Origin of the sequence: Dactylosporangium sp. NPDC000555, assembly GCF_040300025.1 — a bacterium.
In the GTDB taxonomy this organism is placed as follows: domain Bacteria; phylum Actinomycetota; class Actinomycetes; order Mycobacteriales; family Micromonosporaceae; genus Dactylosporangium.
In genome coordinates this window covers 1-57,051 of record NZ_JBEPDB010000019.1, presented here as the reverse complement: position 1 = coordinate 57,051, position 57,051 = coordinate 1, and the positions used below count along the sequence as shown (strand labels likewise).

Sequence of the window (57,051 nt, the reverse complement as noted above, 5' to 3'; positions counted from 1 at the left end):
GAGGAGCCGTCGTTCCGCCCCGGCTCGCCGCTGCATCAGCTCACCCCGGCCGAGCGGGGCGTGGCGCTGCGGGTCGCCGACGGGCTCACCAACCGGCAGGTCGCCGGCGAGCTCTTCCTGTCCCGGCACACCGTGGACAGCCACCTGCGCAAGATCTTCGCCAAGCTCGGCCTCCGCGGCCGGGTCGAGCTCGCCAACCTCGTCATGCGGGATCGCTTGAACACGTGATGTACCCGGCGCCGCCCGGCCCTCAGCATGACCCTTGGCGACGAGCGGTCGCCGCGGTCGAACGAGGGAGAGATCGGTGACGACGCCGATGCTGCGCACGCAGGTACTCGTGGTCGGGGCCGGACTGACCGGCGCCGTCCTCGCGCTGGAGCTGGCCCACCACGACGTGCCGTGCCTGGTCGTCGAGCGCGCCGCCGCGCCGCCCCGCCACCCCGGCACGGAGCTGCTGACCGGGCCGGCGATGGAGCCGCTGCGCCGGCTCGGCCTCGCCGACCTGGTGCGCAAGTACGGCTCGGGCCCGGAGGAGCCGGCCTGCGTCGAGTGGCGCACCAGCCTGGGCGGCGCGCCCGTGCTGGTGTCGCCGCGGCCCGCGAACGAGCCCGACCACCGCATCGGCGCCGCCGAGCTGACCCGCCGGCTGCGCGACGAGCTGCGTGAACACCCGCTCGTCGAGCTGCGCGAGGGCTGGACCTTCACCGGGCTGCGCATCGAGCCCGACGGCGCCGTGGCCAACCTGCTGGACGTGCGCAGCGGGGTGCGGCACGCGGTCGCGGCGCGGCACCTGGCCGGCTGCGACGGGGGGCAGAGCACGGTGCGGCGCTGCGTCGAGGTACCGATGGACGGCCTCGGGCACCCGGCGCCGTACTGCTCGGTGTTCTTCCGCAGCGCCGACCCGCGGCTGCCGGCCCGCGACCAGCCCCGGACAACGGTCGTCGTCGGCGGCGTGACCTGTGTGAGCCGCGCCGGCGACGACAGCTGGGTCGCCCGCCTGCCGGTCGGCGCGGACGAGCCGGTGAGCACCGACCCGGTCGGGCTGCTGCGCGCCCGGCTCGCCGCCGACCTGGACGTGCTGGAGATCCTCGGCGTCGCGCAGTGGGACGACGCCCTCGCGGTGGCCACGGCGTACCGGCGCGGGCCCGTGTTCCTGGCCGGCGAGGCCGCGCACCGCTTCCACCCGGCCGGCGAGCTCGTCGACACCAGCCTGGCCGACGCCGTCGACCTGGGCTGGAAGCTCGCCGCCGAGATCAACGGCTGGGGCGGTCCGGCGCTGCTGGCCAGCTACGAGTCGGAGCGGCGCCCGCGCGCCCTGCTCGACCGGGAGCTGCTGGCGCGGACCCTGGAGACCCGGCGCCGCTTCGGCCGGCTCGTTGCCGCCGGCGCCGCGCCCGAACTGCTCGCCGGCCTGCTGCGGCAGGAGGCGTACCGCGCGGACGCGGGCGGGCTGCCGGCCCGGCACGCCACCTCGGCGGTCGTGTGGCACGACGGGGTGCCGCCCGCGACGGCGGCGGTACGACCGGGCGGGCGCGCCCCGGACGTGCGGCTGGACGGCGGCGGCCCGCTCGCCGACCGGTTCGGGCCCGAGATGACCCTCGTCGACCTCACCGGCGACGCGGCCGGTGCCGCGCTGGCCGCCGCGGCCGAGGGGCGCGGCATCCCGGTGCGGCACCTCCCGGTCGCCGACGCGGCGGTGCGCGCCGGCTGGGACCGGTCGCTGGCCCTGGTGCGCCCCGACGGGCACGTCGCGTGGTGCGCCGACGCCGTCCCGGGCGACTGGGACGCCGTGCTCGACCTGATCACCGGCAAGACCACGTGAATACGTGATGGTCCTCGCCCCGGGGTGCGGCCACGCTCGATGGACGCTTGAACCTCCGACAGGCAGGACAGGACCGATTGACCATGACGACCCTGGCGCACCTGACGGCCACCCCGGACCTGAGCAACACCGTCGTGAGCCGGTGGCATCGCCGGCTGTCGGCCAACCCGACGGCCAAGCGCAGCCACTGGCGGACCAAGACCATCTACTTCCGCGCGGTCTCGACCCTCGTGGCCGGCACGCCCGTCGCGCAGCTGACGTGGAAGAGCATCGTCGAGGCCGCCGCGCCGCACGGCAGCCGCAGCACGTTCTACGAGGTCGCCGGCGCGCACGCCCGGCACCCGCTGATCGAGGCGCTCATCGGCGACAACCGCATGGACTCCATCCAGCTGGCGCTGTACTACCGCCGCCCCGACGCCGTCGCGCAGCTGATCGACGAGGCGAAGGTCTGGTCCTACTGGCCGTACCGTGAGCGAATGATCGACGCCGTGACGAGCGCCGGCCCGGCATTGCCGGACGCGCTGGAGGCCGAGGTGACCTCGGCGATGCTGAAGTGGGCCCGGGCCAACCCGCAGCTGGCCGCGGCGCTCAACCACGCGCCGCCGGTGTGCGCGGTCGAGGACCTCATGCTGATCCGTAATGGCCGCCTGGCCGCCGTGCGGGCCGCGAACCACCTCACCGAGCGGCTCCGGCGCGCCGCCTGACGCCGACGCGCCGCCGGCCCGGCCGCCGCCACGAGGCAGGCGCCGGGCCGGCGGCGTCCCGGGATGGCGTTGACGCGGGCGTCAAGGTTTACCGTCGACGTCATGCGGATCGGCGAGCTGGCGGAATTGGCCGGGACGAGCACCCGGGCGCTGCGCTACTACGAGCAGCACGGGCTCCTCGCGGCCCGGCGCACCTCCAACGGCTACCGCGAGTACGACGACTCCGACCTGCGGCTGGTCCGCGAGATCCGCTCGCTGCTGGAGATCGGCTTCAACCTCGAGGACACCCGCCCGTTCGTGGAGTGCCTGCGCTCCGGCCGGGCGACCGGCGCCGAGTGCCCGGGCTCGATCGAGGTGCTCGGCCGCAAGCTCGCCGACCTGGACGGGTGCATCGCGCGCCTGCAGGCGGTGCGCCGGGTCGTGGAGCGCGAGCTGATCCACGCCACCGAAGAGGCTACCGAACTAAAATCGAAAGGTGTGACATGACGACCGAGGTAACCGATGAGACGTTCGCGGCGGAGGTGCTCAAGAGCGACGTGCCCGTGCTCGTCGACTTCTGGGCCGAGTGGTGCCCGCCGTGCCACCGCATCGCGCCGATGCTCGAGGAGTTGTCCACCGAGTACGCCGGCCGCGCCCGGATCGTGAAGCTCAACGCCGACGACAACCCGCGGACGGCCCGCGCGTACGGCGTGATGGGCATGCCCACGCTGACCGTCTTCCGCGGCGGCGAGGTCGTCTCGCAGCACGTGGGCGCCCGCCCCAAGGCGAAACTGCGCGAGCAGCTGGAGGCCGCGATAACGGACGGCGCTTCCTGGAACGCCTCGACCACGTCCTGACGGCGCGACGTGCGGCGCGTCAGAGCCGGGTGGGGCTCGTGATGGTGAACCGTGCCTCGACGGCGGCGTACGCCCGCTGGCGCTGCGGATCGAGCTCGAGCTCCGGCGTGCCGGCGGACTTGCCCCGCATCGACGCCCCGCCGTACGCCTGGAAGTCCATGACCCCCTCGACGCCGCGGCTCAGGCCCGGGTCGGACAGCTCGACGAGCTCCACGACCTCGGCGCCGAGCGCCTCCGCGTATTCGCGCGCCCGGGCGATCGCGTCGGCGACCGCCGCGTGCCGCGCCTCCCGGTGCACCGGGCTGTCGGGGCGCAGCGACCAGGTGGGGCCGTGGACCTGGGTCTGGTCCTGCCCGGCCACGGCGAGCATCATCTCGCCGAGCGCCGCGAAGTCCGTCACGGTCACCGTCGTCGAAACGCTGCCGTTGTACGCCGTGACGCGCTCGCCCCGCCGCCCGCTCTCCGGATAGACGTGCACGCCGCCCGTCTCCCGCCGCTCGATCGCCTGGTCGTAGCGGTCGAGGAACTGCCGCAGCGCGTCGGCGCGCTCCCGCAGCCGGCCGAGCGTCGCCGCCCGGTCCTTGTCCCGGGCGGCGATGACCACCGTAAACTTGGCGAGCTCGGGCTCGACCTCTCGGGTTGACTCCCCGCGCACCGCGACCGTCGTCATGGGGACAAGCCTATTGGTCGGCCGAAGTCTCCTTGATGGCGCGGCGCTTGCGGCGGCGGCGCTCGACGGCGACGCCGCCCCAGAAGGCGAAGCCGGTGATGACGATCCGCGGCGCGCCGTGCCGGCCCGGGCCCGACGCCTCCTGGCCGAAGCCGCCCATCACCCCGGTGCCGGTCACGTGCACCTCGGCGTCCTCGGGCACGATGACCTGCACCCCGCCCATGACGGCGAACGCGCGGATCGTGATCTCGCCGTGCAGCATCCGCGCCTCGCGCAGGTCGATGGTGCCGCCGCCCCAGAACGCGAAGCAGGTCAACCGGCGCGGCGGGATCCACTGGCCGCGGCGGGTGAAGCCGCTCATCACGGCGACCGCTGAGCCGCTGGCCGGCACCTCTCCGGGGCGGGGCGGCACGCCCTCCATCGGCACCGGGGCGGCCTGCGCGCTGGGCAGGTCGCGGACGAGCGGCTCGAGCTCGGCATACGTGCGGGCGGCGTAGACGGCGTGCAGGCGCTCGTCGACCTCGTCGAGGTCGAGCCGGCCCTCGGCGGCGGCGGTGCGCAGCACGTCGGCGACGCGCTCCCGATCGGCGTCAGAGGCGCGCAGCTGCCGTGGATCCAAGCGCTCCGGGAGATCGGCCATGGCGAACAGCCTAGGGCCCCGGCGGGGTCCGCGGCGCCCCGGTCCGGCGCCGGACTGGCGGGCACAGGCGGGCGTCGGCGGGGCAAATTGCCCAAATTCGCCACGACACGTCACGATAAATCCGGATAAAACTGGCTCAACGCGTATCGTGCCCGAAACAGCCTCTTGGCAAAGCGAAGACTTGCGCAAGGGCCCGGTAGCGTTTTGGATGTGCTGGCGGACCCGTGTGCAACAGTCCGTGAGCACCGGCGTCACCAGCTACCCGATCGTATGGAGGATCGACCATGACCCACGGCGGGGATCTGTTGACGCAGCGCGAGGACGCCAGCACGCGTCCCAACTTCACCCAGCAGGTCCGCGGCTACGACAAGCGCCAGGTCGACCAGTACCTCAACCAGCTGGACCGCCAGATCAACAACCTCACCGCGGAGCGCAAGCGCGCCGCCGGCCAGGCCCAGGACCTCACCAACCAGGTCCAGGACCTCACCTCGCAGCTCAAGCAGATGCAGGCCGAGGTCACCGAGGCGCGCCAGCGCCCCGCCCGCGTCGACCGCGCCTCGTTCCGCCACCTCGGCCCGATGGTCGACCAGATCCTGGCCCTGGCCGAGAAGCAGGCCGGCGTCATCATCGACAACACCGAGCAGAAGGCGGCCGAGCACCAGGCCAACGCCGAGAAGCTCCTGGCCGAGGCCAAGGAGCGGGCCGAGAAGCTCGTCGCCGACGGCGAGGCCGCGCACGAGCGTGCCGAGGCCGAGGCCAAGCGCATCAACGAGCAGAGCATCGAGCACATGGAGAAGACCCGCGCCGAGGCCGACGCGCTCGCCGAGGCGGCCCGCCAGCAGGTGCTCCAGGAGGTCAAGACCGGCCGCGCCCAGGCGCAGCAGGAGATCAACCAGTGGAAGGCGACCGCGCAGCGCGAGATCGAGGAGCTCAAGGCCGCCTGCGACCGGGAGCTGTCCGAGCTGCGCGCGTCCACCGACCGCGAGCTGACCCAGCAGCGCCAGGCGGCCGACCAGAAGAACGCGGCGCTGCACGCCGACGCCCAGAAGTACGCCTCGGACGTGCGCAAGCGCGCCGACGAGGAGAACGCGCGGCACCAGCAGCAGCTTTCCGTGGTACAGCAGGACATCCAGGCTCGGCAGAAGGCCCTGGCCCAGCTGCAGACCGAGCTCGAGGCGACCCAGACGCAGCTCGGCGAGGCCCGTCGCGAGTCCACGACGCTGGGCCGCGAGGTCAACCAGCTGCAGCAGCGCCTGGCCGACACCAAGCAGAGCCTGGCCAGCGAGCTGACCCGGCTGGAGCACGCCCGCCAGGCCGCCGACTCGGCCGAGCGGCACGCCAAGGAGGTCCGCGCCCGCGTCCAGCGCGAGGCGAAGCGCGTGGCCGACCTGGCCGCCGCCGCCGTCATGGCCGCGGCCGCGGGCGGCGCCGACACGGGCGAATACCCGAAGGTCCCGGTCCGCCAGATCCCCGAGTCCCTGCCGACGCAGCCGGACAGCGTCAGCGCCGCCGACGCGGACGCCCGCCAGGTGCGCCGCGAGGAGTCCGAGCAGGCCTGACCCGGCGCACCGAGCCAGGCAACGCCGTGGGCGTCGTCGCGGCGGTCGCGTTCAGGCGCCGCCCAGCGCCGCCCGCGCCTCCGCCAGCCAGTGCGGCGCGCCCCACCGGGTAGCGACCTCGACGGCGAGCCGGTAGTGCTCGGCGGCCTCGCCGGCCCGGCCCAGCAGGGCGTAGAGCTCCCCGAGCGTCAGCGCGACCGGGCGCATGACGATGGCGGTGCTCGACACGGCGGCCAACTGGTCGCGCACCGGCCGGAGCGCGTCGAGCACCGCCGGGGCCAGGTCCGCGCGGCCGAGCGCGCACACCGCCAGCGCGCGGAGGGTGTAGAAGCCGGACTCGAAGTAGTCGGGCCGGATCGGGTGCGTGCCGACAGGCACCGCCGCCGCCTCGCGCGGGCGCCCGGCCGTGGCCAGCGCCAGCCCGTGGGTGTCGGCGGCGAGCGGGCCCAGCCGCTCGAACATCTCCCGGGTCGGCTCGACGAGCTCGGCCATGCGCCCCTGGCTGATCATCAGCGTCGCGGTCGCCAGGAAGTGGAACCCGTCGGCGTGGAACGATCCCGTCCGCCGCAGCTGGTCCCGGATCTCGTCGTAGTGGCCCTGCGCCGCGGCGAAGTCGCCCGCCACGTGGGCCAGCACGCCGTGCGCGGCCGTGTTGATCGCCAGGGGCTCGGCCAGCCGGTACGTCCGCGCGATCGCGCCCTGCCGGGCGATCGACTCGGACAGCTCCTCCGGGCGGTTGCCCGCCGCCAGGCAGTTGCCGAGCACCTGTTCGGCCATCCAGAGGTACGAGACCGCGCCGTGCGCCTCCGCGACCTCGCGCAGCTCGGCGCCGAGCACCGCGCGGCCCTCGACGTCACGGTCGAACCGCATCGTGCGGAGGCGGGCGGCCAGCCCGAGCGCCAGCAGCGCCGGGTCGCCGAGGCCGCGGGCCAGCTCGAGCGCCTCCCGGCCGGCGCGCTCGCCACGCGGATCGGCGTCGCCGTCGAGCTCGCTGCTCAGCGCGTCGAGCAGCCGGCAGCGGTCCGCGGCGGCGAGGTCGTCGCGGCGCAGCAGCCGGGTGAGCAGGTCGACGATCCGGTCGTCGCGGATGCCGTACTCCCGGATCTGCCACGGCGTCGCGACGGTCCACGCGGTGAACGCCGCGACGAGCAGCTCCTCCCGCCCGGACGCGACGGCGACGTCCACGGCCCGGGTACGGGTGGCCCGGGCGGCGGCGACCGCGCCCGCGGACGCCTGGGCGCGCAGCAGGCGCCCGAGCAGGTTCACGAGCAGAGCGTCGCGGTCGCCGGGCACCGCGTCTGCGGTCGCGAGGGCGCCCTCGAGCAGCTCGGCCGCGGCGTCGTACGCGTAGCGCCGCTCGGCCAGCTCGGCGGCCCGGATCGCATACTCGACGGCGAGCCCGGCGGTGTCCGAGGACGCGGCGCGCGCGTAGTGGTAGGCCAGGGCCGAGTAGTCGTCGGGCCGCCGGAGGCGGGTGCACGTGGCCACACGGGCGTGCATCCTCGTGCGGCGGAGGTGGGAGAGGTCCGTGTACATCGTGTCACGCACCAGCCCGTGCACGAACCGCACCCGCCCGGGCGCCGGCTCGGTCAGTAGCCCCGCGATGAGCCCCGCCTCGAGCGCGTCGAGCACCGCGCCCTCGTCGGCGTCGGCCGCCTCGACCAGCGTCTCGACGTCGGCCTCCCGTCCGACGACGGCCGCCAGCCGCAGCACCGCGACCGCGGGCTGCGGCAGCCGGGACAACCGCCGGCGCAGCACGTCGCGCACCCCCTCGGGCACGTCGGAGGTGGCGACCAGGGCACCCTCGGAGGCGAGCAGCTGCGCGGACTCGCGTACGTAGAACGGGTTGCCGCCGGTCCGCTCGGCCAGCGCGGCCAAGGTGGCCGGGTCGACGCTGGTGCGCGCCAACGTCTCGACGAGCCGTGCCACGTCCGCGGCGGCCAGCCCGTCGAGGTGCACCCGCACCGGCGAGCGGCGGGCCAGCTCGGCCAGCGCCCCGGCGAGCCGCTCCCGGTTGTCGGCGGGGCGCAGCGCGGCGACGAGCAGCACCCGCGGCCCGCCGGCCTCGATCAGCTCGGCCACGCTGCCGAGCAGCATGAGCGTCTCGACGTCCGCGGCGTGCAGGTCGTCGAGCACGATCGCGACCGGCCGCTCGCCGCGCGCGGCCGCTCGCAGCCACGCGGTCACCGCCCGGTGCAGCCGGAACCGCCCGGCCGCGACGTCCTCCTCGCCGGGCCGCGCGGCGACACCGGCGTCGTCGAGCAGCGGGGCAAGGGCCGGGCGCAGCTCGCCGGGCGGGGCGTGCTCCTCGAGCAGGCGCAGCGCCTCGACCCAGGCCCAGGCGGGCGGGGCGCCCTCGGCCTCCGGGCAGCGCCCGAGCAGGACGAGCCAGCCGTCGGCCTCGAGCTCGTGCCGGAACCGTCCGAGCAGGCTGGTCTTGCCGGCCCCGGCCTCCCCGGTGAGCAGCACGACGCGGGGCCGCTCGACGGCGGCGGTGCGCAGGGTAGCGAGCTCGTCGTCGCGCCCGACGAACAGCTCGGCCCCGGAGCCACCCGGTTCCGTCGCGCCGGCTTCCCTGGCCGGCTCTCCGCTCGACCCGGCAGTGTCCCGGCGGGTGTCCTCGCCCGCCGGCACCGCGGCGCCCGCAGCTCGGTGCGTGCTCCTGCCGGTCGCGGCGGCGGTGTGCGCAGTCCGGTGCGTCGCCGGCTCAGGCGCCGCCGCTGTGGGTGGGCGTTGTCGCGGGAGGAGGTCCACGCGCTGCGCGAGGATCGCCGACTCCAGGTCGACCAGCGGGCGCCCGGGGTCCAGGCCGAGCTCCTCGGCGAGCAGCGTGCGCGCCCGGCGCAGCGCCGCCAGCGCGTCGGCCTGGCGCCCCATCGTCCACAACGACAGGGCCAGCAGGCGCCAGCCCTCCTCGCGCAGCGGGTGCCGGCGAGTCAGCAGCTCCGCCTCGGCTGCCGCCTCCGCCGCGCCGCCCGTGCGCAGGGTCACGTCCAGCAGGAGCTCGCGGGCGGCGAGGCGGAGCTCCTCCAGGCGTACCGCTTCCGGTTGGGCCCAGTGCTCCCCCGCGAACTCCGCGTAGGCGTCGCCGCGCCACAGCTCCAGGCCCGCGCGGGCGAGCCGGCGGGCACGGTGCGGGTCGGCCGCCGCGGCCGCGCGGGCGTCGGTCAGCAGGTACTCGAAGCTCCACGCGTCCACAGCCTCGGCGGGGAGGCGAATGGCGTACCCGGGCGCGGCGCTGACCAGCAGTCGCGCGGGGGCGCGGCGCTCGCGGGAGGGCTCGAGCAGGCGGCGCAGGTTGGAGACGTAGGCCTGCAGCGAGGCGATCGCCCGCGGTGGGGCCTCGCCGCGCCAAAGGTCCTCGATCATGCGGTCCACGGAGACGACCTCGCCCCGGGCTGAGAGCAGCAGCGCGAGCACGGCGCGCTGGCGAGGGCCGCCGATGTCGACCGGCCCGCCGTGTGCGGCCTCGACCTCGAACGGCCCGAGCACCCGGATCAACATGACCTGCCATGGTATCCGCACCCAAGCCGGCTCCAAGACCACTACAAGACAATCCGGCGACGGTTGGCCGGTCACCCTTCGAACGTGAGGAGCCACCGATATGACCACCACCGTCGAACGCCCCTGGGTCCGCGAGATGGTCGTCGTGCACCGCGTCTTCCGCCGGGAGTCGCGCAACCTGCCGCTCGCCGTCGCCGCCTGCCGCCCCGGCGACACCGCGCGCGCCGCCTTCCTCGCCGGGATGGCGCGCGGCTACATCAAGGGCCTGCACGATCACCACACCGGCGAGGACGAGCTGCTGTGGCCCAAGCTGCTGGCCCGCGTCGACCTCGACGCCGACATGGTGCTGCGCATGGAGCAGCAGCACCATGTCGTGGCCGAGGGGCTCGGCCGGGTCGAGCACGCCCTGGCCGCGTGGGAGCGCACGGCCGGCGCGGCCGAGCGCGACGCCCTGGTCGCCGAGCTGCACCGGCACCGCGCGGACCTGCTCGTCCACCTCGACGAGGAGGAGCAGCACGTCCTACCGCTGATCCACGAGCACATGACCGTCCAGGAGTGGAACGAGCTGAGCGAGCACTCCCGCGCGAAGACCCCGAAGGACCAGCTGCTGTTCGTGCTCGGCGCGCTGCTGGAGGAGGCCACCCCGGACGAGACCGCGCGCTTCATGGCCCTGCTGCCGACCGCGGCCCGGCTGGCGTACCGCCTGTTCGGCAAGCGGGCGTACGACAAGCGCATGCGCGAGGTCCGCACCGCCTAGCCGGTCACTCGTTGCGGGCCGTCTCCGGTCCGGTCACGCGCTCCAGCAGCGGCAGGGTCGAGGCGATGATCGCCAGCGACACCGCCAGGCCCAGGGCCGTCAGCGCGTAGAAGCTCCAGCCCGGCGGGGTCAGCGTGTAGTCCAGCTGGGCCCTGAGGAACAGCTGCGCCGCCGCGAAGCCGGTCGCCGTGGCCAGCACCGCGACCGCCAGCAGCGGCACGGCGCTCTCCAGGGCCACGACCCCGCGCAGCATCCGCAGCGGTACCCCGGTGAGCCGCAGCAGGCTGAACGGACGCTTGCGGTCGACGATGCCGGCCGCGACGCTCACCGCCAGGCTGCAGCCCGCGATCGGCAGGCTGAACAGCATGACGACGTTCGCCAGCTGCTGGAACTGGTTGAGCTGCGTCCGGGAGTTGCCCATGAAGTCGTTCTCGGTGGCCGGCGGGACCCGCTCGTAGGGATACGCGAGCTCGATCACGGTGCGGGCCCGCTCGTGCGCCGCCGGCGTGCCGTCCAGGCCGACGACCAGGTTCTGGATCGGCAGCGCGGCGAGCTCCTGCGCGGTGACCGGGGACGCGGCCCATACCCTGTCCGGGCCGGCCGCGTTGCGGTCCCGGGTCAGCCCGACAAGGTTGTACGGGACCGCGGCCACGACGGCGCCGGGAGAGCACCGGCCGTACTGCGGGATCCTCTCCAGCTCCGCGCACGGTGCGACGCCGACGGGCGAGCTGGAGGAATTGTCCGGGTTTTCGCGCGTCACGAGCGTGAAGGTGACGCCGGGCGTGCCGCGCAGCCGGTCCAGCAGTGTGTCGGGGACCTGGCCGCCGTCGCGCTCGAAATGCTGCAGCAGCGTGACCGCGGACAGCGGGCTCTCGCGCACGCCGCGCTGGTCGACGATCGTGGTGATCACGCCGGTCGCGACGCTGACCACGAAGAGGCCCAGGACCACGCCGCTGATCGCGCGGAACGCGGCCTGCGGGTTGTCGGCGAGCCGGCGGGCGGCGACCAGCGTCGGCAGCCGGCGGGCGCGGCGCGCCATGAGCCGGGCGCAGGCCATCGTGATCCACGGGCCGGCGAGCACCAGGCCGACCATGATCACCAGGAACCCGGGCAGGAAGGCGGCGACCTGGCCGTTGGAGGTGGGGGGCCTGCGGCCGATGAAGTACGTCAGCTCGGCGAGCCCCGCAGCCAGCGGGATCAGCCGCCACGCCCGCGGCGGCCGGGGCGTGACCTGCCGCGCGACGCCCAGCGGGGAGATCCGCACGCGGCGCATCGCGAGCCGGGCCGCAAGGGCGGCGCCGAGCGGGACGCCGAGTGCGATGAGCACGGCCGCGAGCCAGCCGGGCGAGAGGTCGCCCGGGTAGAAGCGCATGCCGGTGAACGGGTACTGCGCCATGACCGCCCGCAACGCGGGGAACAGCGCGAAGCCGGCCGCGGTGCCGATCACAGCGGCGGCCGTGGACTCGACGGCGGCGAGCATGGAAACCTGCCGCGGGGTCGCGCCGACCAGACGCATCGCGGCGAAGCGCCGCTCGCGCCGGGCCGCGCTGAGCCGGGTCGCGGTGCTGATGAAGATGAGCACCGGGAAGAGCAGCCCGCCGGCGATCACCGACAACACCAGGTCGAGCGCGGCGACCGGGATCGGCGGCGCGTCCGTCGAGATCGAGAAGACCCGGCGGGCGCCGGTGATCTCGCCGGCCTCGCCCGCGGTCCGCCCGACGACGGCGACGAGCGCGTCGGGCGAGGCCAGCGCGGAGTCGTCGATGATGCCGGCCTCGCGTCCGGGGAACCGCGCGGCCAGCTCGTCGGCGGGGTGCGACGCGATGAGGTCGTGCAGGGCCGGGGAGACGTAGTACTCCCCCGGGGCGGGCACCCGCGGCAGCCCGGGCACCGCCGGCGGGTGGGGTCCGGTGAGGCCCACGTCGACGCGGTCGATGCTCTTGCCGCCGAAGTAGTCCCAGCGGGTCGACCACACCAGCGGGTCGGCCGCGGGGGCGCCGGAGGCCGGCTGCGGCTTGAGCCAGCCGGCCCGGCCGACCTGCGCGTCAAGGGCGCGGACCCCGGCGACGGTGGACAGCAACAGGCCGACGCCGAGCGCGACGGCGGCGGCGATGACCACGAACCGCACGAGCGCCTCGCGGCCGCTGGCGACGGCGAGCCGCAGGCCGAAGCCGATCACGACCCGCTCCCCTCGGCGGCGAGGGCGTGGACCCTGCCGTCGCGGACGATGACCTCGCGGTCGGCGTAGACGGCGACCCGCGGCTCGTGGGTGACGAGCACGACCGTGGTGCCCTGCTCCCGGGCGACGCCGACCATGAGGTCCATGACCTGCTCGCCGGTGAGCGAGTCGAGCGAGCCGGTCGGCTCGTCCGCGAAGAGCACCCGCGGCCGGTTGATCATGCCGCGGGCCAGCGCGACCCGCTGCGCCTGCCCGCCGGAGAGCTCACCGGAGCGGCGGCGCTCCATGCCGCCGAGCCCGAGCCGCTCCAGCCAGCCGCGGGCCTGCCGCAGCGCCCCGGCCCGCTTGAGCCCGCCGAGCAGCAGCGGCAGCGCGACGTTCTCCTCGACGGTCAGCTCCGGCACGAGCTGGCCGAACTGGAACACGAACCCGAAGCGCTCCCGCCGCAGGGTGCTGCGCTCGTGCTCGCTCAGCGTGTCGATGCGCTGCCCGTCGAAGCGGATCTCGCCCTCGCCGGGCACGAGGATGCCGGCCAGGCAGTGCAGCAGCGTGGTCTTACCGGAGCCGCTGGGCCCCATCACGGCGACGACCTCGCCCGGCCCGGCCTCGAACGACGCCTTGCGCAGGGCCTGGGTCTCGCCGAAGTACAGCACGGCGTCGCGCGCCTCGATGATCGGACCACTCATGCCGCCACCGCCGCTTCGCTTCGGTCCGCTCATCGCCGCACCAGCCCGGCGAGGTGGTCCAGGCGCGCCACGGTCAGCTCGATCCAGCGCAGGTCCGCCTCCAGGTGGAACAGGCCGTGATCGGCGAGCATCGTCCCGATCAGGTTGTTGCCCTCCTTGATGTCGTGCAGCTCGCGCATCCGCTTGAGGTGCGCGGCGCGCTGCATGTCGAGATACTCCCCCGCGGGCCGGTCCAGCATCAGCGACAGCACGACCTTGGAGAGCGCGGCGTCGCGCGCCTCGATGATCGGACCACTCATGCCGTCACCTCCGGCTCGATGAGCCTTCGCAGCGACCGACCCGGACCAGGCGCTTGGCTTCGGTCCGCTCATCGCCGCACCAGCCCGGCGAGGTGGTCCAGGCGCGCCACGGTCAGCTCGATCCAGCGCAGGTCCGCCTCCAGGTGGAACAGGCCGTGATCGGCGAGCATCGCCTCGATCAGATCGTTGCCCCTCTTGATCTCCTGCAGCTCGCGCATCCGCTTGAGGTGCGCGGCGCGCTGCATGTCGAGATACTCCCCCGCGGGCCGGTCCAGCATCAGCGACAGCACGACCTTGGAAAACAGCACGGTCTGCAGGTGCGGCTCGGGCTCGACGGGCTGGGTCAGCCACGCGTCGACCTCGGTCGCGCCGAGCTCGGTGATCACGTAGCGCTTGCGGTCCGGCCCCTCGCCGGCCTCGACCTCGCTGATCACGACCTTGCCGTCGCGGGCGAGCCGGCCGAGCGTCGAGTACACCTGCCCGAACGGCAGCGGGCGCCCCCGGCCGAAGAACGTGTCGTAGTCGCGCTTGAGGTCGTAGCCGTGGCTCGGCTCGCGCTCGAGGAGCCCGAGCAGGGTGAGAGGAACGCTCATGGACCCACCATACACCGCGGATATACACTCAGTATATATCCGCGAGGAATAAACCCCGCCGAAAGAAGAAATGGCAGATCAGCGGATGCGCGCCGGCACGCCGGAGCGGACAAGGCCACGCCGGAGCGGGAAACGGTAGATCAGCGGATGCGGGCCACCGCGCCGGAGCGGACAAGACCCCGCCGGAGCGGGAAACGGCGGATCAGCGGATGCGGGCCACCGCGCCGTGGCAGGCGACGTCCTCCGCGGACGGGCGCGGGCCCGGCACACCCTCGGCGTGCCAGCGCGCCACCGAGGCGATGCCCGGCTCGACGAGGTCGAACGCGGACAGCAGCTCGGCGAAGCGGGCGCCGGTGCGGGCCTGGAACCGCCCGTCGGCGTTGTTGGCCGTCAGCTTCGCGATGACGTCGTCCGGCAGGAACTCCCAGGTGGCGTGGGACGCGACGACGAAGCTGCCCGGGGCGAGCACGCCGGTGAGCTTGTCGATGATCTCCTGCGGGTGCTCGTCCTCGCGGACGAAGTGCAGCACGGCGACGAGCAGCAGCCCGACCGGCTGGGACAGGTCGAGCGTGGCGGCGAGATCCGGGTGGGACAGGATCTTGTCGGGCTCGCGCAGGTCGGCGTCGAGGTAGGCGTTGACGCCCCCGGGCGCGCTGGTCAGCAGCGCCCGCGCGTGCGTGAGCACGATGGGGTCGTTGTCCACGTAGACCACGCGGCTGGCCGGGTCGACGGCCTGGGCGATCTCGTGCGTGTTGTTCGGCGCGGGGATCCCGGTGCCGATGTCGAGGAACTGCCGGATGCCCCGCTCCGCGAGGTATCGCACGGCGCGGCCCATGAACGCGCGATTTTCCACCGCCATGAGCTTCACGCCCGGCATCGCGGCGGCGATGGCGTCGCCGGAGGCGCGGTCGGCGGCGAAGTGGTCCTTTCCGCCCAGCCAGTAGTTATACCGCCTGGCCGGGTGCGCCACGCTGGTGTCGATGCGGGCGCGTGCGTCGTCCGTCGTGTCCATCAGTGCCCAATCGTAGCCATCGGCGGTCACGATTGGGCGACGCAACGGGCGAGCGCCGTCGGTCGGCACTCACGCCTTGATCGCGCCCTGCATGATTCCGCCGATGATCTGCCGGCCGAGCACGACGAACACCAGCAGGATCGGCGCGGTACTGATCAGGGTCCCGGCGAGCACGAGCGTGTAGCTCATGTAGTAGCCGCCGGCCAGCGTCGACAAGGCGACCTGGACGGTCGGGTTACTCTGGCCCAGGGCCAGCAGGGGCCAGAAGAAGTCGTTCCAGGCGCCCATGAAGGTGAACAGTGCCAGCACCGCGGCGGCTGGCCGCGCCGCGGGCAGCACGACGTGCCAGTACAGCCGGGTCGTCGAGCATCCGTCGACCCGTCCGGCCTCGAGCAGTTCGTTCGGCAGCGCTTCGGACAGGTACTGGCGCATCAGGAATACCCCGAAGGCGGACGTGGCCGCCGGGACGATCACCGCCTGCAGATGGCCGGTCCAGCCCAGCCACTGGGCCATCATGATGTACAGCGGGATGATGCCCAGCTGCGCCGGGACCATCATCGTCACGACCAGGAACACGAGCATCGCGCTGCGGCCGCGGAAGCGCAGCTTCGCGAACGCGAAACCGGCCAGCGTGCTGGTGAGCACCACGGACAACGTGACCGTGGTCGCGATGATCGTCGAGTTGAGCAGCGCCAGGCCGAAGGCGCCCTGGGCGAACGCGTGTCGCAGGTTGGCCAACAGGTGGGTTCCGGGCAGCAGCGGAGGCGGCCAGCGCCCCGCCGCGGAGTCGTCCTGCGAAGAGGCGACCATCGACCAGTACAGCGGGAACACCGAGAGCGCGACGATCGCGCCGAGCAGCAGATAGGTCGGCACCCCGGCGCGGCGCCGGCCCGGCGCCGGGGACCCGCGGTGGGCGCGGGAGACCGGTATCACGTTCATGTGGCGCTCCGGATACGCCGGGAGAGCAGGTAGTTCACGCCGACCGCCACAATGATGATCATGAACATGGCCCAGGAGACCGTGGCCGCGTAGGCGTACTTACCGTGGCTCCAGAACTGCTCGTAGACGTACATGGCCAGGGTCTGGAACTGGCGGGAGTCGCCGCCGGTCGGGCTCAGCCCCGGGTTGAACATGAGCGGCTCGGTGAACAGCTGGATGGTGCCGATGGTCGACATGATGACGGTGAAGATGATGGTCGGCCGCAGCGCCGGGACGGTGATGTGGCGGAACTTCTGCAACTCGCCGGCGCCGTCGAGCTCCGCCGCCTCGTAGAGGTCGTCCGGCACCGCCTGCAGCGCGGCGAGATAGATCAGGGCGTTGTACCCCGTCCAGCGCCAGGTGATCATGACGGCCAGCGCCAGCCACGACTGCCAGGTGCCCTCCTGCCAGTCGATCTTGTGCACGCCGACGAGGCTGAGCACCCAGTTGACCAGTCCGAAGTCCCGCCCGAACAGCTCGGCGAAGATCAGTCCGACGGCGGCGACCGAGGTGACGTTGGGCACCAGCACACCCATCCGCAGCAGCGTGCGGGCGCGCAACCGGCGATGCAGGAGGTGGGCGATCCACATGGCGAGCAGCAACTGGGGTGCGGTGCCCAGCACGCCGATGGCGGCGGTGTTGCGTACCGCGTTCCAGAAGTAGTCGTCGTGGATCAGCCGCGCGAAGTTGCCCAGCCCGACGAAGACGTTGTCACTTCCGGGCATGTCCCGGTTCCACCGGGTGGTAGCCATCCAGCCGGTGTAGAGGATCGGAAACAGCCCGAACACGAAGAAGATCAGGAAGAACGGCGCGATGTAGAGGTACGGCGTGGCCTTCACGTCGAGCTTGTGGCGCAGACCTGACCGCCGGTCGGGCGCCGGCGGTGTGGAGACTGCCATCAGGCTGGTGGCTCCTTTCCGACCTACGGCTCGGTAGCGTTGGCCACGTCCTTCAAGACCTGTCGCCAGGCCCGCTCGGGCCCTTGCCTTCCCTTGTCGACCCGGTTGATTCCCTGACCGACGAGCGGGCCGATGTCCCCGTCCTTGGGGCCCTGATACTGCGGCCGCAGCTTCCTGGCCGCCGTGGTGAAGATCCGGCCGGTCGGCGCGTTGTTGAAGAACGGGTTGGTGTACCCGGTCACGGCCGGGTCGCTGTAGAGCGCGGGCTCGCTGGGCAGGTGGCCCTGCGTCCGGAAGATCCAGCTCTGCTGTTCCGGCGCGGTCAGGTACTCGGCGAGCTCGACGGCCTCCTCGCGGTGCGTGCTCTGCTTCGGCACGGTCAGGAACGAGCCGCCCCAGTTGCCACTGCCGCCGGGGACCGTGGCGATGTCCCACTTGCCGCTGGTCTGCGGCGCGTTCTGCCTGATCGTGTCGGTCATCCACGCCGGGCAGGCCACGGTCGCGAACGATCCCCGCTGGAAGCCGGCGTTCCACTGCTGGCTGAACGTCGCCAGCTTCGCCGACTCGCCGGCCCGCACCGCGTCGACCGCGAGGTCGAACGCCTGCTTGACGGCGGGATTGCTCGCCACCACCACGTTGTTGCCGCGGTCGGTGTAGGCGACCGGCGCCTGGCCCATGATGGCGTTGAAGACGTTGGCCCCCGAGTCGAACCAGGCCACATCCTTGGGGGCCTTGGCCATGAACCGCTTGCCGGTCACGATGTAGGACCGCCAGTCCGGCCACAGCGCCGAAACCCGGTCACGGGCGGTCGGCAGACCGGCCTGCGCGAAGAGATCCCGGCGGTAGCAGATCGCCAGCCCGCCGACGTCGGTACCCAGTCCGATCAGCTTCCCGTCGTCACTGGTCGCCTGTTGCGCCTTCCACGGCAGCCACCGGCTCGGGTCGACGCCCTGGGCCTTGAAGTCCACGAACTTGTCCGCCATCACCCTGAACTGGGCGATGTAGCCGGTTTCGATCGCCTCGACGTCGCCGGTCCCCGATCCCCCCAGCAGGTGCGCCTGCAGGTTCTTGTGATGGTCGTCGTACGAGACGACGTGCTCGACGATCTTGAGTCCGGGGTGGCTCCGCTCGTACCTGGCGTACAGGTCGTGATATCCGAAGTCGCCGAACGTCTCGACCACCAGCTGGTTCTTTTCCGATCCGGTGAAGCCGCACGCGGCGAACGCCGCGCCGATCGCCAGGCAGCACAGCGCCAGCATGACCACCGCCTTGCGCATCGAACCCCCTTGCGCCACGGCACCACTGCACGGCTCCAAGGTCCCCAGAAGCTCTGCGATCGAACACCTCGCGGGGAGAGCGGTTCCTGATCTCGACCCTAGACCGCGGTACACAGTCCGTAAATACCGAATTTTGTAGAAAGTACCCTTTTGCGAGGACTATAGTGAGAGCGCTCCCACACATCCATGATTTCCCTGACCAGATCCCAGTGAAGCGCTCTCTTCTCATCGCTGCGGCAGCGGTACTGCTCGTCGTCCCGGTGACCACGCTCGCCACACCCGCCGAAGCCGGCCCGGTCTGCACCACCGCGCGGACGCTGTGCCTCGGCGACGTCAACTCCCGCGTGCGGGTCAACCAGGTCGGTTATCTCACCGACGGCCCGAAGGAGGCGACGGTTGTCACCATGAGGAACACGCCGCTGCCCTGGCAGCTGCGCGACGCCGCCGGCACGGTCGTGGCGAGGGGCAGCACTACCCCGCGCGGCGTGGACACGACCTCGGGGCAGAACGTACAGACCGCCGACTTCAGCGCGTACCACAGCGCGGGCACGGGGCTGACCCTGGCGGCGGACGGCGACACCAGCGTCCCGTTCGGCATCGGGGTCAACGCCGCCTACGAGAAGCTGCGCGTCGACGCGCTGTCGTTCTTCTACACGCAGCGCAGCGGCATCGCGATCGTCGGCAGCATCGCGCCCGGCTACGGCCGGGCCGCCGGCCACCTGGGCGTCCCGCCCAACCGCGGCGACACCGACGTGCCCTGCCAGCCGGGCGTCTGCGACTACCGGCTCGATGTGCGCGGCGGCTGGTACGACGCCAGCGACCAAGGCAAGTACGTGGTGAACGGCGCCATCGCGGTCTACGAACTGATGAGCGCCTTCGAGCGCACCAAGCTGGCCCCTGCCGAACCGGGCCGGCTGGGTGACGGTTCGCTGCGGATCCCCGAGCACGGCAACAGCGTCCCCGACATCCTCGACGAGGCACGCTGGGAGCTCGAGTTCATGCTGCGCATGCAGGTCCCGGCCGGCGAGCCGCTCGCCGGCATGGTGCACCACAAGGTCCACGACCGGGCCTGGACCGGCCTGCCGCAGGACCCGGCCGCCGACCCGCAGCCGCGCGAGCTGCACCCGCCGTCGACGGCGGCGACGCTGGACCTCGCGGCGACCGCCGCGCACGGCGCGCGCCTCTTCCAGCCGTACGACAGAACCTTTGCGGCCAGGCTCCTCGCCGCGGCACGGACCGCCTGGACCGCGGCCGTCGCCCACCCGGCGATCTACGCCCCGAGCTCCGACAACGTCGGCGGCGGCGCGTACGACGACAACGACGTGTCCGACGAGTTCTACTGGGCGGCCGCCGAGCTGTACCTCAGTACCGGCGAACCGGCCTATCTGGACGCGGTCATGGCCTCGCCGTGGCACACCGCCGACGTGTTCCGGCCGCAGGGCTTCGGCTGGCAGTTCACCGCCACCGCCGGCCGCCTCGACCTGGCGACCGTGCCCAGCGCCCTGCCGGACCGGGCCCGGGTCCGGCAGTCGGTGGTGGACGGGGCGAAGAAGTACCTGGCGATGCTGCGCGCCAGCCCGTACGGCATCGCCTACGCGCCGCTCGACGGCAAGTTCGACTGGGGCTCCAACGACCTGGTGCTGAGCAACCTGATGGTGATCGCGACCGCGTTCGACATCACCGGCGACCGGCAGTTCCGCGACGGCGTGGTGAGCGGGATGGACTATCTGCTCGGCCGCAACGCGCTGCAGCAGTCCTACGTCACCGCATTCGGCGAGCGCTCGTCGCACAACCAGCACTCCCGCATGTACGCGCACCAGCTCGACGCCGCGCTGCCCAGCCCGCCGGCCGGCTCGCTCGCCGGCGGGCCGAACTCCTCGATCCAGGACCCGGTGGCGTCGAGCAGCCTGCGGGGCTGCGCGCCGCAGTCCTGCTACGTCGACGACATCCAGGCATGGTCGACCAACGAGATCGCGATCAACTGGAACGCGACCCTGTCGTGGGTGGCGTCGTTCCTGGCCGACCAGCGCGAGGCCGGCCCGGTCCCGGCGCCGGCGTGCTCGGTGTCGTACGGCGTGGTGTTCGACTTCGGACACGAGTTCCTCGCCAGGGCCACGGTTCGCAACACGAGCACGCAGACGCTGGACGACTGGAAGCTCCGATACGCCTACACTGGCACGCAGAAGGTCACCTGGGCGTTCAACGCCACGGCGCGGCAGACGGCCGCGTCGGTCGAGGTGACCCCGGGGCACTCGCGGCTTCGCCCCGGCGAGTCCACGACGATCCTGCTGGCGGGCCGGGTGGACTGGGGCCCGGACACGGTGCCCGCCTCCTTCTCGTGCGGTTAGCCGAACGGTGTTCAATGGCCGGCATGGAATGGGTACTGCCGTTCGTCGTGCTCTTGCCGGTCGTGCTCGTGCTGCTCGTCGCCGGGAGTGGGCGGCGGGCCGCGGCCGAGCGACAGGAGCGGAGGCTGGCCGCGGTCGAGCGCAAGCTTGACCTGATCATGGCGAACCTCGGGATCCGCGAGCCGGAGCCGGATCTGCCGGGCGTGGTGCTGCAGGAGCTGCTCGCCGGGCGGAAGATCCAGGCGATCAAGGCGTACCGCGCGGCGACCGGCACCGGGTTGAAGGAGGCCAAGGACGCCGTGGAGCTGCTGGCCCGGCAGCGGGGGCTGGAGTAGGGCCGCCCGGCGCCACTGCGCGGCGCGGCACGGGTGGGACGCGTCCGGTAGCCTTCGGTACATGGTGCTGAGGACCCCGGAGTCGGCGGCGGGCGCCGCCGGGCTGACCGCGATCCTGGACCGCCCGCAGGAGGCGTCCCTGGCCTTCGACTTCGACGGCGTGCTCTCGCCGATCGTCGCCGACCCCCGCCTGTCCCGGCCGTATCCGGGGGTCATGGCGGCGCTCGGGCGCCTCACCGAGCTGGTGGGATCGGTCTCGATCATCACCGGGCGGCCCGTCGCGGACGTGCTGCGGCTCGGGGACCTGGGCGAACTGGCCGCGCTCGAGCCCTTCTCGATCTTCGGGCTCTACGGCATGCAGCGCTGGGACCGGGCCGGCCGCGTGGTGGTGTCGGAGCCGGTGCCGGCCGGGGTCGCGGGGGCGCGCGGGGAGCTGCCGGCGCTGCTGGACGCGGTCGGCGAGCCGGGCGTGACCGTCGAGGACAAGGCGATGTCCGTGGCGGTGCACACCCGCCGCGCCGACGACCCGCACCGGGCGTTCGCGGCGCTGCAAGGCCCGCTGCGGGAGCTGGCCGGGCGGCACGGGCTCGCGCTGGAGCCGGGGCGGATGGTGCTGGAGCTGCGCCCACCGGGCGTCGACAAGGGCCAAGCGCTGCGGGCGATCGTCGAGCGGCACGGGGCCCGGGCGGTCGCCTACTTCGGCGACGACCTGGGCGACCTGGCCGCCTTCGACGCCGTCGAGCGGCTGCGGGAGACCGGCGTGGCCGGGCTGAAGGTGTGCAGCGGCTCCGACGAGGTGCCCCGGCTGGCGGCCCGGGCCGACCTCATCGTCGACGGGCCGCCCGGCGTGCTCGAGTTCGTCGAGGGGCTCAACGAACGCCTGAATTAGCGTCTCGCCGGGCCGGTCGACGGCCAGGATCGCGCAGTCGCCGGAACCAACCGTTCCTATGGCTCGGGTCCGCGCCACCGGCGGACCGTTCCTCCCGCGAGGCACCGGTCGGCCCTGGCGGGCCTCCCTGTCAGGTCCGCGGTGCCAAGAACGACGGCGTCAGCGGGGCAGTCGCTGCAGGATCATCCGCGCCATCGAGGCGACCAGGGCGCTGTCCTCGGTGTGGGCGAAGGTGAGCGAGCCGTGCGAACCGCGCCCGCACAGGGCCGCCGTGTACCGCGGTGCGACCACGACCGCCGCGCACTCCTCGACGTCCGCACCCGGGCTCGGCGCGAAACGCACGCCCGGCGCGATCGCGGCCGGGTGCAGCGGGGCGACCAGCCCGACGAACGCCGCCCGCTCGGCCAGTCCGGTCAGCGACGGCAACCAGCAGCGTGCGACGGCCGGGTCGGTGCACGAGGCGAGCACGACCGCGCCGGTGCCGACCCGCCGCAACAGATGCTCCAGGTGCGTGGCGAACACCTGTGGTGTGCCGGCCCGCACCTTCCCCAGCGCCGCCGCGGCCTCGAACGGCGTCCCCGCCGGCAGGTGCAGCCCCGGACGGGACGGGCGCAACGCCGCCGCCGCGGCCGTGCGGTCCAGGCCGCCGATGCCGCCCCTGTCGAACGGGGCCAGCCGCGTGATCGGGGCGGGCCCGCCGAACAGCAGGCCCTGGCCCCAGTGCGCGCCCAGCGCGCGGGCGTTGGCGAGGTCCGCGGCGGTCTCGATGCCCTCGGCGACGATCACCGCGCCGGTCCGCTCGGCGACGGCGCTCACCGCGGCGACGATCTCGACGGTCCGGGGCGCGTGCGGCGCGCGCAGCAGCTGCAGGTCGAGCTTGACGACCTCGGGCTCCAGCAGCGGCAGGAACGCCAGCGACATCGGGTCGGCGCCGACGTCGTCGAGGGCCAGGCAGTTGCCCTGCGACTGGATCGCGGCGGCCAACTGCAGCAGCGCGGCCGGCCGTGCAGAGAGGGCCCGCTCGGTGTACTCCAGCACGATCCGGAACGGCGGCCCGTCCGTCATCAGCTCGAGCAGCCGCGGCGACAGCGGCTGGTCGACGACGGCCGGCTCGGCGTTGACGAACACCAGCGGCGGCGGCTTGTCCGCGCCCCGCGCGACCTCGAGGGCCCGCTCCGCGCACAGCGTGTCGAGCTCGGCGAGCCGCCCAGCGGCCACCGCCGCCGCGAACAGCGCCCGCGCGTGCCACAGCTCGCTGCCGACCGGCCCGCGGGCGAGCGCCTCGACCCCGACCGGCCGCAGCGACCGCAGCTCCACGATCGGCTGGAACAGCGGCTCGACGGCACGCTCGGCGATCACCCGGTGGATCAGCTCGCCGCCGTGCCCGTCCCACGACGTGACCCGCCCCCGCGACGCCGACCCGGACACCGCCGTCGCCTTGGATGAACCGGAAGTCCCGGCCGCGCCAGAGGACCCGAACGCAGCGGACGTAGTAAGCGCGCCGGAGACCTCGGAGCCGTTGTGCGCCGCAGTCGCGCCAGGACCGCCGGCCGCGTCGGACGCAGCGGTCGTGTCAGACGCGGCGGTCGGGCCAGGCCCGGCGGTCGTGTCAGACGCGGCGGTCGCCGGTAATGCGGGCGCGGCGGTCGTGCCGGACGCGGCGGTCGTGCCGGACGCGGCGGTCGTGCCGGACGCGGCGGTCGTGCCGGACGCGGCGGTCGTGCCGGACGCGGCGGTCACGGCGGTCGCGGCAGGCTCAGCGGTCGCCGGCGATGCGGGCGCGGCGGTCGCGGCAGGCTCAGCGGTCGCCGGCGATGCGGGCGCGGCGGTCGTGTCAGACGCGGCAGCTCGCCGTGAGCGCTGTGCCAGCGTGCGGCCCACCCACGAGACCCGGGAGCGGAACGACGAGGGTCGCAGCGGCACGGGTGCCGGAGCGGACACGGAGGGTGACGCCGCAGTCGCGGGGACCGGAACATCGGGCCGGTCCTGGGCCTGCATGCCAACCTCCGGGCTCGACACCGCCACGTGCCCCGCTCCCCGAACACTAGACCCTGACCTGCCGGCAAACCAGCCGCGCAGGTCAGGGCCCACAGCTTGAGATCAGATCCGCCCGCGCTAAGTCCTCGACAACGGCAGATCCTCGCCGTGATTCGCGAGTGGGTCGAGCGGCACGGCTATCCACCCACGGTGGCGAGATCGGCGCCACAATCGGGCTCAGGTCACCCTCGTCGGTGGCGCACCACCTGAAAGAGCTCGCAAACCGTAGCCTACTGCGTCGTGCTGCCCGCGGACCCCGAGCCGTTGACGCCCGTCCTCCAGCCGGCTTCAACACGGCAGCGGGGTCGGCTCAGCGGCCGGGTGTCCGTGTCCCGCTGTTGGGTACCATCGCCGCTGGCGCGCCGATCCTGGCAGAGGAGCACGTCGAGGAGATGCTGACCCTGCCATCCGGCCTGGTCGGCCGCGGCACGCTGTTTTGCACTGCACGTCCGAGGCGAGTCGATGATCGAGGCCGGCATCGCCGGCGGGGACATCATCGTGGTGAGGCAGCAGGCGGTGGCCGACAGCGGCGACATTGTCGCCGCGATGATCGACGACGAGGCCACCGTCAAGGTCTATCGCACCCCGCGGTTGCGCCGGCCCTGAGCGTCGACGGCTCGACGTCCGCGGCGCGTGCGACCAGATGCCGGCGACCACCGCGGACGGCTCTGACGTGCTGGAGTTTGTCGGCGAGCGTGGTCCCGCCAGCCGACGGCCGACTCTTGTGTTCGTGAGTTCGGGGCCTACTCACGAGGCCGGCAAGGGGACCAGACAGGCGAGCCAACGCGATGCGGATCGCCAGCAGTGTAGACGTGCTCAGCCGGGGATGTTCGGTGCGGAGCGTAACGGCCGCCCCAAAGGCCGCGCACGGTCAAGCAGAACAGTGCACGCGATCAAGGCGTGGTTGGCTCGGCTGCGGCGGTTCAGGTGTGGTGGCGGACAACCGCCCGGCGTGTGCCGGCGCGCCAACAGGGGCTACGAGCATTGGCTGAGTGTCGCGGTCGGCCGCTTTGGGCAGTGCACTCGCGACGGTGAGCAGATGGGTCATCCGCCGGTCTCCGCGCCAACCCGTTCGCTCGGGATCCACCGGCAACCCACCGGCCTCTCCGTTCCGTCTTCTACACATGCAAACGGACCCAGGTGCGTCCCGGTGAAGGCACCCGACGAGCTCGAGTACCGCGAGTTCGCGCTCGCTCGAATGCCAGTTCTTCGGCGTACGGCGTACCTGCTGTGCAATGACTGGCACATGGCGGACGATTTGGTCGCCACGGCGCTGGACAAGCTGTACCGCGTGTGGCATCGGCGATCGCACATTGCCAACCTCGACGGCTACGTCAACATGATCCTGTCCAGAGCATGGCTGGACGAGCAGCGCCGGCCGTGGCGGCGGGAGTGGCTGGCCAACGACGAGGCGCCGGACTCCCCGGCGGACTCGGCCGACTCCGGCGTCGCCGATCGGCTCGACCTCGATCGGTGGCTGGAGGGGCTCGGTCCGCGCCGACGTGCCGTGCTGGTCCTGCGGTTCTACTGCGACCTCACCGTTGAGGAAACGGCCGAAATCCTCGGAGTCTCCGAGGGGACCGTGAAGAGCCAAACCGCGCGTGCGCTGCAGACGCTGCGCGCCCAAGCAACCAAACGAACGGAGCGTTGATGTCATGAACGAGTACCGACAGCTACTTGAGCGTCACATCCACGACGAGCCGCCCAGCCGGCTCGACCTCGACACGATGGTCCGTCGTTCGCGCCGGCGGGTACGCCGGGAACGTTGGGCGGTCGCTGGCGGCGCCGGGGTAGCCGCTGCGGCGATCTCGGTCACCGCGCTGTCGCTGGTCGGCTCGTCCGGCGCGCCCGGTCAGGTGGGTGCCCCGGGGACGGCGCCGTCGCGCAGCGGTCAAGCGACGGACCCGGCGCTGGTCGCCAACGACGTCCGTGATGCGCTCGTCGCGGTTGGGGTGACGATCGAGGACTTCACGGCCGACCCCGGCAAGCTGAGCGGCCCGGTAGCCAGTGCGGGCATGCTGGTAACCCCGGGGGACCCAGTACCGGGGTGGTATCGGATCACCGCTCGCGCGCAGACCGACGACCGCCCAGGGTCCATCATCATCGCACTCCATCCGCAGCAGCCGGGCGAAGCCCTGCGGCCGTGCGAGGACAGCCACGAATACCAGGTATCGTGCACCACCCGCACGGTGAACGGCAGCGCATTCCAGCTGCGCCGGGTTGAGTGGCCGGCGCACCCGGGCTTGGGGCGCCGGGTCGACCTGTTGGCTACGGCGCTGCGCGCGGATGGCGTCTACGTGGACGTGCTGTCCTCCAATACGAAGACCACCGGTGACGTGATGGACGACGGTACGGGCAAGGAGCCGCCGCTCGACGCGGCTCAACTCGAACGCCTGGTGCTCGACCCGAAGGTCCATTCCTAGCGCCGTGAGGCAGGCACTCCGGCGATCGTCACCGACCCGGCGTGACCGTACAGCACCGTGAGCGTTGGTGGTCCGTGCGTGTCGCGGGCCGCCAACAGACGACAACGTTAGGCACCATCGTCGATGCCCGCTCTCGGGGACATACGTCGGCGCCCGCCATATGGCGCTGCGGCGGGCGTCGACAATCATCCATGCTTCCGTGAGACTCTCAGCGTGGAGTCCGAGTTCGTCTTCGCGGGGGCCCGGCGGGGCACCGGGCCGGCCACCTGGGGACAGAGCGCGATCTGGGACGTGGTGCGACGGCTGGGCGAGGACGCGGCGCGGTACAACGTCTCCGGCGGCATGCCGCTGGACCCCGCGCTGCCCCTGGACCGGCTCGCCGCCGTGGTCCGCGCACTGCTGCTGCGGCACGACTCGCTGCGCACCGTCCTCGCGCCCGGCGGCGAGCGGCTCGGCCAGGTCGTGCACGCCGCCGGCGCGGTGCCGGTGCACGCGCGCGAGTGCGAGCCGGCGGACGTGACCGAGACCGCCTACGCGCTGTACCACGAGCTGCAGGCGATCCCGTTCGACGCCGATCGCGAGCTGCCGCTCCGGGTCGGCGTGGTCGTCGCGGACGGCCGGGCCGGATACGTCATCCTGTCGCTGTCGCACACCGCCTCCGACGGCTGGGGCCTGCGCAACCTGCTCGCCGACTGCGCCGCGCTCGTCGCCGGCCGCGAGCCGCCCGGTGACGAGCGGCAGCAGCCGTTGGAGGAGGCGGCGTACCAGACCTCCGACCGCGGCCGCCGCCGCGACGCGGCCGCGCGCCGGGCCTGGGCCGACAAGCTGCGCCGCGGCCCGGAGAGCCAGTTCCCGGACCGGGCCGGCCGCCCCGCGGCGCCCGCGTTCCCCAACGCGGTGCTCAACTCCCCCGCCCTCGCCCTCGCGCTGGACCGGGTCGCGACCGGCCTGGCCGTGAACCAGGGCGCGGTCCTGCTCGCCGCCGCGGCGGCCGCGGCCGGCCGGCTCGGCGGCGCGCCCGACGCGGTCTTCCAGATCGTGGTGAACAACCGCTTCCTGCCCGGCATGGCGGGCGCGGTCAACACCATCGCCCAGGAGGGGCTGCTGTACCTGCCCGGCACCTCCGGCGACTTCGCCGCCCTGGTCCGCCGCACGTTCGGGGCCGCGCTCTCCGCGCAGCGCCATGCGTACTACGACAAGCTCGCCCTGGAGCGCGACATCGCCGACCTGCGCGCCGCGTGCGACCACTCGTGCTTCGTCAACGACACGCGCGGCCTGATGCCGAGCCTCGGCTACGCCAGGCCGACGGCGGAGCCGCTACGCCGCGCCCGCACGCGTACCACGCTGACGTGGCCGCTGGAGCACGCCCCGCGCCACAACACGACGTTCGCGCTCGACGCCCAGGACGCCCCGGGCAGCCTGGAGCTGGCGATGACCGCCGACGCCGCGGTGCTGCCCCGCCCCGACATGGAGCGCTTCCTCTTCGGCATCGAGGACCTCGTCGTCGCCCAGGCCCTCGCCCTGGAGTAGCGCTCGGCGTCACACTTCGCGTCCACGGCCGACCCCTCGTCAGATGTGGACGGCGGCCTGCACCTGGGGTGACATCCCCGGCGCGACGTAGTAGCGCAGCCAGTTGTCCAGCAGCGTGCGCATCCGGGCGCGGATCTCGCGGTCGGCCCAGTCCAGCGTCTCGAGGAACGCCGCATAGTCGGCCTCCGACGGGCCGAGCTGGCCCTCGGCGACCAGCTGGGGCCGGCGCACGCGGGCCAGGGCGGCGGCGATGCCGGCGGTGAGCTCCGGGTGGACCTGCAGCGTGCGGGCCGTCGCGCCGATCGCCAGGGACTCGTTGCGGTAGACCTCGCCGTGGGCCAGCTCGGTCACCGGGCCGAACGGCGAGACGGCCGGCGGATCGTAGACGGCGTCGACGTGCGAGGTGAAGACGTCGAACGCGTCCGGCAGGCCGTGGAAGAGCGGGTCGCGGCGGCCGGCCGGGGTGAGGGTGAGCCGCTCGATGCCGAACCGGCGGCCGCGGTGGCCGACCTTGCACACCGCACCCACGGTCTCCGCCTTCGCCTGGTGCGACCAGCAGATGTGCAGCTCGGGCACGCCACGGCGCTGGGCCTCGGTCAGGAACTGCTTCACCCGGCGGACCCAGGGCAGTTCCTCGTAGGAGGAGTGGCCGGAGCCGCCGCCGATGATGCCGTGCGCCTCGATCGTGTCCGGCAGTGGCTCGCCGTCGGCCACGTTCACCGCGTGGATCTGGTCCGGGTGCAGGCGGGTCACCTCGGCGATCCAGTCCCGGTACGACGTCAGGCCCATCTCCCGCAGCGGCCCCTGCTCCTGCGTGTTGAGGAACAAGATGCGGCAGCGCTGCCGCACGTGCAGCGGCCGCCCGAGGCCGCCGAGGCGGGCGGCGTGGTGTCCGAGGGTGTTGACGTGCCCGATCGTCTCGTCGCCCATCATGCTGCCAAGCGCTCCAAGGGAAGGCCGGTAGGGACCGGCCGATTGTGCTGCATCGCGCGGCCCCGGTCCCGCCCTTCCCACGAATATCCCGTAACGGATCAGCCAATGTGCGTCACGGAACAGCGTTTGGAGTGCCTTGGGCCGGGAAGTCGCGCAGCGTGCGGGCCTCGGTGGCGAGCAGCGGCAGGGGGCGATCCGGCAGCCCGATCAGCAGCCATGGCAACCAGGTGGCGGCCGTGAGCAAGGCGACCATGGCCGGACCGGCATGCAGCGTCGAGATGGCCACCAGCGGGAGCGCCACCGTCGTCATCGCGGAACCGACCGCGCTGGTGGACTGCCCGATCCACAGCAGGGCGAAGTTCCGCGTCCGTAGCAGCCCGCCCACTCGTACTGTCGAAGGTCGCACGGACGAGCAGGATCACACGACGGACCCGGAACGTCGATCGATTTAGCAGCTGACCGGTGCCCGGTCAGCTGACGCTCGCGGTACCGTGGCGGCGTGGATCGCTGTGAGGAGTGCGGATTCGTCTATGCGAGCCTCGGCGCCGGTGACGTGCCCGAGCGGCTCGCCGGGTTCGCCGGGCGCTACGCCGAGGCCCTCGCCGCCGTGCCCGACGTGCGGCGGCGGCCGGCCCCGGACGTGTGGTCGGCGCTGGAGTACACCTGCCACTTCCGCGACGTGCTGCGCGTGCAGGCCGAGCGGCTCGACCTGGCGCTGCGCGTGGACGCCCCCGAGTTCGTGCCGATGGGCCGCGAGGAGCTGGTGGTGAGCGCCGCGTACAACGCGCAGGACCCGGCCGCGGTCCTCGGGACGCTCGGCACGAACGCGACGCTGCTCTCCTCCGTGTTCGGGGCGCTCGGCCCGCGGGAGCTGGACCGGGTCGGCCTCTACCCGTGGCCGGAGCCGGTCGAGCGCAGCATGCTGTGGCTCGCCCGGCACACCGTCCACGAAGGCGAGCACCACCTCGTGGACATCCGCCGCATGACCTGAGACGGCGTCGCGCGGCTCGGCCCGGCCCCGGAGGTGGCCGTGCACCACACCGGCTCAGGCGGTGGGGACCGGCTCCGGATCCCGGGCCGGCTCGGGATCCGGCAGGGTGTGCTCGCGCAGCCCGATGCACTCGTGCAGCCGGCGCAGCGGGCCGGGCGCCCACCAGTTCCAGCGCCCGAGCAGCGTCATCGTCGCCGGCACCAGCAGGCAGCGCACCACGGTCGCGTCGATGACCACGGCGGTGAGCAGGCCGACGCCGATCTGCTCGATGGTGCCGAGGTCGGCGGCGGCGAAGCAGCCGAAGACGACGACCATGAGCAGCGCGGCCGAGGTGATGATCCGGCCGGTGTGCTGCAGGCCGCGGCGCACGGCGGTGTCGGTGTCGTCGCCGCGCTCGACGTACTCCTTGATCCGCCCCAGCAGGAACACCTCGTAGTCCATGGACAGGCCGAAGGCGAACGCGAACACGATCACGACGACGAACGGGTCGAGGCCGCCGACGGTGAGCGTGTGCAGGACCCCGGCGCCCCAGCCGTGCTCGAAGACGGCGACCATCACGCCGAAGGTGGCGCCGAGCGAGACCACGTTGGCCAGGATGGCCTTCAGCGGTATCACCAGGGATCCGGTCATCGCGAACAGCAGCAGCGCCATCGCGACGAGCGCGACGGTCACGGCCGCCGGCAGGTCGTCGGTGATCAGCCCGACCACGTCGATCAGCATGGCGGCATCGCCGACCACCCAGGACTCCACGCCCGCCGGCCGGTCGGCGCGCAGGCGGTGCACCAGGCCCTGCGCCGCGTCGTTCTGCGCGCCGCCGCGCAGCACGAGGTCGACCGTTGCCACGCCGGGGCCGGCCGGCTTGGCGGGCTGCACGCCGGCGACGGCCGGGTCCGAGGCCCATTTCGAGGCGTACGCGTCGAGGTGTGCCGCGTCCGTGCGGGCCACGACGGTCACCACCGGCTGGTAGGAGCGCCCGAACCGCGTGGCGAGCTCGTCGGCGACCCGAGCCGCCTCGACGCTGCGCGGCACGCCATCCAGGCGCGGCAGCTTGATCGCGGCGCCCAGCAGCGGCGAGCCGGCGGCGAGCAGCAGCGCGGAGGTGGCGAGCGCGATGAGGACCGGGCGACGCTGCACGGCCCGGGAAAGCCGGGCGAAGAACCCGCGCTCGTCGTCGCCGGGCCGGCCCGCGGCGCGGGCGCCGCGCCTCGACGGGCGGATCCGCTTGTGCAGCAAGCCGATCAGTGCGCTGGTGAAGGTGAGTGCGGCGAGCATGGCCACGACCGCGATCGACACGCCGCCGGCGCCGAGCGCGCCGAGCTGGTGGATCGAGAACATCAGGAGGCCGGACAGCGCGGCGGCGACGGTCAGCGCGCTGAAGAGGATCGTGCGGCCGGCCGTGGCCCAGGCCCGCCCGACCGCCTCCTGGGGCTCGAAGCCGGCGGCGATCTCCTCGCGGTACCGCGCGACGAGCAGCAGCCCGTAGTCGACCGACAGGCCGAGGCCGAGCAGGGTGACGACGGTGACGACGTTCTGGTCCAGGTCGGCGACGCGCGAGAACACCCACAGCAGGGGCATCGCCGCGGCAACGGACACGAAGGCGGCGAGGACCGGCAGCCCGGCGGCGACCAGCCCGCCGAAGACGAACACGAGCACGAGCAGCGTCAGCGGCAGCGAGATCGCCTCCGCGCGGCCGAGGTCGGCTTTCTGGGTCGCGCGCACCTCGGCGTTGAGCACCGGGTTGCCGCCGACCTCGACCGTGGCGTGCGGTACACCCGCGGCGGCAAGCGTGTCGTCGAGCCGGTGCAGGCGGGTGCGCAGCTGCTTGACGGCGTCTTCGCGCTCGCCGCCGTCCAGCTTCGCCAGCGTCACGACCACGAGCAGCCCGCGCCCGTCGTTGGCGAGGTAGGCCGGGGCCTGCTGCGCGGTCACCGAGTAGGGCGTGGCGACCCCGCGCACGCCGGCGATCCGGCCGGCCTCGTCCGCGGCGGCGACGACCGCGGCGCGGACCGCGGCGGCGTCCGGGTCCACGCCGGAGACGAGCCCGATGACGCTGCCGCTGGAATCGTTGCCGGTCGCCACCGCGTCCAGCCCGTCGATCGCCTCGACGTGCTCGGGGTTGCTCGCGTCCGCGATCGCGCCGAACACCGGCCCGACCGAGAGGCCGCCGAGCACGACGACGGCCAGCCAGAGGCCGATCACCGGCCATCGATGCCGGAAGCAGAACCGCCCGATCCTCGCCACCACGCCCAGCGCCATGCCGACAGCTTCGCAGAACCTCGGCGGCGCGTCCGCCCCGTTCGGCACCCGATGACCGTCACCGCCGGCCCGCCGACGGGGTCGCGGTCAGCGCTGCACGCGGGCGCCGGCCCCGGCGACCAGGGCCTCTACCTCCCTCAGGCCGGCCATCGACGTGTCTCCCGGCGTGGTCATGGCGAGCGCGCCGTGTGCCGCGCCGTACTCCACCGCGGTCTTGATGTCGCCGAAGGTCATCAGGCCGTAGATCAGCCCGGAGGCGAAGCTGTCGCCGCCGCCGACCCGGTCGAGGATCTCCAGGCCGGGGCGGTGCGTCGCCTCGGCGAAGTCCCCGTCGGCCCAGGCGATGGCGCCCCAGTCGTTGACCGTCGCCGTGCGCACGCCGCGCAGGGTGGTCGCGACGACCTGGAAGGTCGGGTACGCCTCGACCGCCGCCGAGATCATCGTGCGGAAGTTGGCGGCGTCCAGCGCCCCGGCGTGGATGTCGGTGTCCGGCACCTCGAGGCCGAGGCAGGCGGTGAAGTCCTCCTCGTTGCCGATCATCACGTCGACGTAGCCGGCGAGGCGGCGGTTGACCTCCCGGGCGCGCTCCTGGCCGCCGATCGCCTTCCACAGGCTGGGCCGGTAGTTGAGGTCGTAGGAGATCACGGTGCCGTGCCGGCGGGCCGCGCTCAGGCATGCCTCGATCGTGTCCGGGGTGGTCTCCGACAGCGCCGCGTAGATGCCGCCGGTGTGCAGCCAGCGCACGCCGAGCTCGCCGAAGAGGTGCTCCCAGTCCACGTCGGCGGCGCGCAGCTGCCCGGCGGCGGTGTGGCCGCGGTCGGAGATGCCGACGGCGCCGCGCGCGCCGTAGCCGCGCTCGGTGAAGTTCAGGCCGTTGCGGACCGTGCGGCCGATCCCGTCGTAGCTCACCCATCGCACGAACGTCGTGTCGACCCCTCCCTGCAGGATCAGGTCTTCCAGCAGCCGGCCGACGTCGTTGTCCGCGAGCGCGCTGACGAGCCCGGTGCGCAGGCCGAAGCAGCGGCGCAGCCCTCGGGCGACGTTGTACTCCCCGCCGCCCTCCGACGCGCGGAACTGCCGCGCGGTGCGGATCCGCCCCTCGCCCGGGTCGAGCCGGAGCATGACCTCCCCGAGCGAGACCAGGTCGTAGCGGCACTCGGCCGCCGGTCGTACGGTGATCATGCGATCTTCTCCAATGCGCTCCTGGTGCGGCTGGTGACGGCGTCCCAGTCGCGGGCGGCGAGCAGGTCTGGCGCGACCATCCAGGTGCCGCCGACCGCCAGGACCGAGGGCACGGCCAGGTAGTCGGCGACGTTGCCGGCGTTGACGCCTCCGGTGGGGATGAACCGCACCGAGCGGAAGGGGGCGGACAGGGCCCTCACCATGTGTACGCCGCCGAGCTGCTCGGCGGGGAAGAACTTCACGGTGTCCAGCCCGGCGTCCAGGGCCTGCATGATCTCGCTGGGCGAGGCGACGCCGGGGAACACCGGCACGCCGTGCTCGGCGCAGCGCCGCACGACGGCGGCGTTGAAGCCCGGGCTGACGACGAACCGGGCGCCGGCGTCGACGGCCTGGTCGACCTGCGCGGCGGTGAGCACGGTGCCCGCGCCCACGAGCATGCCGGGCCGCTCGGCCATGCGCTGGATGGCGTCGGCCGCGGCGGCGGTGCGGAACGTCACCTCGGCGCAGTGCAGCCCGCCCTCGACGAGGGCGTCGGCGAGCCGCCCGGCGAAGGCGGCCTCCTCGATCACGACCACCGGAACGATCTTTCCGGCGGCGATGACTTCCACAACAGCGGACTGTTCAATATCATGAACGACGATCACATATGTGACCCTAATGCATGGGAGCCGCGTGACCAACCTCGTCAAGTCCGCCGACCGGACGCTCGACATCCTCGAGACCCTCGCCGTCTCCGGCCCGTCGACCCTGGCCGGGCTGACCCGGCTGCTCGACATCCCGAAGAGCAGCCTGCACGGCATCCTGCGCACGATGGCCGCGCGCGGCTGGATCGAGGCCGAGGAGACCCGCTTCCGCCTGGGCCTTCGCGCGCTGCAGATCGGCGCGGCCTACCTGGATGCCGACGACACGGTGGGCCTGCTCGGCGACGTCCTGGACGACCTGGCCGCACGCTTCGGCGAGACGACACACCTGGGCCGCCTGGACGGCGCCGACATCACATATGTGGCCAAGCGCGAGTCGGTGCACCCGCTGCGGCTGTACTCCGCGATCGGCCGCCGCCTGCCGGCCCACGCGACGGCCCTGGGCAAGGCCCTGCTGGCGGCCCGCCCGGATGACGAGGTCGACGCCCTGCTCCCCGACCCGCTGCCGGCACTGACGCCCCACACGATCACCGACCGCGCCGCGCTGCTGGCCGAGCTCGCGGCGATCCGGGAGCGCGGCTACGCGGTGGACCTGGAGGAGAACACCGAGGGCATCGTGTGCGTGGCCCGGACGGTCCCGACGCGCGATCCGGCCGTGGACGCGATCAGCCTGTCGATCCCGCGCACGCGCGTGACCGACACGACGATCGACGACGTGACCTCGGCCCTGTCGGACGCCGTCGCGAAGGCCGCGAGCGCACGCAACTTCCTGTAGCGACTCGCGGCCTTTCGAATGAATCCGGCGCCGGCCGGCGCCCGGTCAGCCGGCCAGCAGCGACGAGACCTGGGGCGAGAAGGTCGAGTGCAGCACCAGCGCCGCCCCGCCCACCACCGCCGCGTCGTCGCCCAGCGGGGACAGCGCCACGTCGACCCGCCGGATCCGCCGCGCGATGGCCCGCTCCCCCAGCGCGCGCACCACCGCCTGCCGGAACTGCGACTCCACGTGCCGGATCCCGTGCCCGCCCAGGATGATCAGTTCGACATCGACGATGTTCACCACGTTCACGGCCACCGTCGCGAGGTACTCCGCGGCCCGCCCGATCACCCCCGTGGCGAGCTCGTCGCCCGCCGCGGCGGCCCGGCACAGCGCCCCGTGGTCCACAGTGGACGGAGCCCTCCGGAAGGCCCCCGCGAGAGCGCTCTCAGCGCCGGCGGCCAGCCGGCGGTGCGCGTCGGCGACGAGCGCGGCGGGGTTGATGTAGCCCTCGAGGCAGCCCCGATTGCCGCAGTAGCAGGGAGGACCACTCTGCGTAACCGACGTGTGCCCGAACTCGGCGGCGTTCATCGACCCGCCGTGGTGGACCTGGTGGCCGAGCACCAGGCCGCCGCCGACCCCGGTGCCGAGGAAGAAGTACGCGAAGTTGGCCACCCCGCGGCCCGCGCCCGCCCAGCGCTCGCCGATCGCCGCCGCCGTGGCGTCGTTGTCCAGCGTGACCGGCAGGCCGGTGGCATCGGCGACCATCTGCTTGAGCGGCACCCGCGTCCAGTCCGACAGCTGCGGCGGCGAGATGACCTCGCCGAGCGACTGGTCGATCGGTCCGGGGGTGGCCAGGCCCACGCCCAGCACCCGGTCCCGGCCCACGCCCGCCTCGGCGAGAACCTCCTCGACCAGCCCAGCCATCGCCGCCGTGGCCACGGCCGGGTCGATGCGGGCGGGCGTCGGCCGGCGTGCCGTGACCAGTGGCCGGCCCAGCAGGTCGACCACCACGCAGGCCAGCTCGACGGGGTCGAAGTGCAGGCCCACGGCCCGCCCGGCATCGGGGTTGATGCGCAGCACGGTGCGCGGCTTGCCGCCGCTGGACGAGCGGGCGCCGTCCTCGCGCACGATACCCTCGTCGATCAGCCGGCGCACGATGCCGGAGACCGTCTGCGGGGTCAGCCCGGTGAGCTCCGCGATCTCCACACGGCTCGTCCCGTCGGCGAGCTGGATCTGGTCCAGCACCACCGCTCGGTTGTATTGCCCGACCTTGGGCAGATTTGTCCCGACCTGCCGCACTCAGCCTCCCACCTACGTACCGTTACCTACATGATGCCTCGCGGCGTTGACTTAGTAAAGCAATTGGATTTAGAGTTCGACACGAACACCTAACACCCCGGGCACGTGAGAGCGCTTCCCCGGGGTCTTCGGCGACCGCCCAGGCGCTAGATCATTGCCAGATTGTTACCGAGAAGCGACGGATGAGACTGGGCAGGATCGCCACACTGGAATAAGTTGGTCGTCACAACAAACTGGCTGACGGCAAGGCTCCCCGGAGGCAACGTGATGTCGGTGACAAGGCGGCTCGCATCATGAGCACCGCACCGATCCTGCTCGAGATGCGGTCGATCACCAAGGAGTTCCCGGGCGTCAAGGCGCTCAGCGACGTCAACCTGGTGGTCCGCGAGGGTGAGATCCACGCGATCTGCGGCGAGAACGGCGCAGGCAAGTCGACGCTGATGAAGGTCCTCAGCGGTGTTTACCCATACGGGTCGTACAGCGGCCAGATCTTCTACCGCGGCACGGAGAGCCGCTTCAGCGACATCCGGGCCAGCGAGAGGGCCGGCATCGTGATCATCCACCAGGAGCTCGCCCTGGTGCCGCACATGTCGATCACCGAGAACCTCTTCATGGGCAACGAGCCGACGCGCGCCGGCGCGTATGACTGGAAGGGCGCCAACCGCAAGGCGTTCGAGCTGCTGGCCCAGGTCGGCCTGCGCGACGACCCCGACACCCTCATCAAGGACATCGGCGTCGGCAAGCAGCAGCTGGTCGAGATCGCGAAGGCGTTCGCCAAGGACGTCAAGCTGCTGATCCTCGACGAGCCGACCGCCGCGCTCAACGAGAACGACTCCCGCCACCTGCTCGATCTGCTGCGCGAGTTCAAGCGCCAGGGCATCACCTCGATCATGATCTCGCACAAGCTCAACGAGATCGAGGCGATCGCCGACTCGATCACCATCCTGCGCGACGGCAAGACGGTGGAGACCCTCGAGGTCAGCGCCGGCGCCGTCGACGAGGACCGGATCGTGCGGGGCATGGTCGGCCGCGAGCTGCACAACCGATTCCCGGAGCACACGCCGAAGATCGGCGAGGTCTTCTTCGAGGTGCGCGACTGGACGGTCCGCCACCCGATCTCGGCGGATCGGCTGGTCTGCAAGAACTCGAGCTTCAACGTCCGCCGCGGCGAGATCGTCGGCTTCGCCGGCCTCATGGGCGCCGGGCGCACCGAGCTCGCGATGAGCCTGTTCGGCCGCTCCTATGGCGTGTGGCAGTCCGGCCAGATCTTCAAGGACGGCCAGGAGATCCAGCTCAAGTCGGTCGCCGAGGCCATCAAGCACGGCCTGGCGTATGTCAGCGAGGACCGCAAGTCGATCGGGCTCAACCTGCTCGACGACATCAAGACGTCGATGGTGGCCGCGAAGCTCTCCAAGATCACCCATCACGGCGTCATCGACCAGGTCGAGGAATACAAGGCCGCCGAGCAATACCGGGAGGCCCTGCGGGTCAAGGCGCCGACCGTCGACGAGGGCGTCACCAAGCTCTCCGGCGGCAACCAGCAGAAAGTCGTGCTGGCCAAGTGGATGTTCACCGACCCCGACCTGCTGATCCTCGACGAGCCGACGCGCGGCATCGACGTCGGCGCGAAGTATGAGATCTACGGCATCATCCAGCGGCTCGCCGACCAGGGCAAGGGCGTCATCGTCATCTCCTCGGAGCTGCCCGAGCTGCTGGGCCTGTGCGACCGCATCTACACCGTGTTCGAAGGCACCATCACCGGCGAGGTCCCCCGCAGCGAGGCCAACCCGGAACTCCTCATGAAGCAGATGACCTCTACGAAGAAGATGCCGACGCGATGAGCCGACTCAAAGACCTGCAGAAGAACCTGTTCGGGGGCACCACCTCCAACGCCCGCCAGTTCACGATGATCTTCACGCTCGTGGCGGTCATCGTGCTCTTCCAGTGGCTGACCGACGGGCTGACCCTTCAACCCGGCAACCTGATCGCGCTGACCCAGCAGTATGCCTACATCTCGGTGCTGTCGATCGGCATGTTGATGGTCATCGTCGCCGGCCACATCGACCTGTCCGTGGGCTCCATCGCGGCGTTCGTCGGCATCGTGGTCGCGAAGGCGATCCACGACGGCGGCGTACCGTGGCCGGTCGGCATCCTGCTCGGCCTCGCCGTCGGTGCGGTCATCGGCGCCTGGCAGGGCTTCTGGGTGGCCTACATCGGGGTACCGGCGTTCATCGTGACCCTGGCCGGCATGCTGCTCTTCCGCGGCGGCAACCAGTACATCGGCAATGCCGAGACCGTCCCGGTCCCGGAGGGCTTCAAGCAGATCGGCGCGGGCTACCTGCCCGAGTGGGGCCCCAGCACCGGGTACAACAACTCCACGCTCGTGCTCGGCCTGGTCGCCTGCCTCGCCGTGGTCTGGCGTGAGCTGCGGGCCCGAAAGACCCGCCGCGACATGGGGACGGATCCGAGCCCGGTGTGGATCACCGTACTCCGGCTGGCCATCATGATCGGCGTCATCGCCTTCGCCACGCTGCGCTTCGCCGGCGGCCGGGTCGGCACCAGCTTCCCGATCTCGGGCTGCATCCTGGCCGCGCTGGTCATCGCGTACTCCTTCTACACCCGCAACACCCCGGGCGGCCGGCACATCTACGCGGTCGGCGGCAACGCCCGCGCCGCCGAGCTCTCCGGCGTCAAGCTACGCCGGGTCAACTTCTTCGTCATGATGAACATGTCGATCCTGGCCGCGCTGGCGGGCATGATCTTCGTGGCCCGTTCCGGCGCCTCCGGCCCGCAGGACGGCCTCAGCTGGGAGCTGGACGCGATCGCCGCCGTCTTCATCGGTGGCGCCGCGGTCGCCGGCGGCATCGGCACCGTGAGCGGCTCCATCGTCGGTGGTCTGGTCATGGCCGTGCTGAAGAACGGCCTGCAGCTGCTGGGCGTCGGCACCGACCGGGAGCAGATCATCCGCGGCATGTTCCTCCTTCTGGCCGTCGCGCTGGACGTCTACAACAAGAGCCAGGGCCGCTTCTCGATCATCGGTTCGATCACGCGACCCTTCCACCGGCAGCAACCCACCGAGCCGGACGCTCCGAACCAGGCCGGCCAGGGGTCAATCAAGACCCCGGTCGCCGGCTGAACCACCCGCCGCACACCCACGGCAGACGCCCCCTAAATCCCAGTAACATCCCGAAAGAAAGGGCTTTCCCAGCCATGCGCAAGTTCCTCACCAGGAGCCTCGCGGTCAGCGCTGTCGCGCTGGTGGCGCTGAGCACCGCCGCGTGCGGCGACAGCGAACGCGATGCGTCCAGCAACCCGTCCAGCGGTGCCGCCAAGGGCTTCGCCAAGGACGCACTGATCGGCGTCGCGCTGCCGTCGAAGACCTCGGAGAACTGGGTCCTCGCCGGTGACCTCTTCACCAACGGTCTCAAGGACGCCGGTTTCAAGTCCGACGTGCAGTACGCCGGCGCCTCGACCACGGTCGCGGACCAGCAGTCGCAGATCACGGCCATGATCACCAAGGGCGCGAAGGTCATCGTCATCGGCGCCACCGACGCCGCGCAGCTCGGCACCCAGGTCAAGGCGGCCAAGGACGCCGGCGCGAAGGTCATCGCCTACGACCGGCTCATCACCGGCACCGCGGACCTCGACTACTACGTCGCGTTCGACAACTTCAAGGTCGGCCAGCTGCAGGGCCAGGCCCTGCTGGACGGCCTGAAGGCGAAGAAGGCGACCGGCCCGTGGACCATCGAGCTGTTCTCCGGCTCGCCGGACGACAACAACGCGGGCGTGTTCTTCAACGGCGCGCTGGACGTGCTCAAGCCGCTCATCGACAAGGGCGAACTGGTCGTCGGCTCGGGCCAGACGGACGTCAAGCAGACCGCGACCCAGGGCTGGAAGGCCGAGAACGCGCAGTCCCGCATGGACGCCATCATCAACTCGACCTACGCCAAGGGCGACAAGACGCTGGACGGCGTCCTCTCCCCGAACGACACCCTGGCCCGCGCGATCATCACCTCGGTGAAGGCCGCCGGCAAGCCGGTCCCGGTCGTCACCGGCCAGGACTCCGAGGTCGAGTCGGTCAAGTCGATCATGGCCGGCGAGCAGTACTCGACCATCAACAAGGACACCCGCAAGCTGGTGGCCGAGACGATCAAGATGGTCCAGAAGCTGCAGGCCGGTGACGAGCCGGAGATCAACGACACCAAGTCGTACAACAACCAGGCCAAGATCGTCCCGTCGTACCTGCTCCCGCCGGTCATCGTGACCAAGGCGAACGCGGCCGAGGCCTACGCCAACGACCCGAAGCTCTCCCCGCTCACCAAGTAACACCGGCAACGAGGTCGTGGGTCCCCGGAGCTGCCTTCCGGGGGCCCACGATCGTTTCGAGGCGAAGGGACCGCGCGTGTCCACCAGCCCGCAGGAGTCGGTACGCAGGCAAAACCTGGGGGCTCTGCTGCGCTACGTCCACCTCCGCGGCGCGACGTCCCGCGCCGAGCTGACCAGCCGGCTCGGCCTCAACCGCAGTACCATCGGCGCCCTGACGGCCGATCTGGCCACCGCGGGCCTCATCGACGAGGGTGTACCGCAGGAGACGGGCCGCGCCGGCCGGCCCTCGATCGTCGTGCGCCCCCGGTCGTCGCGCGTCTACGGATACGCGCTGAGCATCGAGCTCGACCGCCTCCGCGCCGCCCGCGTCGGCCTCGGCGGCAAGGTCCTCGACGGCCGCGCCGCCGCCCGCCCGCCGGGCACCGACGCCGGCCCGACCGTCGCCGGCCTGGCCGCCCTCATCGCCGACATGCAGCGCACCGCCCCCGCCGACGCCGTGTTCGTCGGCTGCGGCGTCGCCGTCTCCGGCTCCGTGCGCCACCACCTCGGCTGGGCCGACGAGACGATCGAACCGGCGCTCGCCGCGGCGCTCGACGATCACCGCCTCGACCCGCGCCCGGGCGGTCGCCCGCCGATCCTGGGCGGCATCGCCGACCTGGCCGCCCTCGCCGAGCACACCCGCGGCGCCGCGGCCGGCGTCGCCAACGTCATCTACCTGCACGGCGACGCCGGCATCAGCGCGGGCATCATCGCCGGCGGCCGGCGCATCACCGGCTACGGCGGCCACGGCGGCGAGGTCGGCCACATGGTCGTCAACCCCGCCGGCCGGCAGTGCGGCTGCGGCTCGCGCGGCTGCTGGGAGACCGAGATCGGCGAGCGGGCGCTGCTGCACCTCGCCGGCCGCAGCGTGCCGACCGCCGGCGCCGCCGTCACCGGCGCCGTGCACGCCGCCCGCGAGGGCGACCCGGATGCCCTCGCCGTGGTCGTGCACGCCGCCGACTGGCTCGGTTTCGGCGTGGCCAACCTGGTCAACATCTTCAACCCCACGGTCGTGGTCTTCGGTGGCACGCTGCGGGAGTTGTACCTCACCGGCGCCGACCGCGTGCGCGACCGCCTCCACACCATGGCCCTGCCGGCGTGCCGGGACCACCTCGGCCTGCGCACCCCGCAGCTCGGCGACGACGCCCCGCTGGTCGGCGCGGCCGAGCTGGCATTCGAGGCCCTGCTGACCGACCCCCTCTCGCGGTAGCCGGCCGCCGCTCCACGCGGTCGCGACGACCGGGTGGACATGTGCCCGGCGAGCCGCTATCGTTCGGCCCACATGTGAATACTCGCCGTTTATGCCGGGCGGGAGAGTGCTGGCGTCGCTGACGCCGGCCGCCGTAGGAGCAACTTCTCCCCAGAATCTCTCAGGCCCAGTTACCGCTCGGACAGGCGACTCTGGAAAGTCGGGATCTTCCCGCGCCGAAGGTGTAAACCGTCCCTGCGACGGTGAAGCTCTCAGGCACAGATGACAGAGCGGGGAGGCAGACCTGTCCCAGACCTCGGTCTGGGTCGAGAGGAGCCTCCCGCCGTGACCCGCAGCATCGACACACCGGACCGCTCAGCCGTCGCTCGGGCCTGCCCGCGGCAGCCCGGCACCGCGCGGATCAGCCCATCGATCGGGCGGATTCCCCACCCGGTGGCACCCCGCCCTTGACGCCGTGACCGTCCGCGCCCGCGGACCGTCGACCGAGGCCGCGGCAACGCCGAGCTGTGCCGTTCGCCGCAATGCGCGCCGTCGACCGGCCGATCCATCCCGCAACCAGACGAAGAGAGATATCGATGAGCGTCCCGACTGACCTGCGCTACTCCACCGATCACGAGTGGCTCCGCACCGACGGGGACATCGCGACCGTCGGTATCACCGACTTCGCGGCTCGGGCCCTGGGCGACATCGTCTTCGTCCAGCCACCCGTGGTCGGCGCCACCGTCTCCGCCGGCGAGGCGTGCGGCGAGATCGAGTCGACCAAGTCGGTCAGCGACCTGTACTCCCCGGTCGCCGGCGAGGTCGTGGCGGTCAACGACGACGTGACGGCGGACCCGGCGCTGCTCAACAGCGATCCGTTCGGCGCCGGCTGGCTGTTCAAGGTGCGCGTCAGCGACCTGCCGCCGCTGCTGGACGCCGACGCCTACCGCGACCTCATCTCCGGGGAGAACGGATGACCGGCAGCGTCGCGGACCACCGACTGTCGGATGGGCAACCCCCATGGCGTTGAGCGCCTTCGACCTGTACTCGGTCGGCATCGGTCCATCCAGCTCGCACACTGTCGGGCCCATGCGCGCGGCGAAGACCTTCGCCGACCGGCTGGTCCGCGATCGACACGCGCCCTTCGTGCACCGCGTGCGGGCCGATCTGTACGGATCGCTCGCCGCGACCGGCCGCGGGCACGGAACACCGAAGGCCGTCATGCTCGGCCTGGAAGGCGATGACCCGGCAACGGTCGACATCGACCACATCGACGAGCGTGTCGAGGCCATCGCCAGGCAGCACACCCTGACCCTGCCCGGCGGCCACGTCATCGCCTTCGAGCCCGACCGTGACATCACCCTGCACCGCAGGCGAACGCTACCCGCCCACCCCAACGGCATGTCCTTCACCGCCCATGCGGACGACGGCACGATCATCGACCAGCGAACGTCCTACTCGATCGGCGGAGGTTTCGTCGTCGACGCCGCCGCGGACGGCACGATCGCCGTGGTGGCGGACGACACCGTCGTGCGCTACCCGTTCACCACGGCCACCGAGCTGCTCGCCCACTGCCACGAGACCGGCCTGTCGATTTCGGAGATCATGCTCGCCAACGAGCGTTCGTGGCGAACGACGGACCAGATCCGGGCCGGCCTGCTGTCCCTCTGGCAGGTCATGGCCGGCTGCGTCGAGCGCGGCTACCACCGCACCGGGGTGTTGCCCGGCGGCCTGAAGGTGCCGCGCCGCGCACCCGGCCTCTTCGCCAAACTCTCGACGCGCCACGACCCGGCCGACCCGCTGCATGCCGTCGACTGGATCAACCTGTACGCCCTGGCCGTCAACGAGGAGAACGCCGCGGGCGGCCGCGTCGTCACCGCACCGACCAACGGCGCCGCGGGCATCATCCCCGCGGTGCTGCACTACTACGTACGTTTCGTGGCCGGCGCGAGCGACGACGGCATCGTGCGGTTCCTGCTCACGGCCGCCGCCATCGGCATCATCATCAAGGAGAACGCCTCCATCTCGGGCGCCGAGGTCGGCTGCCAGGGCGAGGTCGGGTCCGCCTGCGCGATGGCGGCCGCCGGGCTGTGCGAGGTCACCGGCGGCAGCCCGGAGCAGGTCGAGAACGCCGCCGAGGTCGGCATCGAACACAACCTCGGCCTCACCTGCGACCCGATCGGCGGCCTCGTGCAGATCCCCTGCATCGAACGCAACGCGATCGCCTCCGTCAAAGCCGTCAATGCCGCCCGCCTCGCCCTGCACGGCACCGGGAGTCACAGCGTCAGCCTGGACAAGGCGGTCAAGACCATGCGGCAGACCGGGTACGACATGCACACCAAGTACAAGGAGACCTCCCGTGGTGGCCTGGCCGTCAACATCGTCGAATGCTGAGCGCTCGGTGAGCACTGGTGGGAGCATGCGCGTCATCCGCGCGGGGCTGGTCCCCTACGAGCGGGCATGGCAGCTGCAGCGCGAGATTCATGCCGAGGTCGTGCGCGGGGACCGTCCCGGCACCGTCCTGCTCCTGGAGCATCCGCCGGTCTACACCGCCGGCAAGCGCACCGAACCGTGGGAGCGCCCGTTCGACGGCACGCCCGTCATCGACGTCGATCGCGGCGGAAAGATCACCTGGCACGGCCCGGGGCAGCTGGTCGGCTACCCGATCGTGAAGCTGCCCGACCCGATCGACGTCGTCGCCTACGTACGGCGGATCGAGCAACTGCTCATCGAGGTCTGCGTCGACCTCGGCGTCACCGAGGCGGGCCGGGTGGACGGACGCAGCGGAGTCTGGCTGCCGGCCGGCGACAACCGGCCGGCCCGCAAGATCGCGGCCATCGGGATCCGCGTCGCCCACGGCGTGACCCTGCACGGTTTCTCGATCAACGCGAACTGCGGCCTCGCCCCGTACACGAACTTCGTCGCCTGCGGGATCTCCGACGCCGGCGTGACGTCGCTGTCGGCCGAGCTCGGTCGCGACGTGACGGTGGACGAGGTCCTCGCCCTTGTCGAGGCCCGCCTGCCCACGCTGTTGACGACCGAGGCCGCGGCGTCGTGACGGCTCATCCGGTCTGCGCCTGCCCACCCATCGACTCCCGCGAGTCGTGACCCGAGCCGTCACGAGCTGAGAGGTATCCCCATGTCGAAGAAGACCCCCTTGCACGACATCCATGTGGAACTCGGCGCATCGTTCACCGACTTCGCCGGTTGGTCCATGCCGCTGCGCTACACGTCCGAGCTGGCCGAGCACCACGCCGTGCGGACCGGCGCCGGAATCTTCGATCTCAGCCACATGGGCGAGATCGAGCTGTCCGGTCCGGAGGCGGGCCGGGCCCTCGACCACGCCCTGGTCGGCGAGCCGTCGAAGATCGCCGTCGGCCGGGCCCGCTACTCCATGCTGGTCCACGAGACCGGTGGCGTGCTCGACGACCTCGTCGTCTACCGTCTGGGCGAGGACAGGTACCTCATCGTCGCCAACGCCGGCAACGCGGTGATCGTGCACTCCTGCCTGCGTAACCGGATCGACGGCTACGCCGCCGCGATCCGGGACGCGTCCGGCGAGTGGGCGCTGCTGGCGGTCCAGGGCCCCAACTCCGCCGCGATCATCGGCGAGCTCGCCGATGTCGACGTGCCCTCGCTGAAGTACTACGCGGTCGACCCGGCGCGGCTGGCGGAGCGCGACGTGCTCCTCGCGCGCACCGGCTACACCGGCGAGGACGGCTTCGAGGTCTACTGCCGCCCGGCGGACGCCCCGGTCCTCTGGCGGGCGATCAGCGCGGCGGGCGCCCGGCATTCGCTGGTCCCGTGCGGCCTGGCCTGCCGTGACACGTTGCGCCTCGAGGCCGGCATGCCGCTGTACGGCCAGGAGCTCACCGTTCGCACCACGCCGTTCGAGGCGGGACTGGGCCGGGTCGTGGCGTTCGGAAAGCCGGGCGGGTTCGTCGGCGAGACGGCCCTGGCCGCCCGGCGCGACGAGGGCCCGGCCCGGGTCCTGGTCGGGTTGACCTCCACCGGGCGACGAGCCCCGCGCACCGGTTACGCCGTCCTCGACCCGGACACCGGCGAACGCATCGGCGAGATCACCTCGGGCGCCCTGTCGCCCACCCTCGGCCACCCCGTGGCGATGGCCTATCTGCCGCCCGACCGCAGCGGACCGGGCACCGAGGTGCTCGTCGACATCCGGGGCAGCCAACAGCGGGCCACGGTCGTCCAGCTGCCCTTCTACCGCCGCGGAGTCTGACCATGGCCGTGCTGGATCGCCGGCTCGCCGACGTCGACCCCGAGGTGTACACCGCCGTGCGCGCCGAGCTGGGTCGTCAGCAGAGCACGCTGGAGATGATCGCGAGCGAGAACTTCGCGCCGGTCGCGGTGATGGAGGCGCAGGGCTCCGTCCTGACCAACAAGTACGCCGAGGGCTACCCGGGCCGGCGCTACTACGGCGGCTGCGAGCACGTCGACGTGACCGAACGCCTCGCCATCGAGCGGGTGAAACGCTTGTTCGGTGCCGGGTTCGCCAACGTGCAGCCGCACTCGGGCGCCCAGGCGAACGCCGCCGCGATGATGGCCCTGCTCGAACCGGGCGACACCATCCTGGGCCTGGACCTGGCGCACGGCGGCCACCTCACCCACGGCATGCGGATCAACTTCTCCGGCAAGCTCTACAACGTCGTCGCCTACCACGTGTCCCCGCAGGACAACCGCGTCGACCTGGCCGAGGTGCGGCGACTCGCCGAGGAGCACCGGCCACGGCTCATCGTCGCGGGCTGGTCGGCCTACCCCCGGCAGCTGGACTTCGCGGCCTTCCGGCGGATCGCGGACCAGGTCGGCGCGTACCTGATGGTGGACATGGCGCATTTCGCCGGGCTCGTCGCCGCCGGGCTCCACCCGAACCCGCTGCCGGACGCCGACGTGGTCACCACGACCACGCACAAGACGCTCGGCGGCCCGCGCGGCGGGGTGATCCTGACCAACCGCGAGGACGTGGCGAAGAAGGTCAACAGCGCCGTGTTCCCCGGCCAGCAGGGCGGCCCGCTGGAGCACGTGATCGCGGCCAAGGCGGTCGCGTTCAAGCTCGCCGCCGAGCCGGCGTTCCGCGAGCGCCAGGAGCGTACCCTCGCGGGCGCCCGGCTCCTGGCGGAACGGCTGAGCGCTCCGGATGTCGCCGCCGCGGGTGTGTCCGTGGTGTCGGGCGGCACCGACGTCCACCTGGTGCTGGTCGATCTGCGCGAGTCGGAGCTCGACGGGAAGCAGGCGGAGGACCGCCTGCACGACATCGGCATCACCGTGAACCGCAACGCCGTACCGTTCGACCCCCGGCCGCCGATGGTGACCTCGGGACTGCGCATCGGCACGCCGGCCCTGGCCAGCCGCGGCTTCGCGAGCACGGCCTTCGCGGAGGTCGCCGAGATCATCGCGACGGCCCTCAAGCCCGGCTACGACGAAGGCGTCGCCGCCGAGCTGCGGGAACGCGTGGCTACGCTCGCCCGTACACACCCGTTGTACCCGGAGCTGTGAGAGGGGCGACGCGATCACAAACGGGTGGCACATGAGCGGGGTCGCGGCGGGACGACGACATCGGCAGGCGACTAAGCTACGGGGATCGATAGCCGGTCCGTCGAGGGAGACGATCATGCCGCAGAGTCGCGCCGGACACCCGGTGGAGGCGCCGGCCCCCAAGCTTGACACCTCGGTGCCGCATTCCGCACGAGTGTGGAACTACTGGCTGGGCGGCAAGGACAACTTCGCCCCCGATCGCGCGGTCGGCGACCAGGTCAGCGCGGTCTTCCCGGAGATCGTCGAGGCCGCGCGGTACGCTCGGGCGTTCCTGGGCCGGGCCGTGACGTACCTCGCCGCCGAGGCCGGCATCCGCCAGTTCCTCGACATCGGTACCGGCCTGCCCACCGCCGACAACACCCACGAGGTCGCCCAGCGGGCGGCACCGCAGGCCCGCATCGTCTACGTCGACAACGACCCGCTGGTGCTCACGCACGCGCGGGCGCTGCTGACCAGCGCCCCGGAGGGCGCCACCCAGTACATCGAAGCCAACGTGCGCGACCCGGAGAAGATCGTGCGGGAGGCCCGCAAGACCCTCGACTTCGACCAGCCCATCGCGCTCATGATGCTCGGCGTCATGGGTCACGTCGAGGACCCCGCCGAGGCGCGGTCCATCGTCGGCGCCCTGGTCTCGACCCTGGCCCCGGGCAGCTACCTGACCATGTCCGACGGCACGGCCACCAGCGAGCGGGTGATCGAGTCGCACCGGCAGTACAACGAGAGCGGCGCCGTGCCCTACCACCTGCGCGAGGTCGCCGACTTCAAGGCGTTCTTCGACGGCCTCGAGGTCGTCGACCCGGGCGTCGTACCGCTGGGTCAGTGGCGCCCCAAGGACGGGAACACCGCCATCGTGGACGGCTACTGCGGCGTGGCCCGCAAGCCCTGATGCGTTCCGCGGGCCACGCTGTCCGCATGAGCAGCCCGACCCGACGGCGTGGAGCGGGCGCGAGGTACAAACGTTGTTGTGATCGCGACGGACGCCTGGCGGATCCTGCTGGCCGACGACCACCTCGTCGTACGGGCCGGGCTGCGGGCCCTGCTCGCCGCCGACCCGCGGTGCCGGGTCGAGGGCGAGGCGGCCGGGATCGACGAGCTGCGCACGGTCGCGCACCGGCTGCGCCCCGACCTCATCGTGCTCGACCTGAGCTTCGGGTCCGACAGCGCGCTGCCGGTCCTGCCGGAGCTGCTCGCGGCCGACCCGCAGCCGCGGATCGTGGTGCTGACGATGCACGACGACGTGTCGTTCGCGCGGGAGGCGTTCGCCGGCGGTGTGCACGGATACGTGCTCAAGGAGGCCGCCGCCGACGAGCTGCTGCGCGCGGTGGAGACGGTGATGGCCGGCTCGGTGTACGTCGACGCCGAGCTCGGCGCGCGCCTGGCCCGCAGCCGGCCGGCGGCCTTGGAGGCGCTCAGCCCGCGCGAGCGGGAGGTGCTGACCCTGCTGGCCTCCGGGCACACCAACGCCGAGGTCGCCCGGCGGCTGTCGATCAGCCTGCGCACCGTGGAGACGCACCGGGCGAACCTGCGCAACCGGCTGGGCACGACGAGCCGCGCCGAGCTGGTCGCGGCCGCGCGCCGGATCGGGCTGCTGCCGTGAAACCGGCAAGGACCAGCGAAAGCCGCCGGTCGGATCGGGCACCGGCCGGCGACAACGCGCGAGCATCATGAGCCGGGGCGAGCGGGTGCCCGAGGTGGCCGCGACCACGCTCGCCGTGGCCGGGGCCGCCCTGCTCGTCGCCGGCATCGTGCTGGAGCTCGGCGGCATCTACCCGCGCGAGGAGCTGTGGGCCGGCGTCAGCGCGGGCGCGGCGTTCCTGCTGGCCCTCGCGTGCGTGCGGACGGACGGCCCGCACCGCTTCGCCGCGCGGGCCCGGCTGCTCGCCGCCGCGGGCATCTCGGCGCTCATCGCGGTCGCCGGGCTCTGGCAGGGCAGCGTGCGGCCGGCTCCCCAGCTGCTGCTGCTCCTGATCCCGGTGGCCCTGCTGTTCGCCACCTCGGGGCTGACGCTGCGGGAGGCCGCCCTCGAGCGGCGCCGGGCGCGGCTCAGCGCGACCCGGTCCCGCCTCGACGGCGCGGAGGCCGAGCGCCGCCGGTGGGCCCGCGAGCTGCACGACGACACGCTGCAGGAGCTCGCCGCCGCGCACGTGCTGCTCGGCGCGGCGGCCACGGGGCCGGACCCGGCGGCGCGGGCGGCCGGCATCGCCGACGCGCGGGAGATCGTGGGCCGCCAGATCCAGTCGCTGCGCCGGATGGTCGCCCAGATGCGCCCGCTCGCCCTGGACGCGCTCGGGCTCGCCGCCGCGCTGGAGGACCTCGCCCGGCACGCGCGCGACCGCGACGGGCTCGACGTTGAGGCGTCCGTCGACGGGCTGCCGCGGCTGGCGGCGGCGGCGGAGACGGCGGTGTACCGCATCGTCCAGGAGGCGCTCACCAACGCGGTCCGCCACGCGGGCGCAGGGCGCGTGCGCATCGAGGCCGGGCCGCACGGTCGGGGCATCCGCGTGGTCGTGCGCGACGACGGCGCCGGACCGCCGCCGGACGGGTTCACCGCCGGGCACGGGCTGCACGGCATGCGGGAGCGGGCGGAGCTGCTCGGCGCCGCGCTGGCGGTGGGCGCGGCCGATCCGCGCGGTACCGAGGTGCGGCTGGACCTGCCGCCTCAGGCGATGTAGTCCTCCAGCCGCGCCGGGGTGAGCCCGGCGTTCGAGATGGCCTGCAGCACGGCCAGGAAGTCCTCGACGAAGGCCGGGCGGAAGTGCATCAGCAGGATGTCGCCGGGCTTGACGGCCTGGCCCTCCTGGTAGCGCACGATGCCCTTGTCCGTCGTCTCCTTCCAGAAGAAGGCCGCCTTCATCCCGCAGTCGTGCACGACCTTGAGCGTGGTCGCGTCCTTGTCGCCGAACGGCGGCCGGAACAGCACGGGCCGGCGCCCGTAGAGCTTCGCGAGCTCGTCCGCCCCGCCGCAGATCTCGTGCCGCTGCACGTCGTAGGACTTGCCCTTGAGCTCGGGGTGGCTGATCGTGTGCGCCTCGATGACGGCGCCGTCCTGCTCGAGGCGCGTGAAGTACCCCGGATCGGACTTGATGGCGTTGATCTCCAGGAACAGCGTGACCGGCACGTGCGCGGCCTTGAGCAGCGCCTCCGCCTCGGGCACCTTCGTCCAGCCGTCGTCGATGGTGATGAACGCGACCGGCTGGCCGGTCGGGATGGCGCTGTACCAGCCCGCCGACGGCCCGGCCGGCACGGTGACCGGCTGCGGCGCCGGCGCCGGCGGGAAGTGCGGAATCCGGGCCATCTGCGCTGCGCTGAGCCCGGATCCACCCGCCGCCGCCGACCCTGAGGCCATCGCCGGCGCACCGGGCGTAGCCGCCGCGCTCGGCGCCGCCCGCTCTGGTGCCTTCGCGCCGCACCCGGTGAGCAGCGCGCAGACGACCAGCAGCGCACCGAGCGCGCGGTGACGTGACCACATGTGCTTTCCAGCTCCGGTCAAGAGGGTTCGGTATCGCGACGGCATCAGCCTGCCGCCCCGGCCCGCCTCCCGGTTCGGTACCGGCCCGCAGCGTGACTACGGGTTTCCCGCAGTCACCGATGGTGAGGACGTGGATGCGCGCGTCAGTGATGGTGGGCGTAGTCGGGCTGGGCCGGGTCGCCGGGGTGCTCGAAGCCCGGCGACAGCCGGACCAGCGCCGCGCACCGCTCGTCCAGCCAGCGCCCGAAGGCCCGCTCGCGGGCGGCCGCCAGCAGCACCTCGGCGATCTCGTCGCGGGCCGCGTTGAACGGGCCGGGGTACCGGTCGCGGTTGCGCTGGTGGTAGTCGCGTGCCTCCGCCTCGCCGACCGTCACGTCCGCGGTCACCGCCGCGCGCAGGGCCTCGGCGTGCGGGTGCAGCGCCAGGACGGTGGCCGCGACGCCGCCCAGTCGCAGGGCCCCGGCCAGGGTCAGGCTCACCGGCCGCGCGGGCCGGCCGGCCCCGGCGAGCCCGTGCCGCTCGGCCTCGTGGTCGAGCACCGCCTCGGTGACGAGCACCTGGACCAGCCACCGCCGCAGGTTGCGGCCCTCGGCGGTGGCTGGGTGCGGCAGCCGCGCGGCGTAGGGGCCGGCGCGCATCGCCGCCAGCCGCTCCTCGACCTCGGCGACGCTCACCGCCCGCGCGCCGACGTATGCGGCGACGGAGCCGGTCACGCCGAACCCTCCGCTACGCTCCGGCCACGGCATGACTTGAAACTGAGCCCACGGTGACCGGCCCCTCCGCTTCGCTCCGGACCGGTCACGGCAGCACCGTCACCGGGACGGGCTCGGTGTAGTGCAGCTGGCCGGCGTGTGCGAGCCGGGCCAGCACCCACCACTGTCCCGGCGGATGTCCGGCCGGCACGCGCACCGGGAACTCCACCGCGGACGATCGGCGCAGCGTGACCGCCCGCCGGGCGACCGGCAGCAGCTCCCAGGTGTGCCAGGGCCCGATGAGGTGTACGTCCACGAGCACCTCCCCCGCGGCGTCGGTCCCCAGCGTCAGGGTCAGCGACCCGGACTCGCCGCGGCGCAGGCACAACGCGGCGGGGGCGAGCGCCGCGGTGACCGTCTCGGGCCCGGAAACGCCGACGAGCAGCCGGGTCACGTCGTACGGGCCCTGCGGGATCGACGCGCGCAGCCAGTGCGCGCCGGGCTCCGGCTCCGGCGGCGGGGTCACCAGCAGCGGCACGGCCACGTGCCCGCCGGGCTCCAGGTCGTACGGCACCGACGCCGGCTCCACCGTCCAGCCCGCCGGCGCGGTGAACGACAACGTGCCCGCGGCCCGCGCCGCCGTCAGGTCGGAGGCCACGGTCGCGGTCAGCGCCACCGGGCCCGAGACCGCGGCGTGCGGCGGATCCAGGTGTACCGAGACGGGCATGTTCCCCAGCGGCGCCGGCCCGGCGTTGTGCAGCCAGTAGCGCGAGTACACCGGAGCGGCGGGCAGGAACGCGGCGGGCAGCGGGTGCGCGACGCCGAGCACGGACTGCCCGATCCCTGCGGCCGGCAGGGCGCCGTCCGGCGCGGGCCGCTCGAGCAGGTCGACCGGCCGCCGGGACACCACCGGCAGCGGCAGTCCGAGGTGGACGTCCGCGGGGCGCCCGGCGGACTCGTAGTACCGGGCGGTGACGGCGGAGACCGGCTCGGGCGCCCGGCCCGACGCGATCGGGTCCCCGGCGGGCTTGAGCGCGGTGAGCACGACGGTGGACGGTTCGACGTGCACGAGCCGCGCGGAGGCGGGCGGCCCGGCCGGGACGGCGCGGGCGTGCAGCGGGTGGTTGACCGCGTGGCCGGCGGCGACCAGCCCGACGGCGCGCCAGTCCCCGTCGCCGGCGACGATGCTGTAGTCGAACTCGTGGGTCCAGTGCTGCTGCTGGAAGTTGGACCCGTCCGGCGCCGTCCGCCGGGGCGGGTCGATCCACACCCCGGACGGCCAGCCGGTGCAGGAGCGCACCAGCGACAGGTGCAGCGCGCCGCCGCGGTCCACGGCGAAGCCGGGCAGGCCGCGGTTGACGATGCCGACGGTGTAGTCGTCCAGGTCGGGGTCGGGGTCGGGATCGGGATCGTCGAGCGGCGGCGCCACGCGCACGTCGCCGGCGTCGATGTCGGCGCACAGGCGCGCGACCGCGTCCTCGGCGACGACGAGCACCGGCAGCGCGCGCACGCCGGTGAGGTCGGCGTTGGGCGTCCAGACCTCGGCCAGGGGCCGTTCGGCCGGTATCCAGACCCGGCCGTCCTCGCGCAGTTGCCGCCGCGCCTGCGCGCCGGCGGTGGCGAGCACGGCCGCGGTGAAGGGGTTCGCCGCCGGGCCGCCGATCGCGATCCGCACGTCGGGCAGGTTGGAGTCGACGGCGAGCGAGCCGTACCGGGGACCGTCGCCGGTCGAGCAGGTCGCGGTGACGCCCTGCCGGACGAGGGCCAGGGCGAGGTCGCGAGCCTCGCGCGCCGGGGCGCCGCCCCCGACGATCTCGGCGACGCCGATCGCGCGGGTGTGCGCACCGACGTGGACGCGGGCGGTCGAGGACAGCGCGAACCAGTGCTGGGCCGGGTTGTCCAGCGTCCACGGCGCCGTCTCGGTGTCGGCGTCGACGATGCCGAAGCCGCGCCCGACGACGGCGTTGCCGACCTCGCTGACCGGCAGCGCGCCCGGCACGTGGCACGGCCAGCGGACCCGGACGAGGTGGTCGGCGCCGGTGAACTCCTCCAGCCGGGTGCGCGCGTCGACGCGGGCCACGCCGCGCCAGAGGGTGAGGGTCTGGGTGTATCGGGCGGGGCCGACGGCGCCGGTGACGGTGACGCGCTCGCCGAGCGGGCCGGTCTCGACGGTCACCGAGTGCGCCGGCCGGTCGGCCGAGCCGGCCGTGGCCGGTCCCTTGGGCAGCAGGTGCCACGGCCCCTCGTGCACCCGCGGGTGGGCCGGGTACTCGTCGTAGACGAGCAGCTCGTTGCCGCACCGCCCGGCGGCCAGCAGCTCGCGGCCGGTGCGCCGGTCCACCAAGGACGCGACGGCGCCGCCGCGCGCCGGGTCGACGGTGAGCCGGAAGGTCTCGTTCTCGATGGCGGTCGCGCCCGGGCGGGGCCGCCAGCCGCCGCCGCCCCCGGCGGTCAGCGCGAAGGTGCGGTACCCGACGCCGGGCACGTCGCGGGCGAGGAACACCAGGTGGCCGTCCTCGACCAGGGCCGGCTCCCCGTCGACGAGCGCCCCGTCCAGCCCGTCCGGCAGCGGCGCCCGCACGACGTCGGTGCGGGTCCACGACGACGGGTTGAACACGACGACGCGCGCCGGCCCGTCGCCGCCGGGCAGCCGGGCGCTCAGCGCGCCGAGGGCGCCGTCGAGCACGCCGGCGGCCAGGTCGTGCGCCTCGCGCCAGCCGGTGAGCAGGTCGAGGTACACCTGATCGGACTCCGACCCGGTGATGCCGTCGTGGTGCGCGCCGAAGACGAGCTGGCGCCAGGCCAGGTCGGTCTCCTCGTGCGGGAAGGGCGCCCCGCCGAGCGCGGCGAGCGTCGCGAACGTCTCGGCGTCGGTCAGCAGCGCCTCGGCGTGCCGCTGGGCCTGCTTGGTGTCGATGAACGACACGTCCTTGCCGGTGTAGATCGGGTTCATGTCCCGCGTCTGCGGCGAGAACCCGTCGGCCTGCTCGCGCACGGCGGCGAAGAACTCGCGCGGCAGCCCGCACACGAACCGCGGCCAGGTGTAGCGGGCGTTCCAGTCGCGGTGGATGTCGACGACCCACTTCGCCGGCGGGCTGTAGTCGGTGCCGACGGGCAGCAGCACGTTGCGCGTGCGGGCGACCTTCTTGAGCAGCAGGAACAGGCGGTACACGCTCGCCTGCGCGGCGGCGAGGGTCGGCTGCGCGTCGATGTGCCAGCCGGCGGAGTAGTGGGCCGGCATGTAGTGGGTGAGCACGCCCTGGCCGCTGGGTGAGAGCCACTCGAACTCGGCGGTGAACTGCATCGAGGACGGGTCGCCCCAGCCGCGCTCGCCGGGCGTGTACGCGCTCAGCATCGGACCCCACTGGTGGAACGGCCCGCGCGCCCACGACGAGGAGTCGAGGCCGGCCGCTGCGGCCAAGCCCGGGAAGTTCGGGTCGTGGCCGAACGCGTCGAGCTGCCAGGCGGTGCGCGGGTCGCCGCCGACGACGTCGCGCTGGAAGCCGATGCCGTACCGGAAGTTGCGGATCGTGGTCTCGGCCAGGGTGAGGTTGGTGTTGGGCTCGTTGTAGGTGCCGCCGACGAGCTCGAGCCGGCCCTCGCGCAGCAGCCGGCGCAGGTACGCGCGGTCCTGCGGGCACGCGTCCCAGTAGGGCTTGAGGTAGTCGAGCTCGGCGAGGACGAACTTGTACTCCGGGTGCAGCCGGGCGGTCTCCAGGTGCAGCCGCACCAGCTCGAACCCGGTGCGCTGGAAGTCGGCGCGGAACTCGGTGCCGGTCTGCTCCGCCCGGCCCCAGGTGGCGGTGTAGGCGGCCTGCGTGTTCCACCACACCGGGTCGTAGTGGAAGTGCGAGACCATCCACACGATCCAGCCGGGCTCGGCGACGACGAGCTCGGCGTGCCCGGTCGCGCCGCCGGCGGTGACGGTGACGGGCACGACCGTCCCGGGCGCGGCGTCGACCGCGACCGGTACCTCGACCACGCCGTCGCCGTCCGCCCGGCCCGCCACGCCGTCGCCGGATACCTCCACGGGGCCGCTGACGCCGGACACCCGTACGATCTGCCGGTCGCCGACGAACAGCTCGGTGCCCTCGATGCGCATAGGACCAGTGTCCGCCACCGCGGGGGCAGGCCGCGCTCACCGCGCGGAGCCGACCCCCTGCTCGGGGCGCAGCGCCGGGAGCTCTTCGGCGGGCAGCGGGCGGCCGTAGAGGTAACCCTGGGCGTAGCGGTAGCCGAGCCGTCGTAGCGCGTCGGCCTGCTCCTGGGTCTCCACGCCCTCGGCGACGGCGCGCAGCCGCAGCCCGTCGCTGATGCCGATGAGCGCCTCGGCGACGACCGAGTGCTCGCCGGCCTCGGTCACGTTGTCGACAAAGGACTTGTCCACCTTGAGCACGTCGACCGGGCAGGTGCGCAGCAGACCCAGCGACGAGTGGCCGGTGCCGAAGTCGTCCAGGGCCACCTGCACGCCGTACCGCTGGATCTCCCGCAGCTCCTCCAGCGCCGAGCCGCCGTCGAACACCGCGGTCTCGGTGACCTCGACCATGAGGTTCGCCGGCGCCAGGCCGGCGGCGTGCAGCTCGGCGCGCAACCGCCGGGCGAACCCGGCCTCGCGCAGCTGGCGCGGCGAGACGTTGACGGAGACGTACTGCAGCGCGTCCGGGCCGAGCTCGCACCGCCACCGCGCCGCCTGCCGGCACGCCTCGGCGAGCACCCACTGCCCAACGGGGACGATGAGGCCGGTGCGCTCCGCGGCCGGGATGAACAGGTCCGGGCGGACCATGCCGCGCTGCGGGTGCTGCCAGCGCACGAGCGCCTCCACGCCGACCGTGCTCCCGTCGGCGAGCCGCACGATCGGCTGGTAGAACACCCGCAGCTGCCCGGCGTCCAGGGCGACGCGCAGCTCGGCGGCGATGCGGGCCTGCTCGGCGCCGCGCTGGTCCATCGCCGGGTCGTAGGCGACCTGCCGCCCCTTGCCCCGCTCCTTCGCCGCGTACATGGCCACGTCGGCGCGGCGCAGCAGCTCGTCGGCGTCGGTACCGGCCGCGCCGACGGCCACGCCGACGCTCGCCTCGACGACGAGGGCGTGCCCGGCGGCGTCGAGCGGGCGGCGCAGCCCGGCCGCGACCTCGCCGAGGATCCGCAGCGCCGCCGGCTCGTCGGCGGCCGGGAACACCAGCGCGTACTCGTCGCCGCCGAGCCGCGCGACGAGGCCCTCCGGCGGGCACAGCTCGCACAGCCGCGCCGCGATCGCGGTCAGCAGGGCGTCGCCGGTGCCGTGGCCCAGGTCGTCGTTGATCGCCTTGAAATCGTCGATGTCCACGAGCGCGACCGCCACCCGGTCGCCGCCGCCGAGAGCCTCCCCGGTGTACTGCGTGAGCAGCCGCCGGTTCGGCAGGTGCGTGAGCGCGTCGTGGGTGGCCTGCCAGGCGAGCGTCTCCTGGTATTCGACGACCTCGCGCAGCCGCCCGTCCAGCGTCTCGACGAGGTCGTCGTTGTCGCGCAGCGCGGTGGCCTGCCGGGCGGCCACGAGCAGCACCAGCGCAACGGCGCCGATCGCGACGCCGAGGGTGTCGTCGCCACCCGCCCGCGCGTCGGCGAGCAGCAGCGCACAGGTGGCGAAGACGGCGAGGTACGGCACGAGGCCGGGCCGGGCACGGCGCCCGCGCGAACGCCTCCAGCACCGGCCGCCCGGCCGCCCACGTGCGCTGATCCAGCGCCTTGGCCCGGTTGAACAGGTTTTCGAC

Annotated in this window: 50 protein-coding genes, 1 pseudogene and 2 riboswitches (1 of these 53 only partly in view); of the genes and pseudogenes, 29 read left to right on the top strand and 22 right to left on the bottom strand. The window is 72.8% G+C overall.

The features are described 5' to 3' along the window. The 5 genes from ABT297_RS14965 to trxA all read left to right on the top strand — a co-directional run. A protein-coding gene (locus ABT297_RS14965; RefSeq protein WP_350549045.1) for a helix-turn-helix transcriptional regulator crosses the window boundary here: on the top strand, positions 1-228 show its end. The gene continues 2,556 nt to the left of window position 1, outside the view; 228 of the gene's 2,784 nt are visible here — the last part of the coding sequence; the start codon falls outside the window, past its left edge; it ends in the stop codon at positions 226-228. A gap of 76 nt (positions 229-304) precedes the next feature. Then, a complete protein-coding gene (locus ABT297_RS14960; protein ID WP_350549043.1) occupies positions 305-1,822 on the top strand; it encodes an FAD-dependent monooxygenase in 1,518 nt (505 codons plus the stop codon). A gap of 83 nt (positions 1,823-1,905) precedes the next feature. Then, positions 1,906-2,526, top strand: a complete 621-nt coding sequence (locus ABT297_RS14955; protein ID WP_350549041.1) for a hypothetical protein — start codon at positions 1,906-1,908, stop codon at positions 2,524-2,526. Between the two features lie 102 nt (positions 2,527-2,628). Continuing rightward, complete coding sequence (locus ABT297_RS14950; protein WP_350549039.1) at positions 2,629-3,012, top strand: MerR family transcriptional regulator; 384 nt, start codon at positions 2,629-2,631, stop codon at positions 3,010-3,012. Next, positions 3,009-3,362, top strand: coding sequence for a thioredoxin (trxA, locus tag ABT297_RS14945; RefSeq protein WP_350549037.1), 354 nt, complete (start codon positions 3,009-3,011; stop codon positions 3,360-3,362). Before ABT297_RS14950 ends, trxA begins: the two co-directional genes overlap by 4 nt. A gap of 19 nt (positions 3,363-3,381) precedes the next feature. Here the strand turns inward: trxA and ABT297_RS14940 are convergent, their stop codons facing one another. Then, positions 3,382-4,032, bottom strand: coding sequence for an SIMPL domain-containing protein (locus ABT297_RS14940; RefSeq protein WP_350549035.1), 651 nt, complete (start codon positions 4,030-4,032; stop codon positions 3,382-3,384). Positions 4,033-4,042: 10 nt separating this feature from the next. Next, a complete protein-coding gene (locus tag ABT297_RS14935) occupies positions 4,043-4,672 on the bottom strand; it encodes a DUF1707 SHOCT-like domain-containing protein (protein ID WP_350549033.1) in 630 nt (209 codons plus the stop codon). 284 nt (positions 4,673-4,956) lie between these two features. Here ABT297_RS14935 and ABT297_RS14930 point away from each other — a divergent pair, with 284 nt between their 5' ends. Continuing rightward, the gene (locus ABT297_RS14930; RefSeq protein WP_350549031.1) at positions 4,957-6,231 is read left to right on the top strand and encodes a coiled-coil domain-containing protein; all 1,275 of its coding nucleotides are present in this window, start codon (positions 4,957-4,959) and stop codon (positions 6,229-6,231) included. Between the two features lie 51 nt (positions 6,232-6,282). On the opposite strand, the gene ABT297_RS14925 is transcribed toward ABT297_RS14930, so the two are convergent. Further along, a complete protein-coding gene (locus ABT297_RS14925; RefSeq protein WP_350549029.1) occupies positions 6,283-9,735 on the bottom strand; it encodes an ATP-binding protein in 3,453 nt (1,150 codons plus the stop codon). Between the two features lie 100 nt (positions 9,736-9,835). Here ABT297_RS14925 and ABT297_RS14920 point away from each other — a divergent pair, with 100 nt between their 5' ends. Next, the gene (locus ABT297_RS14920) at positions 9,836-10,492 is read left to right on the top strand and encodes a hemerythrin domain-containing protein (protein WP_350549027.1); all 657 of its coding nucleotides are present in this window, start codon (positions 9,836-9,838) and stop codon (positions 10,490-10,492) included. A gap of 4 nt (positions 10,493-10,496) precedes the next feature. Here the strand turns inward: ABT297_RS14920 and ABT297_RS14915 are convergent, their stop codons facing one another. The 8 genes from ABT297_RS14915 to ABT297_RS14880 form a co-directional block, all read right to left on the bottom strand. After that, a complete protein-coding gene (locus tag ABT297_RS14915) occupies positions 10,497-12,671 on the bottom strand; it encodes an FtsX-like permease family protein (RefSeq protein WP_350549025.1) in 2,175 nt (724 codons plus the stop codon). Beyond that, positions 12,668-13,357: an ABC transporter ATP-binding protein gene (locus ABT297_RS14910; RefSeq protein ID WP_350549023.1), complete on the bottom strand. Its 690-nt coding sequence runs from the start codon at positions 13,355-13,357 to the stop codon at positions 12,668-12,670. Before ABT297_RS14910 ends, ABT297_RS14915 begins: the two co-directional genes overlap by 4 nt. Positions 13,358-13,386: 29 nt before the next feature. Further along, positions 13,387-13,656, bottom strand: coding sequence for a hypothetical protein (locus ABT297_RS14905; RefSeq protein WP_350549021.1), 270 nt, complete (start codon positions 13,654-13,656; stop codon positions 13,387-13,389). A gap of 68 nt (positions 13,657-13,724) precedes the next feature. Continuing rightward, complete coding sequence (locus ABT297_RS14900; RefSeq protein ID WP_350549019.1) at positions 13,725-14,249, bottom strand: PadR family transcriptional regulator; 525 nt, start codon at positions 14,247-14,249, stop codon at positions 13,725-13,727. A gap of 202 nt (positions 14,250-14,451) precedes the next feature. After that, complete coding sequence (locus ABT297_RS14895; protein WP_350549017.1) at positions 14,452-15,261, bottom strand: SAM-dependent methyltransferase; 810 nt, start codon at positions 15,259-15,261, stop codon at positions 14,452-14,454. Positions 15,262-15,330: 69 nt separating this feature from the next. Then, a complete protein-coding gene (locus ABT297_RS14890) occupies positions 15,331-16,200 on the bottom strand; it encodes a carbohydrate ABC transporter permease (protein ID WP_350549015.1) in 870 nt (289 codons plus the stop codon). Continuing rightward, complete coding sequence (locus ABT297_RS14885; protein WP_350549013.1) at positions 16,197-17,138, bottom strand: carbohydrate ABC transporter permease; 942 nt, start codon at positions 17,136-17,138, stop codon at positions 16,197-16,199. Before ABT297_RS14885 ends, ABT297_RS14890 begins: the two co-directional genes overlap by 4 nt. A 23-nt stretch (positions 17,139-17,161) precedes the next feature. After that, positions 17,162-18,415: an ABC transporter substrate-binding protein gene (locus tag ABT297_RS14880; RefSeq protein ID WP_350549011.1), complete on the bottom strand. Its 1,254-nt coding sequence runs from the start codon at positions 18,413-18,415 to the stop codon at positions 17,162-17,164. Between the two features lie 209 nt (positions 18,416-18,624). Between ABT297_RS14880 and ABT297_RS14875 the strand changes: the two genes are divergently transcribed. The 3 genes from ABT297_RS14875 (at position 18,625) to otsB (ending at position 21,987) form a co-directional block, all read left to right on the top strand. Next, entirely contained in the window at positions 18,625-20,763 is a 2,139-nt protein-coding gene (locus ABT297_RS14875) for a glycoside hydrolase family 9 protein (protein WP_350549009.1), read from the top strand. 23 nt (positions 20,764-20,786) lie between these two features. Further along, positions 20,787-21,098 carry a ribosomal protein L7/L12 gene (locus tag ABT297_RS14870; RefSeq protein WP_350549007.1) on the top strand — a complete coding sequence of 104 codons (312 nt, stop codon included), beginning with the start codon at positions 20,787-20,789 and terminating at the stop codon, positions 21,096-21,098. Positions 21,099-21,159: 61 nt separating this feature from the next. Continuing rightward, complete coding sequence (otsB, locus tag ABT297_RS14865) at positions 21,160-21,987, top strand: trehalose-phosphatase (protein WP_350549005.1); 828 nt, start codon at positions 21,160-21,162, stop codon at positions 21,985-21,987. A 159-nt stretch (positions 21,988-22,146) separates the two neighbouring features. On the opposite strand, the gene ABT297_RS14860 is transcribed toward otsB, so the two are convergent. Then, positions 22,147-23,727 (bottom strand): EAL domain-containing protein, encoded by a 1,581-nt coding sequence (locus ABT297_RS14860; RefSeq protein ID WP_350549003.1) that lies wholly within the window; start codon positions 23,725-23,727, stop codon positions 22,147-22,149. Positions 23,728-24,132: 405 nt separating this feature from the next. On the opposite strand from ABT297_RS14860, the pseudogene ABT297_RS43145 reads away from it, so the two are divergent. From ABT297_RS43145 to ABT297_RS14840, 5 genes and pseudogenes are all read left to right on the top strand, one after another. Beyond that, positions 24,133-24,227, top strand: a pseudogene (locus ABT297_RS43145) (LexA family protein); the annotation flags it as partial. Positions 24,228-24,486: 259 nt separating this feature from the next. After that, complete coding sequence (locus ABT297_RS43140) at positions 24,487-24,630, top strand: LexA family protein (RefSeq protein WP_502885570.1); 144 nt, start codon at positions 24,487-24,489, stop codon at positions 24,628-24,630. 544 nt (positions 24,631-25,174) lie between these two features. After that, complete coding sequence (locus ABT297_RS14850) at positions 25,175-25,675, top strand: SigE family RNA polymerase sigma factor (protein WP_350549001.1); 501 nt, start codon at positions 25,175-25,177, stop codon at positions 25,673-25,675. Then, on the top strand, positions 25,626-26,447 hold the full coding sequence (locus tag ABT297_RS14845; RefSeq protein WP_350548999.1) for a hypothetical protein: 822 nt from the start codon (positions 25,626-25,628) through the stop codon (positions 26,445-26,447). Before ABT297_RS14850 ends, ABT297_RS14845 begins: the two co-directional genes overlap by 50 nt. 213 nt (positions 26,448-26,660) lie before the next feature. After that, entirely contained in the window at positions 26,661-27,977 is a 1,317-nt protein-coding gene (locus ABT297_RS14840; RefSeq protein WP_350548997.1) for a condensation domain-containing protein, read from the top strand. Between the two features lie 39 nt (positions 27,978-28,016). On the opposite strand, the gene ABT297_RS14835 is transcribed toward ABT297_RS14840, so the two are convergent. Further along, positions 28,017-28,910 (bottom strand): type 1 glutamine amidotransferase, encoded by an 894-nt coding sequence (locus ABT297_RS14835; RefSeq protein WP_350548995.1) that lies wholly within the window; start codon positions 28,908-28,910, stop codon positions 28,017-28,019. 112 nt (positions 28,911-29,022) lie between these two features. Beyond that, positions 29,023-29,316 (bottom strand): MFS transporter, encoded by a 294-nt coding sequence (locus tag ABT297_RS14830; protein WP_350548993.1) that lies wholly within the window; start codon positions 29,314-29,316, stop codon positions 29,023-29,025. A gap of 93 nt (positions 29,317-29,409) precedes the next feature. Here ABT297_RS14830 and ABT297_RS14825 point away from each other — a divergent pair, with 93 nt between their 5' ends. Next, positions 29,410-29,901, top strand: a complete 492-nt coding sequence (locus tag ABT297_RS14825; protein WP_350548991.1) for a DinB family protein — start codon at positions 29,410-29,412, stop codon at positions 29,899-29,901. Positions 29,902-29,955: 54 nt separating this feature from the next. On the opposite strand, the gene ABT297_RS14820 is transcribed toward ABT297_RS14825, so the two are convergent. Genes ABT297_RS14820 through eda form a run of 3 tightly spaced genes read right to left on the bottom strand, consistent with a single transcriptional unit; the run spans position 29,956 to position 33,947 of the window. Beyond that, positions 29,956-32,205, bottom strand: a complete 2,250-nt coding sequence (locus ABT297_RS14820) for an MMPL family transporter (RefSeq protein ID WP_350548989.1) — start codon at positions 32,203-32,205, stop codon at positions 29,956-29,958. A gap of 39 nt (positions 32,206-32,244) precedes the next feature. After that, positions 32,245-33,339 (bottom strand): sugar kinase, encoded by a 1,095-nt coding sequence (locus ABT297_RS14815; protein WP_350548987.1) that lies wholly within the window; start codon positions 33,337-33,339, stop codon positions 32,245-32,247. Beyond that, complete coding sequence (eda, locus tag ABT297_RS14810; protein ID WP_350548985.1) at positions 33,336-33,947, bottom strand: bifunctional 4-hydroxy-2-oxoglutarate aldolase/2-dehydro-3-deoxy-phosphogluconate aldolase; 612 nt, start codon at positions 33,945-33,947, stop codon at positions 33,336-33,338. Before eda ends, ABT297_RS14815 begins: the two co-directional genes overlap by 4 nt. 64 nt (positions 33,948-34,011) lie before the next feature. Here eda and ABT297_RS14805 point away from each other — a divergent pair, with 64 nt between their 5' ends. Then, the gene (locus ABT297_RS14805) at positions 34,012-34,755 is read left to right on the top strand and encodes an IclR family transcriptional regulator (RefSeq protein ID WP_350548983.1); all 744 of its coding nucleotides are present in this window, start codon (positions 34,012-34,014) and stop codon (positions 34,753-34,755) included. 45 nt (positions 34,756-34,800) lie between these two features. Here ABT297_RS14805 and ABT297_RS14800 read toward each other — a convergent pair whose 3' ends face one another. Next, entirely contained in the window at positions 34,801-36,036 is a 1,236-nt protein-coding gene (locus ABT297_RS14800) for an ROK family transcriptional regulator (protein WP_350548981.1), read from the bottom strand. Between the two features lie 293 nt (positions 36,037-36,329). Between ABT297_RS14800 and mmsA the strand changes: the two genes are divergently transcribed. The 12 genes from mmsA (at position 36,330) to ABT297_RS14740 (ending at position 49,815) form a co-directional block, all read left to right on the top strand. After that, complete coding sequence (mmsA, locus tag ABT297_RS14795) at positions 36,330-37,877, top strand: multiple monosaccharide ABC transporter ATP-binding protein (protein WP_350548979.1); 1,548 nt, start codon at positions 36,330-36,332, stop codon at positions 37,875-37,877. Continuing rightward, complete coding sequence (mmsB, locus tag ABT297_RS14790) at positions 37,874-39,172, top strand: multiple monosaccharide ABC transporter permease (RefSeq protein WP_350548977.1); 1,299 nt, start codon at positions 37,874-37,876, stop codon at positions 39,170-39,172. The genes mmsA and mmsB overlap by 4 nt, the downstream gene beginning before the upstream one ends. A 74-nt stretch (positions 39,173-39,246) precedes the next feature. After that, complete coding sequence (locus ABT297_RS14785) at positions 39,247-40,362, top strand: substrate-binding domain-containing protein (protein WP_350548976.1); 1,116 nt, start codon at positions 39,247-39,249, stop codon at positions 40,360-40,362. Between the two features lie 76 nt (positions 40,363-40,438). Continuing rightward, a complete protein-coding gene (locus ABT297_RS14780; RefSeq protein WP_350548974.1) occupies positions 40,439-41,611 on the top strand; it encodes an ROK family protein in 1,173 nt (390 codons plus the stop codon). A gap of 89 nt (positions 41,612-41,700) precedes the next feature. Beyond that, positions 41,701-41,797, top strand: a riboswitch (glycine riboswitch). Further along, positions 41,798-41,889, top strand: a riboswitch (glycine riboswitch). A gap of 297 nt (positions 41,890-42,186) precedes the next feature. Then, the gene (gene gcvH / locus ABT297_RS14775; RefSeq protein WP_350548972.1) at positions 42,187-42,567 is read left to right on the top strand and encodes a glycine cleavage system protein GcvH; all 381 of its coding nucleotides are present in this window, start codon (positions 42,187-42,189) and stop codon (positions 42,565-42,567) included. A 43-nt stretch (positions 42,568-42,610) separates the two neighbouring features. Next, complete coding sequence (locus ABT297_RS14770; protein ID WP_350548970.1) at positions 42,611-43,984, top strand: L-serine ammonia-lyase; 1,374 nt, start codon at positions 42,611-42,613, stop codon at positions 43,982-43,984. Positions 43,985-44,009: 25 nt separating this feature from the next. Next, positions 44,010-44,648, top strand: coding sequence for a lipoyl(octanoyl) transferase LipB (gene lipB / locus ABT297_RS14765; RefSeq protein WP_350548968.1), 639 nt, complete (start codon positions 44,010-44,012; stop codon positions 44,646-44,648). An 81-nt stretch (positions 44,649-44,729) separates the two neighbouring features. Continuing rightward, positions 44,730-45,830 carry a glycine cleavage system aminomethyltransferase GcvT gene (gcvT, locus tag ABT297_RS14760; protein ID WP_350548966.1) on the top strand — a complete coding sequence of 367 codons (1,101 nt, stop codon included), beginning with the start codon at positions 44,730-44,732 and terminating at the stop codon, positions 45,828-45,830. A 2-nt stretch (positions 45,831-45,832) separates the two neighbouring features. Next, complete coding sequence (gene glyA / locus ABT297_RS14755) at positions 45,833-47,104, top strand: serine hydroxymethyltransferase (protein WP_350548964.1); 1,272 nt, start codon at positions 45,833-45,835, stop codon at positions 47,102-47,104. Between the two features lie 115 nt (positions 47,105-47,219). Further along, complete coding sequence (locus ABT297_RS14750; RefSeq protein ID WP_350548962.1) at positions 47,220-48,029, top strand: SAM-dependent methyltransferase; 810 nt, start codon at positions 47,220-47,222, stop codon at positions 48,027-48,029. A gap of 78 nt (positions 48,030-48,107) precedes the next feature. Further along, entirely contained in the window at positions 48,108-48,740 is a 633-nt protein-coding gene (locus tag ABT297_RS14745; RefSeq protein WP_350548960.1) for a LuxR C-terminal-related transcriptional regulator, read from the top strand. 67 nt (positions 48,741-48,807) lie between these two features. Further along, positions 48,808-49,815 (top strand): sensor histidine kinase, encoded by a 1,008-nt coding sequence (locus ABT297_RS14740; protein ID WP_350548958.1) that lies wholly within the window; start codon positions 48,808-48,810, stop codon positions 49,813-49,815. Here ABT297_RS14740 and ABT297_RS14735 read toward each other — a convergent pair. The 4 genes from ABT297_RS14735 to ABT297_RS14720 all read right to left on the bottom strand — a co-directional run bounded on the left by ABT297_RS14735 (position 49,803) and on the right by ABT297_RS14720 (position 56,945). After that, positions 49,803-50,612, bottom strand: a complete 810-nt coding sequence (locus ABT297_RS14735) for a polysaccharide deacetylase family protein (RefSeq protein WP_350548956.1) — start codon at positions 50,610-50,612, stop codon at positions 49,803-49,805. The two genes, ABT297_RS14740 and ABT297_RS14735, sit on opposite strands and share 13 nt — an antisense overlap. A 143-nt stretch (positions 50,613-50,755) precedes the next feature. Beyond that, entirely contained in the window at positions 50,756-51,325 is a 570-nt protein-coding gene (locus ABT297_RS14730; RefSeq protein WP_350548954.1) for a DUF7158 domain-containing protein, read from the bottom strand. An 85-nt stretch (positions 51,326-51,410) separates the two neighbouring features. After that, positions 51,411-55,406, bottom strand: coding sequence for a glycoside hydrolase family 38 N-terminal domain-containing protein (locus ABT297_RS14725; RefSeq protein ID WP_350548952.1), 3,996 nt, complete (start codon positions 55,404-55,406; stop codon positions 51,411-51,413). A gap of 36 nt (positions 55,407-55,442) precedes the next feature. Beyond that, on the bottom strand, positions 55,443-56,945 hold the full coding sequence (locus ABT297_RS14720; protein WP_350548950.1) for a putative bifunctional diguanylate cyclase/phosphodiesterase: 1,503 nt from the start codon (positions 56,943-56,945) through the stop codon (positions 55,443-55,445). Between the last annotated feature and the right edge of the window lie 106 nt (positions 56,946-57,051).

What these genes read in the sequence shown, in the direction of transcription:
- ABT297_RS14955 (WP_350549041.1), top strand. Translation starts at nt 1,906, where the DNA reads ATGACGACCCTGGCGCACCTGACGGCCACCCCGGACCTGAGCAACACC.
- ABT297_RS14950 (WP_350549039.1), top strand. Translation starts at nt 2,629, where the DNA reads ATGCGGATCGGCGAGCTGGCGGAATTGGCCGGGACGAGCACCCGGGCG.
- trxA (WP_350549037.1), top strand. Translation starts at nt 3,009, where the DNA reads ATGACGACCGAGGTAACCGATGAGACGTTCGCGGCGGAGGTGCTCAAG.
- ABT297_RS14940 (WP_350549035.1), bottom strand. Translation starts at nt 4,032, where the DNA reads ATGACGACGGTCGCGGTGCGCGGGGAGTCAACCCGAGAGGTCGAGCCC.
- ABT297_RS14935 (WP_350549033.1), bottom strand. Translation starts at nt 4,672, where the DNA reads ATGGCCGATCTCCCGGAGCGCTTGGATCCACGGCAGCTGCGCGCCTCT.
- ABT297_RS14930 (WP_350549031.1), top strand. Translation starts at nt 4,957, where the DNA reads ATGACCCACGGCGGGGATCTGTTGACGCAGCGCGAGGACGCCAGCACG.
- ABT297_RS14925 (WP_350549029.1), bottom strand. Translation starts at nt 9,735, where the DNA reads ATGTTGATCCGGGTGCTCGGGCCGTTCGAGGTCGAGGCCGCACACGGC.
- ABT297_RS14920 (WP_350549027.1), top strand. Translation starts at nt 9,836, where the DNA reads ATGACCACCACCGTCGAACGCCCCTGGGTCCGCGAGATGGTCGTCGTG.
- ABT297_RS14910 (WP_350549023.1), bottom strand. Translation starts at nt 13,357, where the DNA reads ATGAGTGGTCCGATCATCGAGGCGCGCGACGCCGTGCTGTACTTCGGC.
- ABT297_RS14905 (WP_350549021.1), bottom strand. Translation starts at nt 13,656, where the DNA reads ATGAGTGGTCCGATCATCGAGGCGCGCGACGCCGCGCTCTCCAAGGTC.
- ABT297_RS14900 (WP_350549019.1), bottom strand. Translation starts at nt 14,249, where the DNA reads ATGAGCGTTCCTCTCACCCTGCTCGGGCTCCTCGAGCGCGAGCCGAGC.
- ABT297_RS14895 (WP_350549017.1), bottom strand. Translation starts at nt 15,261, where the DNA reads ATGGACACGACGGACGACGCACGCGCCCGCATCGACACCAGCGTGGCG.
- ABT297_RS14890 (WP_350549015.1), bottom strand. Translation starts at nt 16,200, where the DNA reads ATGAACGTGATACCGGTCTCCCGCGCCCACCGCGGGTCCCCGGCGCCG.
- ABT297_RS14885 (WP_350549013.1), bottom strand. Translation starts at nt 17,138, where the DNA reads ATGGCAGTCTCCACACCGCCGGCGCCCGACCGGCGGTCAGGTCTGCGC.
- ABT297_RS14880 (WP_350549011.1), bottom strand. Translation starts at nt 18,415, where the DNA reads ATGCGCAAGGCGGTGGTCATGCTGGCGCTGTGCTGCCTGGCGATCGGC.
- ABT297_RS14870 (WP_350549007.1), top strand. Translation starts at nt 20,787, where the DNA reads ATGGAATGGGTACTGCCGTTCGTCGTGCTCTTGCCGGTCGTGCTCGTG.
- otsB (WP_350549005.1), top strand. Translation starts at nt 21,160, where the DNA reads ATGGTGCTGAGGACCCCGGAGTCGGCGGCGGGCGCCGCCGGGCTGACC.
- ABT297_RS43140 (WP_502885570.1), top strand. Translation starts at nt 24,487, where the DNA reads ATGATCGAGGCCGGCATCGCCGGCGGGGACATCATCGTGGTGAGGCAG.
- ABT297_RS14835 (WP_350548995.1), bottom strand. Translation starts at nt 28,910, where the DNA reads ATGATGGGCGACGAGACGATCGGGCACGTCAACACCCTCGGACACCAC.
- ABT297_RS14815 (WP_350548987.1), bottom strand. Translation starts at nt 33,339, where the DNA reads ATGATCACCGTACGACCGGCGGCCGAGTGCCGCTACGACCTGGTCTCG.
- mmsA (WP_350548979.1), top strand. Translation starts at nt 36,330, where the DNA reads ATGAGCACCGCACCGATCCTGCTCGAGATGCGGTCGATCACCAAGGAG.
- mmsB (WP_350548977.1), top strand. Translation starts at nt 37,874, where the DNA reads ATGAGCCGACTCAAAGACCTGCAGAAGAACCTGTTCGGGGGCACCACC.
- ABT297_RS14785 (WP_350548976.1), top strand. Translation starts at nt 39,247, where the DNA reads ATGCGCAAGTTCCTCACCAGGAGCCTCGCGGTCAGCGCTGTCGCGCTG.
- gcvH (WP_350548972.1), top strand. Translation starts at nt 42,187, where the DNA reads ATGAGCGTCCCGACTGACCTGCGCTACTCCACCGATCACGAGTGGCTC.
- ABT297_RS14770 (WP_350548970.1), top strand. Translation starts at nt 42,611, where the DNA reads ATGGCGTTGAGCGCCTTCGACCTGTACTCGGTCGGCATCGGTCCATCC.
- lipB (WP_350548968.1), top strand. Translation starts at nt 44,010, where the DNA reads ATGCGCGTCATCCGCGCGGGGCTGGTCCCCTACGAGCGGGCATGGCAG.
- gcvT (WP_350548966.1), top strand. Translation starts at nt 44,730, where the DNA reads ATGTCGAAGAAGACCCCCTTGCACGACATCCATGTGGAACTCGGCGCA.
- glyA (WP_350548964.1), top strand. Translation starts at nt 45,833, where the DNA reads ATGGCCGTGCTGGATCGCCGGCTCGCCGACGTCGACCCCGAGGTGTAC.
- ABT297_RS14750 (WP_350548962.1), top strand. Translation starts at nt 47,220, where the DNA reads ATGCCGCAGAGTCGCGCCGGACACCCGGTGGAGGCGCCGGCCCCCAAG.
- ABT297_RS14740 (WP_350548958.1), top strand. Translation starts at nt 48,808, where the DNA reads ATGAGCCGGGGCGAGCGGGTGCCCGAGGTGGCCGCGACCACGCTCGCC.
- ABT297_RS14735 (WP_350548956.1), bottom strand. Translation starts at nt 50,612, where the DNA reads ATGTGGTCACGTCACCGCGCGCTCGGTGCGCTGCTGGTCGTCTGCGCG.
- ABT297_RS14725 (WP_350548952.1), bottom strand. Translation starts at nt 55,406, where the DNA reads ATGCGCATCGAGGGCACCGAGCTGTTCGTCGGCGACCGGCAGATCGTA.